Source organism: Anaerostipes butyraticus, assembly GCF_016586355.1.
Classification (GTDB): Bacteria; Bacillota; Clostridia; order Lachnospirales; family Lachnospiraceae; genus Anaerostipes; species Anaerostipes butyraticus.
Genome location: NZ_BLYI01000031.1, coordinates 115,344 through 171,578, shown reverse-complemented (window position 1 = coordinate 171,578; position 56,235 = coordinate 115,344). Strand labels below are relative to the sequence as shown.

Here is a 56,235-nt window from a genome sequence, read left to right as displayed (position 1 = left end):
GGTTACAACGGAATCTCGGAGTCATGACGCCAATGGAAAAGCATGAGAGTTATTTACAGGCAGCATAAAAAAACTGCCAGCTGGTAAAACCAACTGGCAGAAAAACTTATATTTTTTTCACTGTCTACTTGACGGGGAGCACACCAATTGATGCGACAGCCCCTTTCTAAATTTTTGATAAAAATTTTGAATTTTATATGAATTCCTTGACTTCCGTAAAATGTCTAATTATAATAGCTCATAGCATGAGATAAAGGTGATGAGTAATATGAGTGAAATGAGAAAAGTCTTTCTCGTGGGACTTGATGTGGGATCAACGACAACAAAAATTGCCGCCATTGACCAGGAAACCCATGAGATACAATATTATGATTATAAGAGGCATCATGCAGCACAAAAGAAGAGTGTGTATGATGCATTAAGTTTGTTTAAGGAAAAATATCCGGACGCTCTGGTCCGGGTAGCGCTGACTGGCTCCGGAGCCAAACTTCTGGCAGAGGAACTGGGGGTTCCGTATATTCAGGAAGTTGTTGCCAATTCCATTGCCCTGAAAGATCAGTACTCTGATGTCAGGACGGCCATTGAGCTTGGAGGTCAGGATGCGAAGATGATTTTCTTCCGCAAGGATTCCAATACCGGGGATCTGACCGTTGCGGATATGAGAATGAATGGAAGCTGCGCCGGAGGAACCGGTGCTTTTATTGACGAAATTGCATCCCTTCTGCGGGTTCCTGTAGAAGAATTCAACGATCTCGCAAGTAAGGGAACCTGCGTCTATGATATTTCCGGACGATGCGGCGTGTACGCAAAAACGGATATCCAGCCGCTTCTGAACCAGGGAATCGCAAAAGAAGATATTGCGCTGTCTTCTCTTCATGCGATTGCAAAACAGACCATTGGAGGCCTCGCCCAGGGACTGGACATTGAGAAACCGGTTGCTTTTGAAGGCGGACCTATGACGTTCCAGCCGACACTGGTCAAAGTATTTGCGGAGCGTCTGAATCTGTCAGAGGAAGACATGATTCTTCCGGAACATCCAGAGATCATGATTGCTTATGGAACCGCTTTGTCCATTCCGCAGATGTTTGAGCAGGAGGCAAAGACCCTGTCTATCCGCCAGATGTGTCAGCGGATTGAAAAGGAAATGGAAAAGAAGGAAAAAGAGGAGCACAGAGAAAAGCCTTTCTTTCAGTCCAAAGAAGAAAAAGAGGCATTTTTAAAGAGGCATGCCCGTACAGAAATTCCGAAAAGAGAATTTCATCCGGGAGAGACGGTTTCTGTTTATCTCGGAATTGATTCAGGAAGCACAACAACGAAATTTGTACTGATCGATGAGGATGAAAATATTGTAGATTCTTTCTACGCTTCCAACGAAGGAGAGCCTCTTCTGATCGCAAAAAAAGCGCTTCTTGCTATGAATGAAAAATACCGTCAGATGGGAGTTAAGCTGAATATTAAAGCTGCCGGAACAACAGGATACGGTGAAATGCTGTTTTATCATGGCTTTGGCGCAGACTGCCATATGGTAGAGACGGTAGCTCATGCCCGTGCTACAAGCAAATATGTACCGGATGCGACATTTATCCTGGACATTGGAGGGCAGGATATGAAAGCCATCTGGCTGGATCACGGCATCATTACCAATATTGTGGTAAATGAAGCATGTTCTTCCGGATGTGGTTCCTTCCTGGAAAATTTTGCATCTTCCCTTCACATTCAGGTAACAGAAATTGCGGAAGCAGCCTTTGATTCTGAAAATCCGGCAGCGCTGGGAAGCCGCTGTACGGTATTTATGAACAGCAGCATCGTAACAGAACAAAGAAATGGCAAGGGTTCCAAAGATATCATGGCCGGACTCTGCCGTTCTATCATTGAAAATGTATTTACGAAAGTAATTCGTATTTCCAGCACAGAATCTCTGGGGGATAAGATCGTAGTCCAGGGAGGAACATTCCAGAATGACGCGGTGCTGAGAGCATTGGAAAATTATATCGGAAAAGAAGTCGTAAGAGCCCCTTATCCGGGAATCATGGGAGCCATCGGTGCGGCGCTGACGGCAAAAGAACATGCGATGGAGACCGAAGAAGAAAGCAGTTTTATCAGCATGGATGAACTGAAAGATTTCTCCTTCACACAGGAAGCCAATGTGATCTGCCCGTTTTGTACAAATCATTGTAAGCGTGCGATCATTCGTTTTTCCAACGGGAAATCCTGGGTTACCAATAACCGGTGTGAAAGAGGGGAGATCATTGGAGATGCAAAGGAAAAGGATGTTCAGATTCAGCTGAAAAAGAAAAATGAGGGAAAAAATCGAATTCCGAATCTGTATCAGTTAAGAGAAAAACTGTTATTTAAGGATTATCCGACGGCAGACGCGGCGCCGGATCAAAACATGGTAATCGGTATTCCGAGAGTGCTGTCTTTCTGGGATACGATGCCGTTTTGGACAACATTTTTCAAGAGCCTTGGTTTCAAGGTAAAGCTGTCTGATAAGAGCAGCCGCAGGATTTATGAGAATGGTCTGTCTGCGGTAACGTCTGATACTGTATGTTTCCCGGCAAAACTGGTGCACGGACATATCCGGAACCTGAAAGAAAAGGGAGTTGACCGTATTTTCATGCCGTCGATCACAACGATGGTTCCGGAAAATCAGGAAAAGACAAGTGAATCCATGTGCGCAGTCGTAAAAGGATATCCGATCGTAATCCGCAACTCAGATGATCCGGAGAGAAAATGGGGAATTCCGTTTGACGCTCCATTGTTCCACTGGCAGGATCCAAAAGACAGGGATCACCAGCTGGCGGACTTTATGGAGAAAACATTTGGAATTACTCCAGAACAGTCAGCGAAAGCAATGAAGGCCGGAGATCAGGCACAGCATGCATTCCGCTCTCAGTTAAAGGAAGCAGGAGCAAAGGTGCTGAAAGAGGCAGAGGAAAACGGAACCTATGCGGTGGTACTGGCGTCCAGGCCATATCAAAATGACGCACTGGTTAACCATGATCTGCCGGAAATGCTGACGGGACTTGGAATTCCGGTTCTTACAGCGGATTCTCTGCCGGAAGTGGAAGAAGTAGATCTTAAAAAGAGCCGTCTGGATATTGTAAATAACTATCATGCCCGGATGATGTCTTCTGCGATCATGGCTGCTAAAAATGAACATTTGGAATATATTCAGATTGTAAGTTTCGGATGTGGACATGATGCCTACCTTTCAGATGAAATACAGAGAATGATGAAAGAAATTTCGGGAAAAGTACCGTTGATTCTGAAACTGGATGAGAGTGACATCCAGGGTCCGTTAAGAATCCGTGTCAGATCCTTTATTGAAACGGTAAACATGCGGAAAAAACGGGACGGGGCCCGCACCATTCATGAGCTTACGGATCCTTATAAAGTTAAATTTACGAAAAAAGATAAAAAGGAAAAGATAGTTCTGATTCCAAATACGTCCCATGCTTTCTGCAGGCTGATGTCTGCCGCGTTAAGCGGACAGGGAATCCGGACAGTGCCTCTGGAAATTGGAAGAGATGAGGCGATCCGTCTTGGAAAGAAATATGTACATAATGATATCTGTTTCCCGGCGCAGATCGTTATAGGAGAAGCTCTGGCGCCGCTGGTTCATGGAGAATATGACGATGCTGACGTTGCAGTCTGCATGGCGAAGTATGTTGGAGACTGCCGGCTGACCCACTATGGCGCTCTGCTTCGAAAAGCGCTGGATGACGCAGGATTTGCCCACGTTCCGATTCTGACCAATGACGATGAGGATTCGCATAATCTTCATCCTGGATTTAAGATGAATCTGCAGTCTTCAATCAAAGTGGCATTTGGACTTCCGATGATTGATGTACTGGAAGAACTGCTGAGGAAAATACGTCCATATGAGCTGAAGCCAGGCAGCGCGGACAAAGCTTTCAATGAGGCGCTGGATCAGGTTATCTATGGCATGCAGGAACATGGACTGCACGGAGCAAAAAAGGGATTTGAGAAGGCCATTGATATTATGAACAGCATTCCGTATGACCGAAGCAATAGACGGCCAGGCGTGCTGATCGTAGGTGAGTATCTGCTGAATTTCCATCCGGGTGCAAATCATGATATTGAGAAGTATCTGGAACAGAATGGATTTGAAATCATTGAAGCACGCATGACTGATGTTATCCAAAAAACATATTTCTGCAGAGATACTCAGATCCGGGAATTTGATCTGAAAAAGCCGCTGACTCAAAAAACATGGTATCATTTTGCCAATAAGGCATTTGACGCGGCGCATGCATTTACGGATCATATAGCGAAAAGACATCCTCTCTATGAGCGTGCCTGCCGGCTGCCGGAACTGGTAAAAGACAGCGATCCGATCATTCATCACACATTTGATGCAGGGGAAGGTGTCCTGATACCGGGAGAGATCCTTCACCATGCGAAACGCGGATGCAGGGCGTTTGTAATCCTGCAGCCGTTTGGATGCCTGCCGAACCATGTGGTAGGAAGAGGTGTTGTAAAACGTCTGAAAGAAATGTATCCGGATGCGCAGATTCTGCCATTAGATTATGATCCGGACGTCAGCTTTGCAAATGTTGAGAATCGTCTGCAGATGCTGATCATGAACATGAAGAGCAGTAAGGAAACGGCGAAAACCGAACATATGAAAGAGGAGGAGCCAGGGGTAAATGAACTACAGGGAAAGCGCAGAAGAACTCATGGAAAGTATGAAAGTGCTGCGGAAAAATACGGCACTCCAGTGTTTAAGTGATATGTCACAAGGGGAGATGGCAGTTTTATGCTATCTTCTCTTCAGCCATAACGGAGCGTCCGCAGGAGAGCTGACAGCGGAGTTTAAGGTAAGATCTTCCAGAACCGCGGCCATCTTAAATGGTCTGGAAAGGAAAGGATATGCTGTTCGCAGCTCCGATCCGGAAGACAAACGGAGAGTTCGTGTTTATATTACAGAAAAAGGGAAAAAATTTGCCTGGAAAGAGCATGAGGACGCCATACGGCATTTTGAATACATTCTGCAGGATATCGGGCAGGAAGATAGTTATCATCTGGTCCGTATCATCAAGCGGATTACGAAACAGCTGGAAGAGCAGTCTGGAAATTAAAAAGCAGGACGGGTTCTAAAACCATAGAGATTATGGTATAATCCTCTGTAAAATATAGAAAAGGCGGAGGGTATCATGGAATTTGAATTTTGGATTTTAGATTTTCTTCAGACTCTGCATCATCCATTGCTGGATGTGCTGATGAAAGGAGCCTCATTTCTTGGAAACGGCGGAATCTTATGGATCATACTGACGATTGTGCTGCTATGTATTCCGAAAACACGTACGGCGGGTATGATCATGGCTGTTTCCCTGTGTGCGGATGCGCTGCTGTGCAACGTGCTGCTGAAGCCGGCGGTTGCGCGGATCCGGCCTTATGATGTAAATACAGCCGTTTCACTGCTGATCAAGGCTCCGCTTGATTATTCTTTTCCGTCGGGACATACGGCAGCTTCCTTTGCGGCAGTATCTGCATTATACTTCGCAGATCAGAAAAAACTGTGGAAGATTTTTCTGATCTTTGCCGTAGTGATTGCATTTTCCAGAATGTATCTGTATGTGCACTATCCAACCGATATTTTAGGCGGAATCGTTATAGGTATTTTGTCCGGTTATATTGGCTTCTGGGTGATCAATCGAATAAAAAAGAGATCCGGGAATTAGGTGTCGTTATCCATTGATCTTCGGATCCGCTGAAACAAAGCAGAGAATTTTTTTCTGCTTTGTTTTTTTACTGCAAGATAATAAGTAATGTTTGCTTCAGGATCCAGGATTGGAATAAAAATCCGGTTTGGCTCGGGCCCCTGCTGTTTCAATGCAAGATCGGAAGAAAAATATGGAAGGGCAGAATGGCGGATCAGTTCTTCAAAATCATAGGTATTCTGCTGTACGAGAAAATGAGAAGAAGTCATCTTTTCTGATGGAATTCTCTGCCAGAATCCGATCCTGGAAAACAGCAGCATGGTTTCGCCGTCCATGTCTTTCAGATGGAGTGCTTTGCTTCCGGACAGAGGGTGAGCAGGCGGAAGAGAAAACATCAGGTGTTCCTCTCCCCAGCGGGTGCAGTATAATTCATCTGATTCCACGGGCTCCGGAAGAATAATAATCTGGTAATCACTGCGCATCAGCCCCTGCAGCAGCTGATCGGGTTCTTTCATTTCTGTGGAAATGGCTTTGTCCGGATAGAGAGAAGAAAGGACAGGAGATAGTTCCCACAGCGGTGCGGGAGCACAGGAACCGATAAAAATCGTGCGCTGATTCCGATCATAAGAGCGGACCTGTTCCACCATATCCTCTGCCTGTCCTACAACCTTGCGGGCACATTCCACCGCAAGGTTTCCGTTATCATTAAGTTCGATTTTATTTTTGCTGCGGAGAAATAATTCTGCCTGCAGCTCAGACTCCAGTTTCTGTATGGAACGGCTTAAGGCCGGCTGGGAAATATGCAGTTTCTCGGCGGCCCGTGACAGAGTGCCGCATTCCGCAACGGCAATCAGCTGTTCCAGCTGGTGCAGTTCAAACATTCTAATTTCCTTTCTGTAAATTTCTGTATATCTGAGTTCATTTTATCATACTCTAAAATCTCCTTCAAGATTCACTATGTGTTTTAGTTATAGCATCTTGCGGATTTGGCATTGTACTTCCCGAAAAAAACAGGTTATAGTGGTAATAGAAAAGGAGGGAAGGAAAGGTGGAACAAGTCCTGCTAAATAATGGCGTGAAGATGCCGGTGGAAGGATTTGGAGTTTTTCAGATCAGTGACGAAGCACAGTGCTGGCAGTGTGTTCTGGACGCTCTGGAAACAGGATATCGCCTGTTTGACACGACCGCGGCTTATCATAATGAACAGGCAGTAGGACGGGCTGTCCGGGAATCCGGGATCCCGAGAGATGAAATATTTATCACTACGAAGCTCTGGGTGCAGGATGCGGGATATGACCAGACCCTGGCCGCGTTTGAACGGTCCAGGAAAAATCTGGGACTGGATTATATAGATCTGTATTTGATCCATCAGCCGTTCGGGGATTATTACGGAGCCTGGAGAGCTATGGAAAAGTTATACCGGGAAGGTATAGTGAAGGCCATTGGCGTCAGCAATTTTTCGCCGGAGTGGATTGTAGATCTCTGTATGAACCATGAAATCAAGCCAGCTGTCAATCAGATTGAAATTCATCCATTTTATCAGCAGGAAGAAGCGCTGCGGGTCATGCGGTCTTATGATATCGTTCCGGAAGCATGGGGACCTTTCTGGGATTTTGAGCTGACACAGAAAGATATGAAGGAAATTGAGGCCATGGATATCGGACACAGTGAGATTATCGATCATCGCTGTTTCTGCACGGCCAGACAGTTAAACAGTATTAAGATTCATGATTAAGGAGGAATCAGCATGAAAGAAGTTACATTAAACAATGGAGTAAAAATGCCAATGGAAGGTTTTGGAGTGTTTCAGGTACCGGATGCGGATCAGTGCGAACAGGCAGTACTGGACGCGATTGCCAGCGGATACCGCCTGATTGATACGGCAGCCGCTTATATGAACGAAGAAGCGGTCGGGGCAGCCATTAAAAAATGCGGCGTTCCGAGAGAAGAATTATTTATTACGACAAAACTCTGGGTTCAGGACGCGGACTATGAAGAGGCAAAAAAGGCGTTTGAGACATCTCTGAAGAAGCTTGGACTGGATTATCTGGATCTGTATCTGATTCATCAGCCGATGAAAGATTACATTGGAGCCTACCGGGCAATGGAAGAACTCTATAAAGAAGGAAAGATTCGTGCCATCGGAGTCTGCAATTTCTATCCGCAGCGCCTGGCAGATTTATGTGAGACTGTGGATGTGATCCCTGCCGTGAATCAGGTAGAACTTCATCCGTTTTTCCAGCAGAGTGACGCCATTGATCTGATGAAAGAATATGGCGTGCGTCCGGAAGCATGGGGACCATTTGCAGAAGGAAACCATGGAATCTTTACACATCCGGTACTGACAAAGATTGGAGAAAAATATGGAAAGAGCGCGGCTCAGGTCGCACTTCGCTGGAATGTGCAGAGAGGCGTTGTTGTCATTCCGAAATCTGTTCATAAAGATCGTATGGAACAGAATATCAATATCTGGGATTTTGAATTAAGCAATGCAGATATGGACGAGATTTCAAAACTGGACATCGGGCACAGTGAAATTGTAGATCACAGCGACCCTGGATTTGTAAAAATGCTGCACAGCATGAAAATCCATGAGTAGACAGGAAATTCTAAGGTGTATCCTATGAGAAAAAATTTCGGAGCAAAACCACATTTCTATCCGCAGCCGGTTTTGATCATTGCGTCTTATGGTAAAAGATGGAAACATTGATCCGCCAAAACTGGAACCGATCACTTTTGACGCGGCAAACAATGCTATCTTAAGATTGCCGAAAAATATATTGAAAAGGAAATAAAACAAATTAAAAATTCAGAAACATTTCTCTGACATTTTATTAACAAAACATGAGTATTCTATAGACACAACGAAGGAAAAAGAAAAAAAGAATAGGAGAGATGTTTTATGAAATTATTACAATGTATTGATGGTTTACTGGTGGGAACAAGATATCTGACATGGGCGATCGGAATTGCAGGAGTCATAGCGTCCATATTTCTGATTGCGGCAAATCTGCCGGTCGGAATCAGTTCAGCGGTTGTATTCGCGGCTTCCCTGCTTTTGGCAGTGGGCGTCAGCCTTGTGCTTCTTCCGGGCCGGCTTGCCGTAGGATTCTTAAACGGCAGATTGCGTTATATAGTGGGAGCGATGGCTTTACTTGCAGCCGTTGTCATTATGGGAATCGTATGGTTTACAAACAATGGGTTCCCGACAGTGAATCTGATCTTTGCGTAGTAACAGAATGTTACAGGCCGGCAGGATACATAAAAGTTAGAGAAGAGCCGTTAACCGAAGCTCTGTTTTTCGGTTAGCGGCTCTTTTTGCGTTCTGAGATTCGTTAGGATGAGAATGTTCTAATCTGATTTTTTAATATGATGCGGCGTCTCATAGACTGCTCGTACAACGTCATATTGATTGGTCTGTTGTTTGTATTTATTGGGACTGATTCCTTTTTCGGCCCGGAAGACCTTTCCAAAATAGTTATTATTGGCATATCCGACCATCTGCGCGATTTCCTGCATGGTGTAATCTGTATTGGTCATCAAAAGGCGGCAGGCCTGGGATATGCGTACTTCGCGAATGTACTTTCCGGGAGATATGCCGTATTTTTTGTGAAATTCTTTACATAGATAATATTTGGACAGACCTGCGTGGTCTGCTACCAGATCTAAATTTAATTCTTCATTGTAATAATTCTGATCGATATAAGTTTTTGCGGTATCAATTTTGGTAACATGGCTGCGTGAAATTTCCAGCACATAAGAGGTCAGATCCATCCAGAAACGATAAGCGATTTTCGAATTATCGAAAAATGTTTGGATCTGATTGTTCAATGCCTGCTGGTAAATACCGGTTATCTGCTGAAAAAGCGAACAGTCCATAGAAAGGTGAATAACAGGTCCCATACTGCGATAGATTTTTCGAAGCAGAGGAAGGCATTCTTTTGTAAACTCCAGATAGAAGAACTCCCAGAAAGATGAATGATGCGGAAGATAATAGTGATTTTCTCCGGGAATATCAATAAGAAATGCATCACCAGGAAGAATGCTGTAAGTGATGCCGTCGATTTCCAGAGAGCCTTCTCCATCGATACAAAACTGAAGCAGGCAGTGTTCATCTTTTCTTGTGCGGTTATTCCAGGAATAATCATGGGAATCAATATAATGCAGACCAATGCCCTTTAGAGTCAAAAGGGAAAGATCCGAAGAAAATCGAAACCCAACGGAGTGGTGGGGAAGAGAATACATAAAAAGCTCCTTTCTTTTTTTCATGGTAACATAAAGAAAGAAAAAAGACAATAATTTACCATTATATAATGATTCTTACCATTTAAAGCAGAAAAAAATTGCGATATTATGGGATTAAAGAAAGGAGAAAACGGATTGAAAGCAAGAATTATAAAACAAGAAAATACCTTTATGTTGGAGAATGGATATATTTCATACTGCTTCGGCATAGAAAAAGACAAATATCTGTCGCATCGGTATTTTGGAAAATATTTAAAAGAGTATACCGGGATCAGCGAATCATATTTTTTTGATCGTGGGTTTTGCGCAAATCCTGATCCGGAAGATAAAAAATTTTCACTGGATACACTGCCGCAGGAATATCCCGATATGAACCAGGGAGATTTCAGGATGCCGGCTTATGTAATACAGACGGAAGATGGACGGCGGGTTACCAGATTTTATTATAAAGATTATGAAATAATTCAGGGGAAACCGCCGCTGGAAGGCCTTCCGTCAGTCTATACAGAGAATGAAGATGAAGCGGCGACTCTGTGTATTACACTGGAAGATGAATATCTAAAAGCGCAGATTAAATTGTATTACACCATATTCAGAGATTATGATGTGATCTGCCGCCATACGGAAGTGATCCATTACGGCAGTCAGCCATTGTATCTGGAACGTCTCATGAGCATGAGCATAGATTTTCAAGGAACAGAATATGATCTGCTGACATTGAGTGGTTCCCATTTAAATGAGAAAAAAATATACCAGAGGCCGATTGGGTCAGATACGGTTATATTAGACAGCTGCCGGGGAGCCAGCAGTCCGCAGGAGACACCATGTATGATTCTGTCAGAGAGAGAAGCTGGAGAGTACTGGGGACAGGTCTGGGGAATGAATTATGTGTACAGCGGAGATTTCCAGGCAGTGATACAGCCGGGGCAGTACGGCAGCACCCGGGTACAGATTGGGATGAATCCTATGACGTTTGGATGGACTTTAGAAACGGGACAGCGTTTTGTTTCTCCGGAAACGGTCATGGTTTATTCAGATAAAGGGCGAAACGGGATGTCACAGATTTTTCATGAACTTTACAGAAAACGTCTCTGCCGGGGATTCTGGAGAGATAAAGAAAGACCGGTGCTGTTAAACAGCTGGGAAGCATTTGAATTTCAGATTGATGAAGAAAAATGTCTGTCCATGGCGCAGAAAGCAGCAGAGCTGGGAATAGAACTTTTTGTTTTGGATGATGGATGGTTTAAAAACCGTACCTGTGACCGGAAAGCTCTGGGAGACTGGGAAGAGGATCGAAATAAATTTGCAGAAGGATTAAAGAGATTTTCTGAGAAGATCAGAGATAAAGGAATACAGTTTGGTATCTGGTTCGAACCGGAAATGGTGTCCGGCGACAGTGATCTGTATCGCAGGCATCCTGACTGGATCATACGCAGTCCTTATTATGAACCGATCGTAAGCAGGTCCCAGTATGTACTGGATCTGTCGAATCCAAAAGTGTGTCAGTATATTATGGATGCGGTATCCCATATTTTAAGAGAAACGAAGGCCGTTTATGTAAAATGGGATATGAACCGTCACATAACGGATCTGGGATCTTTCTATCTCGATCAAAAACATCAGAGAGAACTATCTCACAGATATATGCTGGGACTTTATTCGATTCTTGACAGGCTGAATCAGGAATTTCCGGAAGTATTATTTGAAGGATGTTCCAGCGGAGGGGGAAGATTTGATGCCGGGATGCTTTACTACATGCCTCAGACATGGACGAGTGATAATACAGATGCCGTATGCAGAATGAAAATACAATATGGAACCAGTCTTTTATTCCCGCCGGTAACAATGGGCTCTCATGTTTCTGCTGTGCCAAATCATCAGACAGGAAGAGAAACTCCGCTGGAGACGAGGTTTGCCGCTGCAATGTCAGGAAATCTGGGATATGAAATGGACATCAGAGAACTGACACAGGAAGAAACGAAAGAAATCAGGAATCAGGTTCGGTTTTATAAAAAAATTCGAAAAACGATTCAAAGCGGGAAAATGTATCGTCTGAGGAATCCTCAGGAACAAAATGAAGCTGCGTGGAATTTTGTTTCGGAAGACGGAGAAACGGTTGTGTATTGTTATTTCAGGATCCTGTCTGATCCACAGCGTCTTACGGTTCCGGTGAAACTGAAAGGGCTTGACGAAAATGCTTTTTACCAGCTGGAGGAAGATGGATCCTGCCATGGAGGCGATGAACTTATGTATGCCGGAGTAACATGTCAGCCGGTTCGAAAAGATTTTGTAAGCAGTATTTTAATATTTAAAAAAATAAAAAATGAAAAGGGAGGAAGATGAAATGACAAAAGAAGAACGTTATCAGGCAGCAGCCCGTCAGCTGGTGGAACTGGTTGGCGGAAAGGAGAATATCATCAGTGCGGCTCACTGTGCAACGCGTCTGAGACTCGTATTAAAAGATGAAAGCAAAGCCGATGTAGACAAGATACTGAATGTTGATCTGGTGAAAGGGCAGTTTGCAAATGGAGGGCAGTTTCAGATCATCATAGGCAGCGGAACGGTTGATGAAGTATATAAACGTTTTGTTGAAGCTGCCGGAATTTCGGAAGCATCCAAAAGTGATGTAAAACAAGCTGCAGTACAAAAAATGAATCCGGTGCAGAGACTGGTAAAAACATTATCTGATGTTTTCGTGCCGCTGATTCCTGCCCTGGTTGCCAGCGGTCTTATGATGGGACTGAATAACGTACTGACAGCCAACGGACTGTTTGTGCCAAATCAGTCATTGACGGAAGCATATCCGGCATTGTCGGATCTGGCAGCCATGATCAATACCTTTGCCAGTGCGGCATATTCATTTCTTCCGGTATTGATTGGATTCTCCGCTACGAAAATGTTTGGAGGAAATCCTTATCTGGGAGCGGCAGTTGGTATGATCATGGTTTCAGGAGACCTGTTGAATGCGTACAGTTATGGTACTGCTGTGACAGAAGGAACCATACCAGTATGGCATGTTTTCGGATTAACGATTGAGAAGGTCGGATACCAGGGAACTGTACTTCCGGTGCTTGCGGCTTCATTTATCCTGGCATTTCTTGAGAAACGTCTTCATAAGTATATTCCAGAAGTACTGGACAACCTGGTAACACCGCTGCTTTCCGTTATGATAACCGCGTTTCTTACCTTTACGGTTGTGGGAGGAATCATGCGGACAGCGGGCGATCTGTTAACGAATGGTCTGCTGTGGCTTCATGATTCACTGGGCGTAATCGGCGGTATGGTATTTGGACTGGTTTATGCGCCGCTGACAATGACTGGTATGCACCACAGCCTGCTTCCGGTTGATATCCAGCTGGTGGCAGCAGGAGGATCTTTTCTTCTGGGAATTGCATCCTGCAACAATGTAGCGCAGGGTGGAGCTACGTTGTGTGCAATGCTTCGGACAAAAGATAAAAAGTTGAAAAGTGTGGCTGCTACGTCTGGTATTTCAGCCCTGCTTGGTATTACAGAACCGGCAATGTTCGGTGTGAACCTGAAATTAAAATATCCATTTTACGGAGCAATGCTTGGCTCTGCTCTCGGATGCGGATATGTAACGTTTACAAATGTATTGAATACTTCCCCGGGTTCTTCCGGTGTCATTGGATTTGTCTGCGTACAGCCAAAATCCATGGTCAATTTTATGATTGCTGTCGCAATTTCCATTATATCCGGATTTGTGATTACATATATCATGTCAAAAATGAAACGCTTTAACAGCGAACTGCTGGAAGATACGGCAGAAAAAAAGCAGCCAGAAGAAGATACCGAAGAAAATGACATCAGGGAAACAGAAAAAGACGTAATCTGCAGTCCTGTATCGGGAGAAGCAATCCCGATGAAAGAGGTGCCGGATGATACGTTTGTGTCAGAAGTTCTTGGGAAAGGAATGGCAGTCATTCCGTCAGAAGGGAAAATTGTTTCTCCATGTTATGGAACAATCACAAGTTTTTTTGATACGAAACACGCCATTGCGATAACATCAGATGACGGAGTTCAGCTGCTGATCCATGTAGGGATCAATACGGTTGAGTTAGGCGGAAAATATTATGAAGCCCATGCGGCTCAGGGAGACTATGTAAAACCGGGACAGCTCCTGATTACTTTTGATATCAATGCAGTCAAGAAAGAAGGATACGATGTAACAACACCTGTGATTGTAGCAAATTCGGATGATTATGCAGAAATAAAAGGTTTGATCTATGGAGAGATCCGGCAGATGGAACCATTGATCAAAATAGAAGAAAAATAAAATCCTGACTTCCGGTCAGGCGGATGATCATGTGAGAACTTTTAACAAAAGATCACGCATCTGCCTGGCCAGAAGTTTTTTATCAGTCTGTTTTTCTCCTGCGCTTTCCAAAAGCAGACCAGTGAGCCCATAAGCACAGAAGTTTAGAATAGCATCCATATCTCTGTAATTTATGGATATCAGTTCTTTTTTCTGCCGGAGCGCGTCTTCCAGGAAAGAACGCAGAGAGGAGACGATGATGCGTTCGATAAAGCCCCGGTGTTTAGAGTCCAGAAGTCTCATGATGAAGCAGTGATTTTTAAAAGCAAAATTAATAAAAATAAGAATTCCTTCTTCGTAGCTGCCGGCTTCCATGCTCTTTTTCAGCAATTCCTGGGTTTTTTGATGCGCAAGCCATTCGATGACGTCCAGGATATCTTTAAAATAATAATAAAAACTTTGGCGGGAAATTCCGCATTCCGTTACCAGAAGTTTGATCGTAATCTTATCGAAACTTTGATGTTCCAGCAGCCGTTCCAGTGTGTCTGCAATCTTGTCTTTGGTTGTGTCAGCCATAAATCATACCTCCATATTTTCAATATCATATCATAGAACCGGGTTTTTTGACAAATCTTCAAAAGTGTAAAGACAAATGAAAAACATTGCAAATGGTGTTTCCCCTTTTCTTTTGTTAGAGTAATCTCAGGAGAAGACGAAAGGAGGCAGCATATGGAAGAATTGTTCACAGCGAAGCTTCGTGAACTGGAGCGTCAGTATCAGGACATGAGAAGTCAGATTGCACTGATGCAGAAAAAAGATCACCAGGAGATAAAAAAGGAATTTCAGGCAAAGAAAAATGTCTACGATAAAACAATGAGTCTTCTTCAGGAAAAAACAAAAGACTGCCGTTCTCCGGCAGTAAAAGCCCTGAATGAGGCACAGACTGCTTATGATATGAAGATTAGAAAGATCATGACAGAGGATATGCCTCGTTATATGAGCGGCAATGACAGACAGGAGGCAAAAGTCGAAGCAAAGGCACTTTATGCGGAATACAGCATTGATTTTGCGGTTCAGGCGGCGCAGTCAGCACTCCTGGCGGTCTTGTCCGCGTTAGACGAACAAATGAATTTTGAAGAATGGAGGAAGGAAAATGAATGAGGTAAAAAAGCCAAAGAAACCCCTGATTTTTTATTACATCATTGTGATTGCAGTACTTCTTTTGTTTAATGTGTTTGTGACACCGTGGATTATGGAGCGGCAGGTCAAAGAAGTTGACTATGGCACGTTCATTTCCATGACAGAGAAGAAGCAGGTGGACCGGGTTGATATTGAAGATCAGGATAATACGATCATGTTCACAGACAAAAATGACCAGGTTTACAAAACTGCAAAGGTAGAGGACCCGGATCTTACAAAACGTCTTTATCAGGCAGATGTGTCTTTCTACGGAGAAGAAATTAAACAGACTTCCCCGATCATAACGGCACTGCTTTCATGGGTTCTCCCGCTTCTGATTTTTATTGGAATTGGACAGTATATGTCAAAGAAAATCATGGAGAAAGCCGGCGGGAAGAATGCCATGGCATTTGGAATGGGAAAAAGCAATGCCAAGATTTATGTGAAATCTTCTGAAGGTATTAAGTTTTCCGATGTGGCCGGTGAAGATGAAGCGAAAGAAAATCTGGCGGAAATCGTGGATTATCTGCATAATCCGGGAAAATATAAAGAAATCGGAGCGTCCATGCCGAAAGGAATTCTTTTGGTAGGCCCTCCGGGTACCGGAAAAACTATGCTTGCCAAGGCAGTGGCAGGAGAAGCGGATGTTCCGTTCTTTTCCATGTCCGGTTCCGAATTTGTTGAAATGTTTGTCGGTATGGGAGCGTCCAAAGTCAGAGACCTGTTCCAGCAGGCAAAAGAAAAGGCACCGTGTATCGTGTTTATCGATGAGATTGATGCAATCGGAAAGAAAAGGGATGTTCAGATTGGCGGAAACGATGAAAGAGAACAGACATTAAACCAGCTGCTGACAGAAATGGACGGATTTACAGGAAATAACGGCGTTATCATTCTGGCGGCCACAAACCGTCCGGAATCTCTGGATCCGGCGCTGCTGCGTCCGGGAAGATTTGACCGGAGGGTTCCGGTGGAACTTCCTGATCTGAAAGGAAGAGAAGATATTCTGAAGGTGCATGCGAAAAAAATTAAAATCGACAGCAGTGTGGACTTTAATAAGATTGCCAGAATGGCTTCCGGAGCATCCGGCGCTGAGCTGGCAAACATCGTAAATGAGGCGGCACTCCGTGCGGTCAGAGACGGACGTAAATACGCAACACAGGCAGATCTGGAAGAAAGCATTGAAGTAGTAATTGCCGGATATCAGAAGAAGAATGCAATTTTAACAGACAAAGAAAAACAGATCGTGGCGTACCATGAGATCGGTCATGCCCTGGTAGCGGCGAAACAGACAGATTCTGCTCCGGTCCAAAAGATTACGATTGTTCCTAGAACATCCGGTGCCCTTGGATATACGATGCAGGTAGAGGAAGGCAATCATTATCTGATGGAAAAAGAAGAGCTGGAAAATAAGATTGCAACGCTGACCGGAGGAAGAGCGGCAGAAGAGATCGTCTTTAGTTCTGTGACGACCGGAGCTTCCAACGATATCGAACAGGCAACGAAACTGGCAAGGGCCATGATCACCCGGTATGGAATGAGTCAGGACTTCGATATGGTTGCCATGGAGACTCAGACCAATCAGTATCTGGGCGGAGATACCTCTCTGACCTGTTCTGCGCAGACCCAGGCAGAAATTGACCGGAAAGTTGTGGAACTGGTACGGCGCCAGCATGAAAAAGCTGCGCAGATCCTCCTGGACAATCGGGAAAAACTGGATGAATTGTCCCAGTATCTGTACCAGAAAGAGACCATAACCGGAGAAGAATTTATGAGAATCCTGAATTCGTAAAGGAGGCTTTATGTCGGTTTATGATATTTTATGCAGTTTCTTTTTCTATGGTTTTGCCGGATGGTGCGCCGAGGTTGCTTTTGCGGCTGTCCGGCAGGGGAAATTTGTGAACCGGGGTTTTTTAAATGGTCCGATCTGTCCTATTTACGGAGTCGGAGTCACACTGATCGTGACGGCTCTGGATTTTTGCAAAGGCAGTCTCATTCTTTTATACCTGGCGTCAACAGTGCTGGTAACATTTCTGGAATGGGTGACCGGTTTTTGCCTGGAGAAGATTTTCCATCACAGATGGTGGGATTATTCGAATATGCCGCTGAATATCGGCGGATATGTCTGTCCGCTTTTCTCTGCGGTATGGGGCATTGCCTGTGTGATCGTAGTGCGTTTTCTGCATCCGCTGATCCGGCTTGGCATTTCCTGGATTCCGGTATGGATCGGGAGTCTGTTCCTGACAGTTTTCGTTCTGGCCCTGGGGATTGATCTGTATGTGACTGTTACAGGCATCTTCCGGCTGAACCGCCGCCTGGAACGGATGGAGGCTGTTGCAGAAGAGCTGAAAAAAATTTCCGATCAGATCGGAGAAAATATTTATCAAAACATGATGGAGGGCAGAGAAAAGCAGGAAAAATTAAAAGAACTGAAAGAAAAATACAGAGCACTGCTTCAGAAGCCTTCCAGAATGAACCGGAGACTCCTGAAGGCTTTCCCGAAACTGAAGTCCAGACGCTATGAAAAAGCGCTGGAAGAACTGAGAAAATATCTGGAAGGCCGTCTGCCTTAGTACTGTACAAATTCTGAGAATCCGAAATTATCCGGAACGAAATGAGATTCTGTATATTCAAACAGAGTTCCGTCGCTGATATATACATAGTTATAAATTACGCCAACGCAGTCGTAATCGCCGAGGGAAAGATAATCTTTATCTTTTTCCTCGGCTTTTTTGATTCGTACAATACGTCTTGCAGCCAGGATCTTTTTATGCAGGGTATCGGTAATGTAGTCGTAAATTGAACTTTGAGCAATGCTTACATTAAGACCGGTTACCACATCTTTGCGGAAATAATTGACATCGCGAAGAAGCGGCTTGTTATCCAGATATCGAAGCCTCTGGATATAATATACTTCTGTTCCGGGATCAAATCCTGTAACTGCACTTAATTTTTCATCAACCGTTATCTCCTGGAAAGACATGACACTGGTCGTTACATCAGCTTTATGGTACTGAGTGATGGCCGGAATACTTCCGTAGCTTCTCAGATTCAGAAAGAAGCGGTCATTCTGGATAGGAAGAGACTGCAGGATGACAGTTCCACGGCCTTTGATGCTTTGAACATATCCTTCGTTGTTTAACTGGGCGATTGCCCGGTGGATCGTATTGCGGCTGCAGTGAAATTCTTCTGCCAGTTCTACTTCTCTTGGCAGCATATGTTCCGGATACCGGTTATTTATAATGTTATCTTTTAATGTTTCATAAATCTGATCAAATTTAATCTTTGGCATAAACAAGTTCTCCTTACTTTTTGGACAATCTTATTTTACAACAGAGGAAATGTGGTTGCAATAAAATTATATGTTTAAACATAAAAATATTAGAAACGGGAAAATTGTTAGACGGAAACCAGAATCGAATCGTTATATTTGCATTTTTCACAAAAATCGTGGAGATTTTTTGTGGTTTCTTAACAAAAACACAAAAAGGCGTTGACAAATATGTTTAAACATATATAATTTGAATTGTAAACGGTACCGAACAAAAAAACAATTCTGGAGGAGATTAAAATGAAAATCAATCAGAACGATATTTTAGATATCATTCAAAATGTAGGTGGAAAAGATAACATTTCTCTGCTGACACATTGTGTTACAAGACTTCGTTTTGTCTTAAAAGATGAGTCTCTGATCAATGAAAAAGCGCTGAAAGAAAATTCCCTGGTCAAAGGATGTTTCTCTGTCAAAGGTCAGTATCAGGTCATTATCGGGCCTGGACTGGTAGATCAGGTATATGATCTTGTATTAGCGGAGACCGGCGCCAAAGAAGCTGACAGCAGCGAATTGAAAGATGTGGAAGATAAGGCTATGAATCCGCTGCAGAAAGCCCTGAAGCTGTTTTCTGATGTGTTCTATCCGATTCTTCCGGCTATCGTAGGAGCAGGTCTGCTTCTTGGAATCAGCAATATTTTAACTAATGCAGGAATTTTCGGAAAAGAATCTCTTGTTGTAATGTATCCTGCCATTGCCGGACTGGCGGACATGATCACAATGGTTGCTAATACTGCGTTTACATATATTCCTGTACTGGTAGCATGGTCTGCCGTTAAACGTTTTGGCGGAAGCCCTATGCTGGGTGTTCTTCTTGGACTTGTCCTGATCAATGGGGATCTGATACCGGGATCTCAGATGTCTTCTGTAATTTCCGGAGCCATTGAACCTCAGTACTGGAATATTTTCGGAATTGATATCCTGAAAATTGGTTATCAGAATTCTGTCCTGCCGGCGCTCGTTGCAGCATGGGTTCTGGTTATCCTGGAAAAATGGCTGAAAAAACATCTGCCGAATTCTGTTCAGCTGATTTTCGTTGCTCCGATCGCTATTTTTGTAACATCATTTTTAACATTCCTTTTCATCGGACCGGCAATGAATCAGGTAGCAACATGGATTACCGATGCAATCGTATTTGCCTTTGATAAAGTACCGATTCTTGCGGGATTCCTCTTTGGAGTTTTGTGGGAGCCGCTGGTTGTCACAGGAATGCACCATGCGTTTATCGCATTAAATATCCAGCTGGTTGCAGCAACCCAGCAAAGTTATATGCTTTCTATTATCACGATTACCTGTGTATCAGAAGCAGGAGCCGTTCTTGCAATGTCAAGACTTATGAAGAGTAAGAACCAGAAAGGAATCGCAATTTCTGCCGGAACCGCAGCCCTTCTGGGAGTTACAGAACCATCTATGTTTGGTGTGACCATCGCCGCAAAATATCCATTTATCTGTTCTATCTTAAGTTCCGGAGTAGCAGGTATTTTGATTATGATATTTAAGATTTATGCAGTATCCCTTGGACCAAGCGGACCGCTGGCATTTACGATCATTCCGGCACAGTTCTGGCCTCAGCATTATTTCTGTATGGCGCTTGCCTTTGTTCTTGCCTTTGTTTCCACGCTGCTGATTGGAAAAGCAAGACAGAAAAAAGGATTGGATGTGGCATAAATGCAGAAAAGTATAAACGGATCGATGCAGGACAGAAGAAGATGGTATCCTGTCTGGAGATGCCATGTACAGGATTATGCTCCAATCGGAGCATCTGCGTCAGATTTGACGCAGCAGATGACATTTCGAAACAACCTCGATGGAGAAAGCATCCGGATCCGGCTTTCCAATTTATATGGGAAGGAGCCGCTGCCGATTTCCAATCTTCAGGTGATGGTATCGGAAGAACCTGTAAATTCTTTTACAAACGAAAAAGCGGACATTGTCCGTACAATGACCATTCATTCTTCTCCTGGGATGATTCTGTCTCCGGGGGAGGAATGCATGACAGATCCGGTTCTCCTGCCGGTAAAAGCCGGAGAACTGGTGACTGTCAAAATGACGTTTCCCGGAGAATGTCATATCAGCGGATGCTGTGGATTCCACAGTGATAACATAGGAAATGTTATGTTTTTTGAAAAAAAAGGCAGAGTAAAAGCAGCCAAGATCAGCCGCGCAGCAGCAAGAAATTTCAGTCCGCATGTTGTCTTTGGAATCAGAAGCATTGAGGTTGCCAGTCGTGAAAAACCTGTGATCCTGGCAGCGTTTGGGGATTCCATCGTACAGCAGGGATACTGGGCAGGAGCGCTGCAAAGGAGGTTTGCGGAATCCATGCCGGGCTGGCTTTTGTACAATGAAGGAATATCAGGGAACCGCGTACTTTATGACAATCATTCTTCTTCCAATCTGAATCCGATTTTTGGAAAAGCCGGGATCCGGCGGTTCGAAACAGATGTATTTTCATCCTGTCATCCGGACATTGTATTGATCGCGGAGGGCGTCAATGATCTGGTCCATCCAGGGAACGGATCCCCGATCAGTGAAACTGTAACGGCAGAGGAACTGATCGGCGGATTAAAAAAACTGTGCTGCATGACAGAAAAGAACGGAAGCATTCCACTTCCTGCAACGATTTCTCCATTCTTAGGGTATAATGAGATAGAAGATGGACAGCGGGAAGAAGTCCGGCAGCAAGTAAACCATTGGATCCGGCAGATGCCGTATTTTCTGGATGTTGATGCCTGTGTGCGCAGCCGGTTTGACGCTTCCTGTCTGGATGCGGCATATGATATCGGAGATCATCTGCATCTGAATGCTCTTGCGGGGGATGTGATATCAGAAGAAGCCGTGCCTGTCCTGAAAAAAATCATAGAAAAGGAGACAGCAGCATGAGACGAATCTATATCTGTTTTCCAGAAGGAAATTATAAGGTGTTAACCCTTAGTTATGATGACGGTAAAATTACAGACCGAAGGCTGGTTGATATTCTCAATCAAAATGGAATCAAAGGAACCTTTCATTTGAATTCCGGATATCTGGGAGAAAAAGAAGGACACAGTCTTCCTTATATTACAAAAGAGGAAGCGGTCAGTCTGTACCGCGGCCATGAAATTGCATCACATACAAGCACACATCCTACGATGACAAGAATGCCGGGAGAAGAAAATATCAGAGAAATCCTGTCAGACCGGAGAATCCTGGAGGAAATCAGCGGATATCCGGTCCGGGGATTTTCTTATCCGAATGGGGTGCACGGTCAAAAGCTGCACGGCCTTCTGCAAAACTGCGGAATTGTGTATGGAAGGACGACAAGGAGCACCCATCGTTTTGATCTCCCTGATGATTTTTACGCATGGAATCCAACCTGTCATCATAATGACCGGCTGATGGAACATTTGGATCAATTTCTTCATACAGAATATGATCAGAGACTGATGCTGTTTTATGTCTGGGGACACAGCTATGAATTCGACCGGGATGAAAACTGGGATCTGATAGAAGAATTTGCCCGGAAAGCCGGAGGCAGGGATGATATCTGGTATGCTTCGAACATTGAAATTTATGATTATATGAAATGCGCAGAAAATCTCATCTATTTTGCGGATATGCAGGGTGTTTATAATCCTGGTTCAAACGATGTATGGCTTTGCGTTGATGGAGAAATTCATCGGATCAAAGGAGGAGAAACACATTTATTTTAAAAAGGACAGGGGGTATTTCATTGAGTCAGACGAAAAAAGAATCGTTTGTTTTATATAAGCCGGTACCAGATCCGGAAGGCATCGGGTACCTGGATCAGAAACTTGTAGAATTTCGTAACAGCAGACCGCCAAAAACTACAGGAAATCCATATTATGTCATGGGAGAGCCTGTTGGCGATATGAGGGACAATGCGGATCAGCCGTCAGTGGATATCAGTGAAGGAATTTCTGATCTGGAAAAAGAGATAGAAGGTGTGACAGTCTGGATATCCGAACCGGATCAGCAGACAGAGGAAGAGAAAAAGCAAAGACCGTGTGTCGTATACATACATGGCGGAGGATTCGTAGGAGGATGCGCACAGGCATTTCAGAATCTCTGCCGGTATTTAAGCAGTCAGACACAGGCACTGGTCATTAACATTGATTATCGTCTGGCACCGGAGACAGCGTTTCCGGGAAACATTCAGGACTGCCTGCGGGTAATCCGTAAAATCAGGACAGATGAAACATATTTTTTTGACCGGGAACAAATGTATGTAGGCGGAGACAGTGCCGGAGGCAATATGGCGATTGCCTGTGCACAGAAGGAATATGAAGAAACCGGGCGTCAGCCTTTCAAAGGACTGATTCTTTATTATCCGGTCGTTGATCTTACAATGGAAGACCATGGATGGAAATGGAATCTGGAAGATTACAGTGGAACAGAGAGAGAGATGGAATGCCACTGCGCACAGAGTCTGCGTGGATTTGAGCCCCAGATTTTAAAGCTGTATGTCCAGGATCAGGCCTCAAAAGAAGATCCATTGGTTTCGCCAATTATAACACCGGATTATACGATTTATCCGGATATGCTGATCATCAGCGCGGAATATGATTATCTTCGCCCCCAGGTGGAAGCTTTTGCGAAAAAAGCAAAGGACGCAGGATGTCAGGTAAAGGCGGTTCGGTATGGAGGAATGAATCATGCTTTTGTCAGCCTGACTGGAATCATTGACCAGGCGAAAGATGCGCTGGAGGAAGCATCTGATTTTATCAAAGCCCATAATACTTCCATAAAATAACATTGAAAGCAAACGTATGTTCTGTTAAAATAAAATCAGAACATACGTTTGCTGTTTATGGAGGGAAAATGATATGGGAAAGACAAGAACTTATATCTGCATTGATCTGAAATCTTTTTATGCTTCGGTGGAATGCCGCGAAAGGAATCTGGATCCCATGAGAACGAATCTTGTGGTGGCAGATCCCGAACGGACCGATAAGACCATCTGTCTGGCGGTATCGCCATCGATGAAGGCCATGGGAGTTCCCGGAAGATGCAGGGTTTTTGAGATACCGCGAGGTATTTCCTATATTATGGCGCCGCCCCGGATGCAGCTGTATATTGATTATTCCGCGGAGATTTATTCTGTTTATCTTCGATATATTGCCAGGGAAGATATCCATGTTTACAGTATCGATGAGGTTTTTATGGATGTTACGGATTATCTTTCCCTGTATCAGGCAACGGCAAAAGAACTGTGCAAAAAGATCATGGAAGATGTCCTGAAAACAACGGGAATCCCGGCCGCTGCGGGAATTGGTTCGAACCTCTACCTGGCAAAGATTGCCATGGACATTACAGGGAAACATACATCGGACAGGATCGGCATGCTGGATGAGGATACTTACTGCAGGAGTTTGTGGGATCACCGGCCGCTGACGGATTTCTGGAGGATTGGCTCCGGGATTTCCAGCCGCCTGGAGAAGATTGGAATTCGCACAATGAGAGATATTGCCCACACGAATGAGGATATGCTGTATCGGATGTTTGGAATCGATGCAGAACTTTTGATCGATCATGCCTGGGGCAGGGAAACAGTTACCATGGAAGATATTAAGACATATCAGCCGAAGGCATCTTCTGTTTCCAGCGGACAGGTCTTAAGCCGTGATTATGATTTCAAAGAAGGGAGAATGATCGCAAGGGAAATGGCAGATACCCTCTGTCTGGAGCTGATCGCCGGGAATCTGCTGACGGAATCTGTCACACTTCATGTGGGATATAGCAACCGCCTGGAACACCGGTCAGCCCACGGAACTGTTTCCTTAAGAACTGCAACTGATTCTTCCCGGCAGATCATGGACGCTGTTTCCGGTCTGTATGAACAGATTGTAAATCCTCATATTCCAGTCAGGAGAATCACCCTGACATTTAACCGGGTGTCTGACAGAGACTGCCGCCAGTATGATCTGTTTTATGATGCGGAAGAAGCGGAGAGAGAATACCGGATCCAGAAAACCGTACTGGAGATCAAAAACCGGTTTGGGAAGAACGCTTTGTTCCGGGGAATGGATCTGCAGGAGGGAGCCACAACTTTGGAAAGAAACCGGCAGATTGGAGGTCATAAGAGTGGAACATAGGAAAATGTGCCGTCAGGACAGGGCAAAACAGTTTATGCCCTTTGCGGCGTTAAAAGGATATCCGGAGGCGCTCCGCAGAAAAGAAAAAATCCTCGTGCCAAAGAAAGAGCTGGCGCCGGACTACCAGGAGGAACTGGACCGGGAATTTCAGAAGATTCGGAAAAACGATATGGTAAGTGTGATTTATTTCTGCCATGGAGAGTACAGAAAAATGACAGGCCTTGTCTCAAAAATTGACAAAAATATGAGAAAATTGACAATCGTTCACATGGAAATCCCGCTGAATGACCTGTATGCTGTCCGGAGAGAGGAAGCATCTGCAGATGGTTAATGAAGTTATATAAGGATTTCTTGTTTAAAATTATCTGCGGATAAGAATACAAAAGGATGAAATCTGTCCATAATAGTAAGAAAAAGAAGGAGCGGATTTTATGGACAGAAAGAAACAGTTTCTTATGAATATGGCGTATTATGGCACGATCGCGCTGATTTTGTTTTTGACCGTAAAATATCTTCTGCCGGTGTTTCTGCCATTTGCGGCAGCGGCTGTGATTGCGTGCATTTTAAGCAGGATTCATCAGAAGTTTTTCCGCTGGGTGCCCCTTTCCAGGAAATATACGATGCTTCTGCTGGTCACGGCGGGATACGGACTGATCATCGGAACGGTAATTCTGGCTGTAAAATTATTCCTTCCGATGACAGGAGACTTTCTGGTAAAACTTCCTGAATTTTATCAGGACAAAATGGCGCCGGCCGTGGAAGCGGTATCAGACCGGATCGAACAGATGGCGTTTCGCAAAGATCCGGCAGCGGCGGCACAGATCGGTGAAGCTGTGGACCGGATACTGGAGAAACTGGGACAGGGCTTTACTGAGGCGTCCAGCGGCATCATGCGCAGTCTGCCGGGATATATGGCGAAAATTCCGGCTCTGGTCATTCAGTGGGTTGTCATGATCATTGCTACTTATTTTATTGCCGCGGATTATGACCAGATCATACGGTTTTTAAAGAGAAATCTTCCGGAAAAGGGATGGAATTTGTGCTGTAAAGTGAAAAAATACGGTCTTCATACCATTGCCGCATATCTGAAATCTTATGCTTTGCTGATGCTTTTGACTTTTGTGCAATTATGGGCAGGCTTATGGCTGCTCCGGATTCCCTATGCGGGATGGATTTCTTTTGGAATCGCGGTATTTGATATTCTTCCGATTGTTGGAACGGGAGGCATTCTTCTCCCATGGGCGGCGGTCAGCGGTTTTCTGGGGAACTATTCTCTGGCGGCGGGAATCCTGATATTATATGTTGTGATTACTGTGATCCGCAACATTCTGGAACCGAAGATTGTCGGGAAACAGATCGGACTGCACCCTCTGGCGGCTTTGATCTCCATGTTTGCAGGAGCCAGACTTGCCGGGGTCACCGGTCTGTTTCTTTTTCCGGCTGCATTGATTTTATGGATGAATATCAGAGATGAAACAGCGTCACGCATCAAAATAAAATAAATCTTTGAATTTTTTATTCAAAATAGCACAAAGAATGGATTCTGATTTACAGCAAAGTCAAGAAGGAGAGTGTTTCAGGTTCTCTTCTTTTTTTCTTCCCTTTTTGCCGGTTTTGTATATAATAGTAATGGTACAAAAAGAGAAGGAATGAAAAAGATGTTAAAAAGACAAAAGAAAAAAGAATCAAAAATTCAATGGAAAACTTTTTACAAAGCTGTATTTGCCCTGGTCATTCCCATGGCTTTGCAGAATCTGATCAATGTAGGAGTTACCGCCACCGATGTAGTCATGCTTGGACGAGTTGGAGAGAAAGTCCTGTCCGGCGCCTCTCTGGCAGGGCAGATCCAGTACATTATGACCCTGTTTCTGTTTGGGCTGACCTCAGGAGCTACTGTGCTGACAGCCCAGTACTGGGGAAAAGGCGACCGAAGGACCATAGAAAAGATTCTTGCTCTGGGGATCAAAGCGTCACTGATGGTAACTGCCGTTTTCATGATTGCAGCGCTGACTGTCCCGGGACTTTTAATGAAGATTTTTACCAATGATCCCCAGGTGATTGCTGAGGGCGTCAAATATCTTCGGATTGTTGCCTGGTCTTATATTCTCATCGGAATTACGCAGGTTTACCTTTATACTATGCGGAGTGTAGAGCGGGTCATGATTGCGACAGTCGTGTATTTGTGTTCCCTTATCTGCAATATTATATTAAATTCTGTTTTTATTTTCGGGCTGCTGGGGTTCCCTGCCATGGGAATTCAGGGAGCGGCGCTGGCGACTCTTATATCGAGATGTCTGGAACTTCTTCTGGTTTTTCTGTATGCCAGATTTTATAACCGGGAGATCCGGGTCAGAGCCCGTTATCTGCTTCATACAGAGAAAGTTCTGATTCGGGATTTTCTGGTGTATTCTATACCAGTTGTATTAAATGAAGTTATGTGGGGATTCGGAACTTCCGCCAATACGGCAGTGCTTGGACATCTTGGAAGCGCGGCCATCGCGGCAAATTCTGTGGCTCAGGTTGCAAGACAGCTGGCAACAGTTGTCGCCTTCGGACTTTCCAATGCAACAGCGATCTATCTGGGGAAAACCATCGGAGAGCAGAAAATGGAACTGGCGAAAGCCTGTTCCAGACGATTTATCGTTCTGAGCGTTGTTATGGGACTTGCCGGAGGTCTTCTGATTCTGGCGGCGACTCCTCTGGCCGTTTCGGCTCTGTCACTGACTGCACAGGCCAAAGAATATTTAAAAATCATGTTCCTTGTTATGTCGTATTTTGTCGTTGCACAGGCTTATAACACGACAATGGTCGTCGGAATTTTCCGGGCGGGAGGAGATACCAGGTTTGGACTGATCCTGGATGTTTCCACTATGTGGGGATGCTCGATTCTGCTGGGAGCCCTTGCGGCTTTCGTTTGGAAATGGAGTGTTCCGGCGGTTTATGTACTTTTGATGAGTGATGAACTTATTAAAGTTCCAGTGACTACAATCCGGTACCGGAAGTATATCTGGCTCAGGAATGTAACAAGATCGGAAATCCAGTAGAGAGATAAAATAGGAGATCATAAGATGGAAGACCAGTTTCACAGAAACATTGACTATTTACGAATATCGGTTACCGAACAGTGCAATCTGCGCTGCCGTTACTGCCGGCCTGAACCCGTTGATGCAGCGGATTTGGACTGCCTGACCTGTGATGAGATGCTGAAACTCTGCCGGATTTTCCTTCAGCTGGGAATCCGGAAGTTTAAAATCACCGGAGGGGAGCCTCTGATTCGCCGGGGCATCATGGATTTTTTGAAAGAATTGAAAGCGCTTCCCAAAACCGGCCAGGTTACCGTAACGACCAATGGAGTCCTGCTTGAATCCTTTGCGGCACAGATGGCACAGACAGGGATTGACGGCATCAATGTCAGCGTTGATTCTCTGGATCAGAAAAAGTATGAACAGATTACAGGCAAAGACTGTCTTTTTGATGTGCTTCAGGGGATCTGCGCCGCAGAGGAAGCAGGCATCCCGATAAAAATCAATAAAGTGATTCTGCCGGAAGATACCATGGAGGATCTGCTGCCGTTTTTTCAGATCATGAAAGAACGCAGGATCCCAGTCCGGCTGATTGAGCAGATGCCCCTGGGTTCCTGCAGATACACAGAACCAAAACTGACGGGAGAAAAGATTTTAAAGGAGATCAGGGACAAGGGATGGAGTGTGAAAAAGGTGGACGCCCAGATAGGAAACGGCCCTGCGGTTTATTATCAGATGGAAGGATATCAGGGGTATCTGGGATTGATCGAGGCTTTACATCATAATTTCTGCGGAGAATGCAACCGGATCAGACTGTTGTCAGACGGATCTCTTAAATCCTGCCTGTATTATCCGCCGGTGCTGTCTTTAAAAGATCTGATTCGGACGGGGGCCGCGGATACTGAAATGGCGCAGAAGATCCGGGAAGCGGTTTTTTGCAAACCGCGTTCTCATCATTTTCTGGAAAAACCATCAGATGAAAAGATGTACCGGATCGGGGGATGAACTCTTTTATCAGAAGATGCTTTTCTTTGTCTTGTGCTCTTGTGAAAAGATTGGTATAATAATGTCAGATAATAGAATAATTATGAAACAAAGCGGTGAGAAGCCGCTTTGTTTCATGGAAGCGTTATTCTCAAGTGAGAATAACGAAAAGGAGGAATATGAAAGGTTATGTAAAAGCAGTCTGTATCAGCAAAGAGCGGGGTACAGTGAAACAAAATGTAAAAAAAGCTGTATTAAAAGAACAGTACGGTCTGGAGGGGGATGCGCATGCTGGAAAATGGCACCGGCAGGTCAGCCTGCTGAGTCAGGATAAAGTAGAGGAATTTAATCAGAAGGGAGGTATGGCCGGACCGGGTGATTTCGGAGAAAATATTCTCCTGGAAGGAATTGATCTGGCGGCGCTCCCTGTGGGAACGATTCTGGAGTGCGGCACAGCCAGGCTTAAGATCACTCAGATTGGGAAAGAATGCCATCACCACTGTGAGATTTATCAGAGAGTGGGAGATTGTATCATGCCTCGGGAAGGAATTTTTGCGGAGGTCTTATCCGGAGGGGAAATTACTGTAGGCGATCAGATCCGGGTCACGTCTCAGCCGGAAGATGATCCGCTGACAGCAGCCGTCATCACATTAAGCGATAAGGGATTTGCTGGAGAGCGCAAAGATACCAGCGGTCCGAGAGCTGCTAAAATCCTCAGAGAGTACGGATATGAAGTAGTAGAAGAGGTTCTGCTGCCGGATGAGCAGAAAAAGATCGAAAAAGAATTGATCCGCCTGAGTGACAGCCGCCAGGTTAGTCTGATTCTGACCACCGGAGGCACCGGATTTTCTATGAGAGACCGCACCCCGGAGGCGACCCTGGCAGTAGCAGACCGGCAGGCTCCCGGCATCGCCGAAGCGATCCGTGCCGGATCCATGGAGATCACCAAACGGGCCATGCTTTCCCGCGGCGTGTCTGTCATACGCGGACGGACGCTGATCATCAATCTGCCTGGAAGCGAGAAGGCGGTTGCGGAATCTTTGTCATTTATCATGGACAGCCTGGAACACGGAATCAGAATTTTAAGAGGCACGGCATCCGAATGCGGAGCGGCCTGTAAGGAGAAATAGTCTATGGATTTTTCACCAATTATCATATCAATGAAAACAGCAGCGGTTACGATCCTGATCACATTTGTACTGGGACTGCTGGCGGCCAGGGGCGTTTTTTACCGAAAGAAAGAGGCGTCTAAAATCCTGTGGGACGGCATTTTTACAATGCCGCTGGTTCTTCCGCCTACAGTGGCAGGATTCTTTCTGCTCTATATTTTTGGCTCTTACGGCCCGGTGGGAAGTTTTTTTCGGGATGTTTTCGGAATAAAAATCGCTTTTTCCTGGGGAGCCACGGTGCTTGCCGCAGTAGTGATATCATTTCCTCTTATGTACCGGTCGGCCAGAGGCGCTCTGGAACAGATCGATCAGGATCTGATTTTTGCGGCCAGGACACTGGGAATGAGTGAATGGAGCATTTTTTTCAAAATCATGATACCAAACGCTCTCCCCGGAATTATTTCCGGCGGTGTGCTTGCTTTTGCCAGGGGTCTGGGTGAATTCGGCGCCACAGCCATGATCGCGGGAAATATTCCGGGAAAGACCCGGACCCTTCCGCTGGCGGTATATTCCGAGACAGCTGCGGGAAATATGGATGAAGCCTATCAGTATGTTATGGTGATCGTTGCCATCTGTTTTGTGATGGTAGTCGGAATGAATGTTTATCTTGTTTGGGAAAAGAAAAAACAGAGCGAAGGATAGAAGAGATTGTATGGAACTTGAGATCAGAATTCGGAAAAATTTAAAGGAATTTACGCTAAAGGCAGACTTTGTGATCCATGATGGATGCACCGGCCTGATGGGGCCTTCCGGAAGCGGGAAAAGTATGACGTTAAAATGCATCGCGGGGATTGAAACACCGGACGAGGGACGGATTCTCCTAGATGGGAAATCTTTGTTTGATTCCGGAAAAAAAATCAATCTGCCGCCCCAGAAGAGGAAGATTGGCTATCTGTTTCAAGGGTACGCCTTGTTTCCCAATATGACGGTGGAAGAAAATGTACAGTGCGGCCTGAAGGCAAAAAAAATGCCGAAGGGGCAGATCAAAGAACGCGTGGAAGAAATGCTGGAAAGATTTCAGATCCGGGAACTGGCAAAAAGATATCCGAGGCAGCTGTCCGGCGGACAAAAACAGAGAACGGCCATTGCCAGACTTATGGCCTATGAACCAGAGGTCATTCTCCTGGATGAACCGCTGTCAGCGCTGGATGAAGAATTGCGAGAAGAACTGCAGCAGGAATTATCCCAAATGCTTGCAGATTTTCAGAAGCCGTCCATTCTGGTAAGCCACGATGCAGAGGAAGTGCGGCGGCTTTGTCAAAAACAATATACAATCAGGGAGGGACGCATTCAGCCATATGCAGATTTCCCGCAGAAGAAAGGAAGGTTATAAATATGAGAAAGCTGAAAAATGTGATAACGGCCGGAATTCTGGCTGCAGCAATGGCCCTGGGAGCTGTCGGATGTCAGAGCGGAGGAGGTTCCTCAGATGGCAGTTCCAGTGAAGAATCCGTAACATTATCCATTGCGGCGGCGGCCAGTCTGGAGAAATGTTATACAGAAAAGCTGATTCCTATGTTTGAGAAGGAACATTCTAATGTTAAGGTGGAGGGAACTTATGACAGTTCCGGAAAACTCCAGACTCAGATTGAACAGGGAATGGAAGCGGATGTATTTATGTCTGCGGCAACAGAACAGATGGATAACCTGGTGGACGAAGATTACATTTCCAAAGATGATGTTGTAGATCTGCTGGAGAACAAACTGGTTCTCATTGTTCCGGCAAAGAATGCCAATGAAGATATCACTTCATTTGAGACAGCGGCAAAAGCAGAAACCATCGCAGTGGGAGATCCGGAAAGCGTTCCGGCGGGACAGTACGCCAAAGAAGCGTTTACCAATCTTAATATGTGGGATGATGTCAACAGCAAGGCAAGTTTTGGAACCAATGTAACAGAAGTCTTAAACTGGGTGGCAAAAGGAAGCGCTGAGTGCGGTGTTGTATATGCCACAGATGCCGCAAGCACAGATGACGTCAAAGCAGTGGCAGAAGCTCCTGAGGATGCTTTGAAAACGCCGGTCATCTATCCTGTAGCATCTTTAAAGAACAGCAAAAACAAAGAAACGGCAGATGAATTCGTGAAATTCCTTCAGACAGACGAAGCTCTGGATGTATTTAAATCTTACGGATTCACGATCAATCAATAGAAGGGTGAAATCAATGAAGCTGATAGAAACAAGAAAAGCGGCAGGGACGGTACTCTGTCATGATATTACACAGATCATCCGTGGGGTCACCAAGGATGCAAGATTTCGAAAAGGACACATTGTGACGGAGGAGGATATTCCGGTTCTTTTATCTCTTGGAAAAGACCATCTTTATGTATGGGAAGCAGGAGATGATATGCTCCATGAAAATGACGCGGCTGAGATTCTATGCAGAGCCTGTAAAAATGACGGAATGGCAAGATCTGAAGTAAAAGAAGGAAAGGTTGAACTGACAGCAGAACATGACGGCCTTTTTAAAGTGGATAAGGAACGTTTGCTAAAGATCAATTCTCTTGGACAGATGATGATTGCATCCCGTCATGGAAATACACCGGTGAAAAAAGGAGATAAACTGGCCGGAACGAGAATCATCCCTTTGGTGATCGAGAAAGAGAAGATGGAGCCGGTAAAACAGATTGCGAAAGAAGGCCCGATTCTGTCACTGCTTCCATATCAGCCGAAAAAGGCAGCGGTGATCACTACGGGAAATGAGGTTTATTTTGGACGGATCAGAGATACGTTTACACCGGTCATTGAAGAAAAATTAAAAGAATACGGCGCTGAAATCGCAGAGCATATCGTGCTCCCGGATGACCATAAACAGGTTACCCGGGCAATTCTCAGAGCCTTGGACAATGGAGCCCAGATGGTCTTATGTACCGGAGGCATGAGTGTGGATCCGGATGACCAGACGCCGCTGGCCATAAAGAATACTGGCGCGGATATTGTTTCCTACGGGGCGCCGGTGCTTCCGGGCGCTATGTTCCTGCTGGCGTATTACGGCAAAAACAGGATTCCGGTTATGGGACTTCCAGGATGTGTCATGTATTCAAAAAGAACGATTTTTGACCTGGTCCTGCCGCGGATCATAGCAGACGACCCGGTCACTGCAGAAGAACTGGAATCTCTGGGAGAGGGCGGATTCTGCCTTGGATGTGAAATCTGTACCTATCCGAACTGCGGATTTGGAAAGGGATGGTAGGATGAAAAGAGAGCATATGCCGGCAAAATTTGATCTCCGGCTGCGGGTTTTTTCCGAAGAGCCGGCGTTTGGAAAAGGCGTTGCCCAGCTGATGCGTCTGGTGGCGCAGAAAGGTTCTCTTTCGGCGGCCTATAAGGAAATGGGGATGGCGGCAAGCAAGGCATGGAAAATCGTAAGAAGGGCGGAAGCGGACCTTGGATTTCCGCTGATGGAGAGTGTATCCGGCGGAAAATCCGGAGGATTTTCCCAGCTTACACCAGAAGGAGAAGATCTTTTGAAACGGTATGAGGAATTTCAGGAAGAAGTTTATAAAGCCGCCAGACAATCTTTTGTGAAACATTTCGGAAATCATGATACAATAGAGAAAAATCTATGAATCCGAAGGAGTAATTGATGAAAGAATTAGTGATCGTGCGGGGCGGCGGAGATATTGCGACCGGCACTATTTATAAACTGGTAAAAAGCGGGTTTCGCGTTCTTGTGCTGGAGACTGCAGCCCCGTCTGCCATCCGGAGAAATGTGGCCTTTTCTGAGGCAGTTTATGACGGAATTTCCAAAGTCGAAGATATGACCTGCCGGCTGGCAGCAACTTATGAGGAAGCAGAAAAAATCATGGAGCAGGGGGATCCTGCGCTGATGATCGATCCGGAGGGAAAGTGTCTGGAATATCTGAAACCACTGGCGCTGGTGGACGCTATTCTGGCGAAGAAAAATCTCGGCACCCGCCGGGATATGGCGCCGGTTACCATTGGTCTCGGTCCCGGTTTTACGGCGGGAAAGGATGTTGACGCAGTAATTGAGACCAAAAGGGGACACCGGCTGGGAAGAGTGATCCGGGAGGGGAAAGCCATTGCCAATACCGGAATTCCGGGCGTTATCGCAGGCGTTGGGAAAGACAGAGTCATCCACTCTCCGGAAGCGGGAATTCTCCGTAATGTCTGTCATATTACGGATACGGTAAAAAAAGGTCAGACCATCGCCCGTATCGAAACGGAACATGGAACTGTAGATATTCCAGCCACGATCGATGGGCTTTTGAGGGGCCTGATTCGGGATCAATATCCGGTGACTAAAGGGTTTAAAATTGCGGATATCGACCCGAGAATCGAAGAATATAATAATTGTTTTACTATTTCTGACAAGGCGCGCTGTATCGGAGGCGGCGTACTGGAAGCGATTTTAACGCTTCAGTCAGAACGTGAAACGATCAAAGAAGGCCTATATGCGGATTATGCAGCAACCAATCCGGCAAAGCCGCGGCAGGTAAAAGAAGCCGTATGGAAAGCCATGTCCTATGGAAATGCAGGACGGGGCGTACACAGGGCCTCCCTTGCGGCATCCAGAAATATTTTTCAGGTCAGACAGACAGCTGCGGAGTTTTTCCAGTGCAGCCGTCCGGAGCAGGTGTCTTTTACCAGCGGAATTACGGCCAGTCTGAACATTGCGCTGAAGGGGATTCTGAATCCGGGAGATCATGTGATCACGACATATATGGAACATAACAGTGTCTTAAGACCCCTTTATGAATTAGAAAAAGAGGGAATCTCCTTAACCATTACATCTCCGGATGCAGAATCCATTGCCAGAGAGATACGGGAGAATACAAGGATGGTTGTTATGGCACATGGCTCCAATGTAACCGGTGAAGTTTTTGATATCCAAAACGTTGGAAAACTGTGCCGTGAGAACGGAATCGTATTTGTGGCAGATACAGCCCAGACTGCCGGAATTTTCCCGATTTCCATGGAAAAGGATAACATCGATGTCTTATGCTTTGCCGGGCACAAAGCACTGCTTGGACCTCAGGGAGTCGGAGGATTATGCGTCAGGGAAGGAATAAAAATACGGCCTCTTCTGACCGGAGGAAGCGGATTTGATTCTTTTTCCAGGACACACCCGGAAAGAATGCCGGAAGCTTTGGAAGCCGGGACCTTAAACGGTCCGGGAATTGCCGGGCTGGAGGCCGGAATCCGTTATCTTATGTCAGAAGGTCTGGACCAGATCCGCATGAAAGAACAGGAAAATATAAAGCTTTTTTATCAGCTGATCAAAAACATACCTGACATCAGAATTTATGGAATGAGGGATGATTCGGATTTTACAAAGCGTACCGCTGTGCTGTCCTGCAATCTTGGAAGTTATTCATCATCTGAAGTCAGCGATGAACTGGCGGAACGATTCGGCATTCAGACCCGTTCCGGCGCTCACTGCGCGCCACTGGTCCATGAATATTACAAAACAAAAGAGCAGGGCATGGTTCGTTTTAGTTTCGGATATGATACAACGGAAGAAGAAATCCGTTTTGCGGCAGACGCCCTGAATCAGCTGGCAGTGGAGTAGGAGGGAGATATGGTAATTGCGGTTGCAGGATCCGGAGGGAAAACGACCCGGATCCATAAACTAAGGGATCAATGGCTGTCACAGGGGAAAACAGTGTTTGTTGGAACAACAACACATATGAAGATAGAAAAAGAGACGATTCTGGATCCTTCCATAGAAGAGATAAAAGAACAGCTGGAAAAGAAAAACTACTGTATGGCAGGAACCAGCATTGCAGGAACCCAGAAGATCGGTCCCCTTCCAGATGAAATTTTAAAACAGGCGGCAGATTTTGCGGACGCTGCATTGATTGAGGCAGATGGATCCAGGGGACTGCCGGTGAAATATCCGGATTCTTACGAACCGGTCATTCCGGATTTTGCAGATGAGATTCAGATTGTCACGGGCCTTTCCGCTCTGGGCAGGACATGCAGGGAGGCGTCCCACCGAAAAGATCTGGTTCTTCAGTGTCTTGGCATAAAAGAAGATGACATCCTTGAGCCGGTTCATCTGCAGAGACTGGTAACGGAAGGTTATGTAAATCCGCTTCGCAGACGGCATCCCAGTGCGAGGGTACGGGTCTGCCCGGGACAGGTTAATACTTTATATGAAAAGGTTATTGCCCGATTTCTTCAGGAAGAAAAAGATGTGTCTCTGATACAAAAAGAATGGTTTTCTTCCCAGCCGAAACTGATTATTTTCGGAGCAGGTCATGTGGCGCGGCAGCTCTTGAAATTGGCCGGATTTCTGGATTTTTACACCATTGTTCTGGATGATCGGGAAGAGTTTGCCAATCGTGAGAAGCTGCCGGAAGCAGATGAAGTTTACTGCTGTGATTTCCAGAAAGCGGAAGAATATCTTCCGGAAGGAGATCAGCATTATTATGTGGTTGTTACAAGAGGACATGCAGGAGATGAAATCTGTGTAAAAAAAGTGCTTGCCAGATCCTATGCTTATCTGGGTATGATCGGAAGCAGAAAAAAGGTAAAAGCAGCCTTTGAATCTCTGGAGGCGCAGGGGTTTTCCAAAGAAGCTGTGGAAGGAATCCATGCCCCGATCGGACTTGCCATCGGAGCCAGAACGCCGGAAGAGATTGCGGTAAGCATTGCTGCGGAACTGATTCAGATCAAAAATCAGGGAACTGTCAGTACGATGACAAAAGAACTTCTGGAGACGCAGGAAAACGGTGTCTTATGTATTATCATAAAAAAAAGCGGATCATCTCCGAGAGGAGTCGGCAGTATGATGCTGGTGTGCAAAGATAAGGTCATTGGCAGTATAGGCGGCGGAGCTTTGGAAAACGAAGTAATCCGGACAGCGCCCCAAATCAGCCAAATCACAGTACGGGATTTTTCACTGTCCAATGAGGAAAGCGCGAATCTGGGCATGATCTGCGGAGGGACAAATCAGATTTTATTTGTTCCGATCTGTCAATAACAAGAAAAAAAGAACGAATGCCGATGCTCCGGGTATTTGCCGGACTCTGTGGGATTCGTTCTTTTTTTCTTCTTTTGTCTTCTATTTTTTGGACTGTTTTGGTACCAGGACGATGTTTTCGCCGGCTTTTTTGCGGTTATACAGTTCGGCTGTGGCTGTCATCAGTACATCAGAAGATGAATTCAGAGCAGTTTCCATAGAATCCTGGATTACTCCGATGATGAATCCAACGCCGACCACCTGCATGGCAATATCATTTGGAATGCCAAAGAGAGAACATGCCAGAGGAATCAAAAGCAGAGATCCACCGGCAACTCCGGAAGCTCCGCATGCAGATGCTGTCGCAAGGACACTCAGGATTACAGCGGTTGGAATGTCCACGGAAATGCCAAGAGTATGGGCTGCAGCCAGAGACATAACAGTAATCGTAACAGCGGCTCCGTCCATATTGATGGTAGCTCCCAGAGGAATGGAGACAGAGTAGCTGTCTTTGTTCAGTCCAAGGCGTTCGCATAAATCCATATTCATTGGAATATTCGCGGCGGAACTTCTTGTGAAGAATGCCGTGATTCCGCTTTCTCTCAAACATTTGAATACCAGAGGATACGGATTTTTTCTAAGACAGACAAATACAAGCAGTGGATTGGAAATCAGGGCACATACGATCATACATCCGATCAGCAGGGCAAGCAGGCGGCCATAATCTGTAAAAATAGACAGGCCATTGGATGAAACAGTATCAAATACCAGTCCCATAATACCAAACGGCGCACATGCGATAATCCAGTGAACGGCTTTGGTCACCGCATCGGAAACATCCTGCAGAAACTGTTTGGTGGAATCAGAAGCAAATTTCAGGGCAATACCAAACATGACGGCCCATGCAAGAATTCCGATATAGTTTGCATTGGCAAGAGCGTCGATTGGATTGGATACGATATTCATCAGAAGATTTTTCAGCACTTCCGCGACTCCGCTTGGAGGGGTTACATCAGATGCCGCTTCCGCAAGGGTTAATGTCTGCGGAAACAGAAAGCTTCCAAGAACAGCTACAAAAGCTCCGAGGAAGGTGCTGATGATATACAGGATAATGACGGTCCGCATGTTCTGGGCGCCGCCTTCTTTTGCGTTTGCCAGAGAGGACATAACCAGAACAAATACAAGGATCGGGGCAACTGCCCGGAGAGCGCCTACAAATAAATCTCCCAGAATGGCGATGGCAGCCGCTTTGGGAGCTGCGATTCCGAGAATCGCGCCTAAGATCAATCCGATTACAATCCGGGTGATCAGGCTTAGACTGCTCCATTTTGAGATCAGGTTTTTCATGATATTTCCTTCTTTCGTTTTTATTTTTTGTGTCTTTTATCAGAATGGAAAAAGACAATACTTTGCTATTATAATGATTTCACGGGAAACCGTCAATGAGTCCTGTCGAAAAAATGTCGTTTTTTCGAAAACGGTTGTTCGTCTCAGGAGTGCATTGTAGGATCACAGAAGAAATGCTATAATAGTCCGGAGCAAAAAAACGGAGAAAGAAGGCTGAAAATGACAATGAAAATCGCGGTATTTAACTGCAGACCGGATGAACGTGGTCTCTTTGAATTTTATAAACAAAAATACAATATAGAACTGGCAGTCACATCAGAGACACCGACATTTGAAAACTGTTCCTTTGTAAAGGGATGTCAGGCTGTCAGCATTATTACAACACCTGTGAACAGGGATCTTCTGCAGGCGTGGAAAGAAGAAGGAATTCAGGCGGTATCCACGAGAACCGTCGGATATGATCATATTAATCTGGAAGCCGCAGAAGAATTGGGAATTCCAGTATCTAATGTAAGTTATACTCCGCATACTGTGGCAGAATATACAGTTATGGCCATATTAATGACCATACGCCGGATGAAAACCATTCTTACTCGATATCAGGTGCAGGATTATTCTCTGACAGATGTCAGGGGGAAAGAATTGAGAAATATGACGGTTGGAGTCGTAGGAACCGGCAAGATCGGGGAACAGGTTATCCGTAATCTGAGTGGATTTGGATGCAGGATCCTGGCACATGATCCGTTCCCGAAAGATTCTCTGCAGGGAACTGTTCATTATACAAATCTGGAAGAATTGTGGAGAGAATGTGATATTTTGACGTTTCATACTCCGGCTTCCCGAGAGACCTGTCATATGGTCAATCATGACACCTTAAGACAGATGAAGAAGGGCGTGATCCTGATCAATATGGCAAGAGGATCTCTGATTGATACAGCCGCTTTGATTGAGGCCCTGGATCAGGGAATCGTATCAGCTGCAGCGCTGGACGTACTGGAACATGAAAGCGGAATTTACTATCAGGATTACAAATATGCTGCGGTAAACCATCATGATATGGCTGTATTAAAGACTATGCCCAACGTATTGATGACGCCTCATACGGCATTTTTTACAGACGAGGCAGTCTCTGATATGATCCGCTGTTCTATTGAAAGCTGTATGGCGGAAGTCCAGGGGGAAACGGATCCGGGAAGGATAGGTTAAAGGAGACGATATGACAGATATTTTACTATTAGAAGATGATGAAAGTGTCAACAGAGGAATTGAATTTACTCTTCAAAAAGCCGGTTATCATATAGTTTCTGTTTTTACGATTTCTCAGGCAAAGCAGATTCTGAAACAGGAAGCAGAGATTCCGATGATGATCTGTGACGTGAATCTTTCAGATGGAAATGGCACGGATCTGATTTCTTATATCAGAAAAACAGATTCAGATATGCACATTATATGTCTGACGGCTTTGGATCAGGAAATGGATCAGGTGCTTGGATATGAGGCCGGAGCAGACGATTATATTACCAAACCGTTTAGTCTTTCCGTTTTACTGCTGAAAGTCAATGCATATTTCAGAAAACAGCAAAATGGGGCAGGCGGAAATTGTGTTCAGTCAGGAAATCTAAAAGCTGATCTTGATATTATGAAGTTATACCGTGAGGAAGAGGAAATTTCACTGACCAAAAATGAATGGAAAATGTTTTCTATGTTTGTGAAACATCCAAAGCAGATTCTGTCCAAGGCTCAGATTCTGGAACATCTTTTTGATATGGAAGGAGACTTTGTTGATGAAAATACCCTGGCTGTTTATATCCGAAGGCTGAGAGGCAAGATTGAGCCGGATCCTTCTCATCCGGAATATATTAAAAATGTCCGGGGGATCGGATATATATGGAATCAGCCATGTATCAGACAAGGAGGCGGAAGATGAGATCAGAGAAACGCCGGATCTTTTCGGCGCTGTTTTTTTCCGGACTTCTTTTTCTGCTGCTGGACAGCTTTTTGATATTTGCAGAATATGGACATTATCAGCAGAAATATCAGATGGCGTCTCTTCTTCTGGGAAACAGCCAGACAGACTTACAGATTCTTAAGAACGAGGGACTTCCGTCCATGAAAGAAGCAGAGGGAGTGCTGTCCCAATATGGATATGAATCCATCCGTTCCACATTTTTCGGAGAGGAATTTATCCATCATTGTCTCTGGATCATCACTGGCTCTGCGCTTTGTTTCCTCGGAACTGCGCTGGTTTTATTTTATGTCCGCTGCAGACAGAGAAAAGATTTTGAATCTCTCCTGGAAGAAATTTCGGCCATGCTGGAGGATTTTAGAAGTGGAAATTTCCGGACAGATCTCCTCTGGGAACATCTGGAAGATGACGCATCCCGCATCAAAGATATTTATATGCAGATGGAATCTCTTGGCAGTTATTTCGAGCAGCTGAAGGAAGCTGCCGCCATAGAGAAGGAAAATACCAAATCGCTGGTAACGGATATTTCTCATCAGCTGAAAACCCCTATGGCAGCTTTGAAGGCATCTCTTGAAATTCTGGATCAGGAAGATCTGAACGAGGGAGAACGAAAAGAATTTCTGAAACGATGCCAGGATCAGATGACCGGACTGGAACAATTATCCTCTGCACTAATCCAGATTTCCCGAATGGAAACCGGCATGATCCGGCTTCAGATGGAAGAAAAGAGAATTTTTGATACGGTACTTCTTGCTGTAAACCGGATTATTCCAAAAGCAGAAGATAAAAAAATTGCAGTTGAGCTGGAAATTCCTGAGCCGCTGCAGACTCTCATTTTGTCTCACGATACAAAATGGATGACAGAAGCGCTGATCAATCTTATGGACAATGCGGTAAAATACAGCCCGGAAGGCAGCCGGATCCGAATCTCTATGGACCGGTGGATCAATTTTCTTCATATTTGTGTGGAAGATGAAGGAATCGGGATTCCAAAAGAAGAGCAGCATAAAGTCTTCCAGCGGTTTTACCGGGGCGGTGCCAGAGAAGTCCGCTGTCAGCAGGGAAGCGGCATCGGTCTGTTTCTGACCAGGGAAATCATTAACCGGCACTGCGGAACCATCAAAGTGATTTCAGGCGGCAGAAGAAAACAAAAAGGTTCTCTTTTCCAGATTCAGCTGCCAGTTACCAGCACATGACCCGTTTCTGACAAAACTGTAAGATTTCTTTTTTTGATTGTCACTGTTTTGAAAGAGTGTACCTGTAGACTATAAATAAATCAAAGGGAAATCAAAGAAAGGAATGATCGATATGAACGAAATCTTAAAATCACAGGATTTGTGTAAATATTATGGAACAGGTGAAAATCAGGTAAAGGCAGTGGATCACGCCAGCATTTCCGTCCGCCAGGGAGAATTTGTGGCGATCGTCGGGAAATCAGGATCCGGGAAAAGCACCCTGCTTCATATGCTGGGAGGGCTGGATACGCCTACATCCGGAACAGTCTGGATGAAAGGCAAGAATATTTTTTCCCTGAAAGAAGATGCGCTGGCGGTGTTTCGCCGCAGGAAAATCGGATTTATCTTTCAGACATTTAACCTGGTTTCTTCCATTAATGTGTGGGAAAATATTGTACTTCCTGTCGGGCTGGACGGAAGATTGCCGGAAGAGACTTTTGTCCAGGATATCATAAAGACTCTGGGAATTGAAAATAAACTTCAGAATCTTCCAAACACTCTTTCCGGGGGTCAGCAGCAGAGAGTGGCCATTGCGAGAGCGCTGGCTTCCAAACCGGATATCATTTTTGCAGATGAACCAACTGGAAACCTGGACTCCAAAACCAGCGATGAAGTGATCGGCCTCTTGAAACTGTCTGTGGAAAAATACGGACAGACACTGGTCATGATCACCCATGACGATGAAATTGCTCAGATTGCCGACCGTGTTCTGGTAATCGAAGACGGAAAGGTGGCGGAGATGTAATGAAAATGATAACGACACTTGCGGCAGCCAATAATAAGAAAAACAAGGTCAGAAGCATTCTGGTGATAGCCGCGGTATTTTTTACGACGCTGCTTCTGACGATCATTGCCACATGCGGATATGGGATGATGGAGTCTCAGAGAGTCAATGCCGGAAGACTCTACGGCACTTATTATGGCACGTACACCGGCGTGAGAGAAGACCAGTTTGCCCGGATGAAGCAAAGAGGTGAATTTAAAAAAGCCGGAGTCATGGCGACAGCAGGAGAGGTGGAAGGAAAAGCTGACATTTCGCTGATTTATTCTGACAGCAGCGTGCTGGAAATGACCAATCAGAGACGAAATCTTTCTCAGGGCCGTTTTCCAGTGAAAGAAAACGAAATAACAGCATCTCCTGATTTCTTCCGTCAGCTGGGCTATGACTCTGTAAAACCGGGAGACCGGATTGTACTAAACAGCCGGGAAAGTATGTCTCAGAAATATAAAGAAAGAGAATTTGCAGTCAGCGGGGTGTTAAAGGATTATGAATCAAATATAAAAGGGACATCATTTTACGGGCTGGTTTCCAAATCATATTACGACTCTGTCATTCCTGATGCCGGCCATGTTTATACTGCATATTTTCAGCTGAGTGATTCTGTCAGCATCAGTTACGATACGGCAGAAGAAACAATGAAAAATCTGGCACAGAAATGCGGCATTGACCCGAAGGGAGTTTCCGTCAACGGGTATTATCTTATGTGGAAACTGGATCCGGGCATCGAAAACATTACCATCTGCGCAGGAATCTCACTGCTGGTTATTTTGTTTTCCGTTGTTGTTATTTATCATATTTTTCAGGTAGGAATCGCCCAGAAGGTACAGGAATACGGAAAAATTAAAGCACTGGGCGCAACCAGGCGGCAGATGAAAAAACTGGTGTTCCGGGAAGGAATGCTGCTGGCTCTGACTGCCGTACCTTTTGGCGTTGCTGCCGGGTATGGGATCGGCAGTGCATTAACCCGTATTCTTATGATGAAATCTTCCTCTGTTCAGCCGGGTATGCCGCCGCTTGAGATGGTATCCTGTTTCAGCCTGCCTCTCCTGGTTTTCTGCGGCGTTTTGTCACTGGCAGCCGTATGGATTGCTCTGAAACGGCCGATGAGGATCGTGGCGAAAATTTCCCCGGTGGAGGCTATGAAATACCAGGAAAACAGCAGTCCAAAGAAAATCCGCCGGAGCCGGAAAGCCTTGTCCGTATGGGGACTTACCAAGTCCAATCTAACTGCTTACTGGAAACGGACGCTGAAAACCATCCTTGCCATGGGATTGTCCTGTGTCCTGTTTGTGGCTCTTTCAAGCTTTGCCGGCAGCATCGATAATGAATATAATGCAAGAAAAGAAGTAGAACATGGTCAGTTTGTATTGTCGCTGGATTACTCCATGAATGACACAGCCTATCCGGAAAACAATCTGGACAGTATTCTGAAAAATAATCCGCTTGGACAGAAGACCATAGAGAAGATCAAAGGGATGGACGGCGTTACCGATGTGACTTCCAGAAAATATCTGTACATGACAGAAGGGAATAACACATATTCTGTTATGGTTCTTAACAGAGAAGATTTTGAAAAACATGCCGGTGAAGGAGGTATCCTTGGGGATATGGATTATGAGAAAGCCTCCCGGGAAAATGGAATCTTCTATGGATGGTCTAATTTTATAGGAGATTCCGGATACCGCATCGGACAGAAAATTTCCTCAAATCTGGAAGATGGCAGTACGAGTCAAAATTATGAAGCTGTCATTATGGGATCTTTCGGAAGCCTGGATACAGACTGGGCTATTACAGAAGATACTTATCGCAAACTGGGGCTTGAGAATGCAAATGCCAGCGGAACCGTCTGGGTGGACTGCAGCCAGGAGGATCTTGGCAAAGTAGCCTCTGCTCTGGAACAGCTGTCAGATGAGAACGATCATATTTCCATGGATTCTTATGAAAATCAGCTCAATCTTTCCAGGTCAGCCAGCCGTGTGATGCAGTTTGCGGTCTATGCGTTTATGGCAGTCATCGGAATCATTAGTTTTATGAATATGGCAAATACCATGATCATCAGCATCATCACAAGGAAACAGGAGCTGGGAATCCTGCAGGCTATCGGAATGACCAGCGGACAGCTAAACCGGATGCTGCAGATGGAAGGATTATTCTTCAGCGTTGGAACACTCCTGGTATCCTTTGTCATTGGAATTCCGGCAGGATACACAGTGTTCTATTACGCAAAGACACATAGTTATTTCGGTATGAATATTTATCATTTCCCATGGATACAGATTCTCGCCATGACAATCGTCATCATTGCTCTGCAGCTGATCTTATCCTGGCTTTTAAGCCGAAATGTAAAGAAAGAATCCATTGTGGAAAGAATCCGGTATCAGGGATAATATAAAAAACAGAACAAAAAGATATGCCTTGGGAAAACTCTGGCATATCTTTTTTAGAATGAAAATAAGAGGTATATCCTGGACGAATTAGTAAAACGTATAAAATACCATAGGAATTAAAATGGATGACCTCGTTTGCTTCCAGTGTAAAACAAGAACATAGAAAATCAGGGCAAATGTGTGTTTTAATGTAATTCTATGCCAAAAAAGCATGGAATCCCATTTTATATAAGTATTTGTTGTTTCGATATATGACTGCTATATTTAAGATAGAAAAAAAGCAGGAGGTTTCATTGAAATGAACAAAAGTCTGATTTTCATTTTAACAATAGGTGTATTTAGTATCATTAATACAGAAATGGGAGTGGTTGGGATTCTTCCGCTGGTATCTGAAAATTACGGGGTAACAGTGTCTGCAGCAGGTCTTCTTGTCAGCATGTTTGCACTGGTTGTAGCAGTGTCAGGACCGACAATGCCGCTTCTATTTTCCGGAATTAACAGAAAAAAAGCCATGATCCTTGTTCTTAGTGTATTCACCCTATGCAATGCAGTTTCAGCATTCGCTGCAAATTTCCCGGTAGTTTTGGCTGCCCGGGCAATTCCGGCATTTTTTCAGCCGGTGTATGTATCAATGGCAATGTCTGTTGCAGGAGCGTCTGTACCGGAAAAAGAGGCTCCAAAGGCTGTATCCAAAGTTATGATGGGAGTTTCTGCCGGCATGGTTCTGGGGGTTCCGATTGTAAGTTATATTTCTAATATGACTTCTCTGAGAGTGGGAATGCTTTTCTTTGCGGGAGTCAACGCCGCAGCTCTGATTGCAACCATTTTTGCCGTACCAGATCTTCCGGTGAAAGAAAAGCTGTCTTATGGTACACAGCTGAGTGTTTTGAAAGAGGGGAAAACATGGCTCTCTATTATCGGCGTGATGTTTTTGAATGGCTCTGTATTTGGCGTATACAGCTATCTTTCAGAATACATGGAAACAGTGACAAGGCTGTCTTCCGGACGGATCAGCATCCTTCTTCTTGTATATGGTTTGGCCAACATGATCGGAAATATGATCGCCGGCAGGATGCTCAGCGGCCGTCCGATCCGATTTGTCTTAACTTTTCCGTTTCTTCTTGGGGGAGTTTACGCAGTCATGTTTTTCCTTGGATATTTCACAGTGCCAATGGCAGTTCTTATATTGATCTGGGGAATTCTTGCCGGAGCAGCCGCCAATATTAATCAGTACTGGCTGGCGACAGCTGCGCCGAAGGCTCCGGATTTCGCAAATGGGCTTTTTCTGGCATCCACAAATCTGGGAACGACCATTGGAACTTCTGTATGTGGCTTTTTCCTTTCCGGTCTGGGAACGCAGTATATCATTTTGGGCGGCATTATCTTTATTGCCTGTGCTTTCCTATTGATTGTTCTGAGGGTGTGCAGAGAGAAAAAAGAGCAAAATACGGACAGGATTCTTAAAACAGCATAAAAGAAATTATGTAAAAATTTCAGTCTGCCAATATGACAAAATTATGCCTGATGTCAATAACGTTCCATAAAATATAAGCATTTGCCTAGAAGAAAAACAACTGATAAATTAATATTAAGAAAGGAGCGGGACAGAAGTGGCAATTAACATCAAACAAATCGTGGCAGACGCCTTGCTGGAATTGTGCAGGACAAAGGAGCTGAAAGCAATTACCATTAAAGATATTCGGGAAAAGACAGGAATCAGCAGGCAGGGATTTTATAATCATTTCAGGGATAAAGACGATCTGATTCACTGGATTTATTATGATCGTGTAATGACAAATTTCCATGACCTTGATGCAGGAAAAGGATATTACGAAAATCTGAAGGACTATTTTCTGCGGGCAGAAGCGTATCATTTCTTTTTAAAACCCGCTGTTATGATGTGCGGACAAAACTGTCTGAAACGCTATATGCTGGAACATCCATTCGAATGGGATCTTCAATACCATGAAAAATGGTATGAAAAAAACGCCGGAGAAAAACCGGTCATGGAGGAACTTCGGTTTTTCACAAAATATCATTCTATGGCGTCGGCCGGACTGACCATTGAATGGATCAAAGAAGATATGCCGGTTCCTCCAGAGATTATGGCAGAACGAATTACAAATTTAAGAAGAATCGGTCTGGGAGAACTTTTGAAGGATACGAAGGATAAAGAAGAACATCCTTATGGAACCAGATTACAATGAAACAAAGAGACAGTGTCGGGAGGAACGATATCAATCCCCGCTGTCTCTTTTTAGCAGACAAAACGGCGGCAAAGTCTGCAAACAGAATCATGAAGAGAATTGTAAATTGATGGGGATTTTCTAAAATGATATAATTCAGGTAATTGAAGAGACATCTTACAGGAATTGGCATGGGCGCGTTTGAGAAAGTTCTGGGTGATTTTCTTGGAACCATTCCAAGAGACAGTTATCTTATTTCAGATAAATTTACTCCGCAGTGTGCGGATTCTGCCGCAGAAAATGCAGTGACAGCGCTGTATGAAAAAAGCGCAGAACTGCTGGGAACAGATTATATGGATTTTTACTGGATCCACAATCCGATGGATGCGCCAAAATGGGTAACAAAACTGATTCCTCTCGCAAAGAGCGGAAAAATCGGTAAGATTGGTCTTTCCAATCATAGTCTGGCAGAGATTAAAGAGGCTGAAGAAATTCTTGCAAAAGAAGGGCTGAAGATTTCAGCAATCCAAAATCACTACAGTCTTTTGAACCGGTCTTCTGAGACATCCGGAATTCTGGATTACTGCAGAGAAAATGATATTCTTTTCTTTTCCTATATGGTGCTTGAGCAGGGAGCTTTGACGGGAAAATATGATACGGATCATCCGTTTCCGGAAGATTCTGACAGGGGAAGAACGTACAATCCGATGCTGCCGCAGCTGGAAAAACTAAATGCCAGACTGGAAGAAATTGCAGATCATCATAATGCAGCTGCTGCGCAGATTCCGACTGCATGGGCAATTGCAAAAGGGACACTGCCTATTATCGGTGTGACAAAGGTTTATCAGGCAGAGGATGCGGCAAAAGCAGCAGAAATTAAATTAACAGAAGAAGAAATCGCATCACTGGAACAACTGGCTGATCAGACACAGCTGAATGTGATACGTTACTGGGAAAAAGAAATGAGATAGTACAAGACAGAAAAGAATCTGCAATGTTTACGGCTATTTATTATTGGAGATGAAACATATGAAAATACTGGTTATCAATGGAAGACCTCGTGCAAAAGGGAATTCAGACTTGTTATGCGATGAATTTATCCGCGGCGCCGAAGAAGCGGGAAATCAGGTGGAAAAAATATCCCTCAGGGAGAAAGAGATTTCTCCCTGCCGGGCATGCTACGCATGTTTCCGGACCGGTTCCTGTGTTCAGCAGGATGATATGGCGGATCTTCTTCAAAAGGCAGAGGAAGCCGATATGCTGGTTCTCGCTTCTCCGACCTATTTCCTGACAATGAGCGGACAAATGAAGGTTATGATCGACCGTCTGCTCCCGAAATGGCAGGATCTGGGCGGTAAAAAAGCCTTTGTGATCGTAACCGGCCATGACGGCAGACAGGGTCTGCGAAGAACAGGAGAAGAACTTTGCGCCATTCTTGAGAATCTCGGATGCTCCGTGCAAAATATCATATGGGGCGAGCGGGTATGGCAGAAAGGTGAAGTCATCGGTACAAAAGCGATGACAGAAGCCTATGAAGCAGGAAGGCAGCTGTCCTGACCATGTCAAAAGCGGATGGTTTTTCGTTTTCTCCTTGACTTAAAGTGAAGTTTAAGTGTTATGGTATAATTAAATATTTATGGACAGAGGAAAAAGGAAGGAGAGAACAATATGATATATAAAGATTTTCAGGGAATGAAATTATCTGCTCTTGGACTTGGCGCCATGCGCCTGCCGCTGATAGAAGGCGGCTCAGACGCAGATATTGATGAGAAAGCAGCCGAAGAGATGATTGATTATGCCATGAAGCAGGGAATTAATTATTATGATACGGCTTTTGGCTATCATAACGGCCAGTCAGAGATTGTCACCGGACGCATCCTGGGAAATTATCCGAGGGACAGCTATTATCTGGCAACGAAATTTCCAGGATATGACTTGTCCAATATGGGAAAAGTGGAAGAGATTTTTGAAGAACAGATCCGCAAATGCGGCGTAGAGTATTTCGATTTCTATCTGTTCCACAATGTATATGAGAAGAACATTGATCCATACCTGGATGAGAAGAATGGTATTTTAAAATATCTGCTCCAGCAGAAAGAAAACGGAAGAATCCGTCATCTCGGCTTTTCCTGTCATGGACGTTACGATACATTAAAACGTTTTCTGGATGCTTACGGAGAACATATGGAATTCTGTCAGATCCAGTTAAACTATCTGGACTGGAAACTTCAGGATGCAAAAGCTAAGGTGGAACTTCTCAATGAACGGAAGATTCCAATCTGGGTCATGGAACCGCTGCGCGGCGGAAAACTTGCGGTATTATCAGAAGAAAACAGCCGGAAACTGAAAGCGCTCCGCCCGGAAGAAGAGGATCCGGCATGGGGGTTCCGTTTTCTGCAGAGCATACCGGGTGTGACCATGGTATTGTCCGGTATGTCCAATATGAAACAGTTAAAAGATAATATAGAGACCTATAAAGAAAGCAAACCGTTAACAGAAAAAGAAATGAATGCGTTAATGGACGTAACAGACAGTATGCTGGATATTCTTCCATGTACAGCCTGCCGCTATTGTACGAGCAGATGCCCGAAGCATCTGGATATTCCAACACTTTTATCTCTTTACAATGAAAGCCGTTATCACACCGGTTTTATTACCCGTAATGCGGTGGACGCCCTGGACGAAGACAAACGTCCTGATGCATGCATCGGATGCAGAAGCTGCGAGGCTGTCTGTCCGCAGCAGTTAAAAATATCAGAAGCGATGGCAGATTTTGCAGAAAAACTAAAACAGCCTGCAGATCTGTAACATCATGCAAAAAGGAGAATCTATGACCAGAAAAACTGTAACTAAGATGATGGTCGATCTTTTGATGACCATTCTGCTTTTGCTGCTGATGGGATATCACTATTGGGGAGATGATCTTCATGAATGGTTTGGAGCTGCCATATTCCTTTTATTCATCATCCATCATGTTCTGAACATTCAGTGGTATAAAAATCTGCCGAAAGGGAAATATTCCCTGGATCGAGTGTTCCGGCTGATAATCAATTTTCTGCTGTTTGCCGCCATGATCGGGCTGATGATAAGCGGAATCATGATGTCCAGGCACGTATTTGCATTCCTGAACATCGATGGAAACATGTCTTTTGCAAGACAGCTGCATATGGCATCCAATTACTGGGGATTCGTCATCATGTCCCTTCATATCGGACTCCACTGGAGAATGCTCATGAATATGTTCCGGAAGAAAGGCAGCAAACCATCCGCAGGAACAGCGATCGTGAAATATATCATTGGAGCCGGCGTTGCCGTTTACGGTCTGTACGTCTTTTTCCAGAGAAGACTATTAGACTATATGCTGCTGCGCACCATGTTTGTTTTCCTGGATTTTGGAGAATCCAAAGTATCTTTTTATCTCGATTATCTGGCCATGATGGGATGTTTTATCTTTATTTCCAGCCAGATCAGCCTGTTCCTTTCAAAATGCAGGAAAAAATCATAACAATGCCAACCCACTTTGAGGATGAGCGAGTCTGCAGAATATTCTGCCTGCGCTCATCTTCTTTTCATTTCTCAGAAAACCCCGTTCCTGTGAAATAAAAACGCTCCGCATTTAATATTTCACAGACACAAGGAACAATCCCTGAGGCGGAGCCGTCATTCCCGCATCCTGCCGGTCTTTTGTCTGCAAGACGGTCAGGACATCTTCCGGCTGCTTTCTGCCGCAGCCAATTTCTACAAGAGTACCGGTCAGGATTCGAACCATATTGTGAAGAAATCCATTTCCCGTAAAGGAAATCAGGATTTCCTTTTCTTTCTTCTCAATATCAATGGCATAAAGTTCTCTTACCGTTGATTTTTTTGTCCGCTTAATAGAGGAAAATCCTTTAAAGTCATGCCGGCCAGTCAAAAAATCAGCTGCCTGTTCCATTTTTTTCATATCCAGTGGTTCCGGAAAATGCCAGAGATATTTTCGGTCAAACACATGGGGAACGCCAGGAACCGCAATCCGGTAGCAGTATGTTTTTTCAGCTGCGTTTAACCGGCTGTGAAATCTCTCTCCCGCATCGGAGACTTTTAATATTCCAATGTCAGCAGGAAGATACCGGGTCAGATAATCTCTGATTTCTCCACAGGACATGCCGCAGTCCGTATGAAAATTTGCCACCTGCCCCAGGGCGTGCACTCCCGCATCGGTCCGCCCGGAGCCGATCAGCTGGACGTCTTCTCCTGTCATCCTGGACAGTACCTGTTCCAGACGGCCCTGAATGGTATCTGCATCAGCGTTCTTTCCCTGCTTCTGCCAGCCGCGGTAGCGGCCGCCGTCATATTCTATTAATAATCGAATGTTTCGTTTCATTTTGTAATCCTTTCATGACAATTTTCCTCATCTTATCACAGCCCCTGAAAATATGCAAAATTTTCAGGGATTTTGCCGCACGGAGGTCCGTTGCATTCCCCTTATATTTGCAGTAAAATGATTTTATGAGTAATATGACAGAAATTTTAGAGAATCAAAGACAATTTTATAATACTGGAAAGACCCGGTCTTTCGCATTTCGGATAAAAGCGCTGACACGCCTGGAACAGGCTGTTTCCAGCTATGAACCCCAGATAAAGCAGGCCCTGAAAAGGGATCTTAACAAGTCCTCCGCGGAATCTTACATGACAGAAATCGGGATGATCTTAGAGGAAATTGCTTATCTGAGACGCCATTTAAAAAAGTGGATGGAACCAAAGAAAATCAGAGCGCCTCTGGCGCAGTTTCCTTCCAAGTGTTTTCAGATAACAGAGCCTTACGGCGTTGTGCTGATCACGGCACCTTGGAATTTCCCATTTTTACTGTCCCTGCAGCCACTGGCCGGTGCCATAGCCGCCGGGAACTGCTGTGTGATCAAACCATCGGAATATGCGCCGGAATCCGCCAGAATCTTAAAAAAGATTCTGCGCGCTGTATTCCCGCCTAAATATGTCTGTGTTATCCCTGGCGGAAAGGAGACAAGCCAGAGACTTCTGGATCAGACATTCGATTACATTTTCTTTACCGGAAGTGTTCCTGTCGGGAAAATTGTCATGCAGAAAGCGGCGGCTCATCTGACTCCGGTTACACTGGAACTGGGCGGCAAAAGTCCCTGCATTGTGGAAAAAAGCGCCAATATCAAAATGGCGGCAAAACGAATCATTTTCGGGAAACTTTTAAATGCCGGACAGGTATGTGTGGCTCCGGATTATATTCTGGCAGACAAGACTGTAGAAAAAGAGCTGGTCATGTATCTGAAATACTGGATCCGGGTGATGTACGGAGAAAATCCGGTCATTCATCCAGACTATCCATCCATTGTAAGCAGGCGGCATTATAAGAGGCTGATGGGAATGATGGAACAGGGAGAGATTGCAGCCGGCGGATACGGCGATAAAAAGACAAGAAAAATCGCACCGACGATCCTGCGAAACCCAGATCTCCAGGCTCCTTTGATGCAGGAAGAAATTTTCGGTCCGCTGCTGCCGGTTCTTTCTTATGAGACTCTTGAAGATGCCAAAGCATACATCGCAAAGCGCCCAAAACCCCTTGCCCTTTATCTGTTTACCAGAAACCGTCAGGCAGAAAGAGAGATTATGGATGGGCTGTCTTACGGCGGAGGGTGTGTCAACGACACGATCATGCATCTGGCTTCTTCCTCTATGGGATTTGGCGGAGTCGGGGAAAGCGGCATGGGCTCTTATCATGGAAAAGACAGTTTTGAAACCTTTTCCCACAGGAAAAATATCCTGAAGAAATCGGACCGCATCGATCTTCCTGTTCGATATATGCCTTATAATACAATAAAGGAAAAAATAATCCGTCTCTTCCTTGGCAGGTCATAAGCGGCGCCGGACAGTGCTGATCACCTGGGTGCGGGATATTTTTTCATAAAACAATGGTTTGTGAAGGGCCATCATAACAGCTGCAAACACAAAATAGAAGCAGTATCCGGCAGCAAACAGACCGGAGAGAAATAAAGTTCCATATTCTGTTATGACATGATACCTGGCACAGAACTCCAGGAACTCATAGACGAGCCTTGGAATACCATACAGACCCAGAAAGATAGAAACACCGCGGATCACATACTGGTACCAGACGGCATTTTGTCTGCTGACGGCAGCGATTTTCGTTCCGGTCAGGCGTTTTCCAAAGGTTTGTCCGCCGTAAAAAGCCGGAAGAAGAACAAAGTATCCGAAACAGACAATCCATGAAAGATACGGTATGGTGACAGAACAGATCCGGCATAAAACAGCTGCGGCCCCTCCAAGCAATACAGCCGCTGTGATGTCAATGACGATGGCGGTAAGCCTTCTTGCAAGGGAGACTTCACGTCCTCTGCGGAAACTGACGGCATCCATCTGCTGTCTGTTGGGGAGGACTTTCAGAAAAGGACCCGTGAGATAATAACCAAGAATTCCTCCCAGTGTATTTGCCATCAGATCGTCCACATCAAACAGGCGGTAGCTTCTCGGATAATAGAAATACAATCCGGAAAGCTGAGTAAGTTCAAAGAAGAGAGAAAGAAGGAAAGACGCGGCCAGCGTCTTTTTTCGTGACCACTGAAAATAATACCGCAGATACATTCCGAAAGGAATGGTCATGGCGACATTAAACAGCATCTGAAATAATGCAGGGTTATTGATATAGGAAAGAATACCGCCGGAACCGGCTTCTTTGATGATATCCGCCGCAAAATGAAACGGAATCAGCTGCAGTCTCGGGCCAGTTAAAAGAGCTGCTTCCTGCCTGGATGGAAGCGGAAGGATCACAAGAAAATAAGCACAGAGAAGGTACAGAACAAAGGAATAGACGATGAGAATTCTAAGACTGAGAACAGAGCCAAATTTCCGGTAATTATGAATGATATAAGGGATGGTTACAAAGAAAGCAAGCACAGGGAAGAAGAGCAGTGCTTCTTTTATGATGTCAGCATACAGTTCCATATAATCACTTCCTTTCACTCAGATTATAGCACCGGACAGGACGATTTTACGGATTCTGTCGGAAATGTCAGATAAATGTAAGGTAAGCTGCTTAAGAGAGACAAAAAGAGGTGATATACAGATGAAAATTTGAGACTGCCCCTCGTTTAAAAAAGATCCGGATTCAAAAAACAAAAAGTCTATTGACTTATGTACGAAATCGGATATAATAAATGATGTACGAAATCGGACAATCAAGGAGGAGGAAAAAATTGCACTATTTAGAAACGGGACAATATACCTATTTAGCAGGAGAAATCAACGCTTTATACCACGAAGCGGCTGTAAAAATGGGTATTTCGGATAGCGTTCAAAATATTTTATATGTACTCTGTGAGAAAGGTGGTAAATGTCTGCAAAGTGAAATAAGTAAACTTACAGGTATCAGCCGCCAGACAATCAATTCTGCCATTCGCAAATTGGAAAAAGAGGAAATCGTATATTTGAAACAAGGGAAAGGCAGAAATACAATTCTCTGCCTGACTGAAAAGGGAAAGAAATTTTCATCAGAAAAAATAATACCTCTGCACGAGATTGAAAACAAAATCTGGAATGAATGGACAGCGGAGGAACAGCAGCAATATCTGACGCTTACGAAAAAATATCGTGACGGATTAAGAAAATATTTGGAAGCCATGTTATAAAAACAGAAATAAAATCTTTTGAAGGGAGGTGGCTTGATGTCGGCAGCAGCATAATAAGGGGATGATCACATTCGATATTGTCCCCTGTTTGAAAAACTATTTTGAAAATGAGAGGACAATTTGATATGGAAAAAATACAAAAATGGAAATCGCAGTTTATGATTGTTGCATTGGGACAGGCAGTTTCAATGTTAGGAAGTCACGGTGTTCAGTTTGCTCTTATTTGGTGGCTTGCTGAAAAAACATCTTCGCCGTTAATGTTAGGAGTATCAGGGCTTGTTGCCTATCTTCCAATGACCCTGTTCAGTCCGCTGGCAGGAATTGCGGCTGACCGTTATAACCGAAAATTCATCTCTATTTTTTCGGACATGGCAATGGGAGCGGTTGCGTTAATTTATGCATTATTACTATTCTTTTTTGACCTGCCTGTGTGGACGGTATTTGTTATGCTATGTGTCCGGGGGATTGGAAGCACATTTCAGCAACCAGCAATACAGTCAATTATTCCGCAGCTTGTACCAAAAGACCAATTAGTAAAAACAAATGGATGGATGCAGTTTCTAAATTCAGGCTCTTTTTTACTGGGACCGGTAATTGGTGCGTCTTTATTTGCGATTTTCCCGATGTCAATCGTTTTAATGAGTGATGTGGCGGGGGCAATTTTAGCAAGTATCGCGTTAGCAGTCGTTAAAATCCCAGAACTTGAAAAAGCAGAGCGGGAAGAACAGCATTTTATAGCAGAAATAAAAGAGGGATTGCAGGTATTCAAAGAAGATAAAAAGTTGTTTTATATCGTGATTGCGGAAGCTCTCTGTATGCTATTCTATGCGCCATTATCTTCCTTTTATCCACTCATGACAAGCGACTATTTTAAGTTGTCGGCAATGTATGGCAGTGCTGTGGAATTATCTTTTGCAATCGGTATGATGGCATCTTCCCTTTTATTTTCCAGCGTTCTAAAGATAATTCGGAAAATCAGAGTTTCCTTTATCGGTTTGTTCGGAATGGGAGTTATGTCGCTGATCTGCGGTATCATACCGCAGACTTATGCTGGCTGGTTTTTCTTTGCAGGAGGTTGTATCTGTTTAGGTGCTTCTGGAAATGTCCATACAATCCCGCTGACTGCCTATATGCAGGAAACCATATCCCCGGAAAAAATGGGGCGGGCATTTTCGGTACTTACTTTGATTTCTTCTGTGACAATGCCCATTGGCTTACTTTTTAGCAGCCCAATAGCAGAAAAAGTAGGTGTAAATGTCTGGTTTTTCATCTCTGGTTTGTGCATGATTATTCTTACTGCCGGTGTTTTAATCCTATATTCAGAAAGGTGCAGGAGGAAGAAAAGAGGATTCGAGAATTTCAGATATTAGATACAGAGCAGTTTATGGAGCTATGGCTTTTTGGAAATATGAACGCTCATTCTTTTGTTCCAGAGGAATACTGGCATTCATATTTCAATGAACTTTTGTGACATGCTGTCTGGATTTAATTGTAACTATTGACATTACAACAAGGCTGCGCTATATTATAAACAAGAAGTAATTATAAGAGTTACAACAAAATCTTTTGTTAAGATCATAAAGGAGTGCAAAGGGAATGTTTGAAAAATTGAAATCAAGAAAACCAAAAGTGACTTTCCAGAATTTCCTCTGCAGAGTTCCTGCCAGTGACTATATATTTCAGAAAACTCCATACGATGAGCAGATTCAGTCTGCTGCCAAAGCCATTCAGCATGCAGATCAGATTTTCATCGGAGCCGGCGCAGGTCTTTCA

At 44.6% G+C, this 56,235-nt stretch carries 50 protein-coding genes (1 of these 50 cut by a window edge); 43 read left to right on the top strand and 7 right to left on the bottom strand.

The annotated features are described in order from the left end of the window. Positions 1–268: 268 nt before the first annotated feature. The 3 genes from JMF81_RS16980 to JMF81_RS08125 all read left to right on the top strand — a co-directional run bounded on the left by JMF81_RS16980 (position 269) and on the right by JMF81_RS08125 (position 5,708). Positions 269–4,756, top strand: coding sequence for an acyl-CoA dehydratase activase (locus JMF81_RS16980; RefSeq protein ID WP_243282585.1), 4,488 nt, complete (start codon positions 269–271; stop codon positions 4,754–4,756). Beyond that, positions 4,674–5,105: a MarR family winged helix-turn-helix transcriptional regulator gene (locus tag JMF81_RS08130; protein ID WP_201310955.1), complete on the top strand. Its 432-nt coding sequence runs from the start codon at positions 4,674–4,676 to the stop codon at positions 5,103–5,105. The genes JMF81_RS16980 and JMF81_RS08130 overlap by 83 nt, the downstream gene beginning before the upstream one ends. A gap of 75 nt (positions 5,106–5,180) precedes the next feature. Next, on the top strand, positions 5,181–5,708 hold the full coding sequence (locus JMF81_RS08125) for a phosphatase PAP2 family protein (RefSeq protein ID WP_201310954.1): 528 nt from the start codon (positions 5,181–5,183) through the stop codon (positions 5,706–5,708). Here JMF81_RS08125 and JMF81_RS08120 read toward each other — a convergent pair. Next, positions 5,705–6,568, bottom strand: coding sequence for a LysR family transcriptional regulator (locus tag JMF81_RS08120; RefSeq protein WP_201310953.1), 864 nt, complete (start codon positions 6,566–6,568; stop codon positions 5,705–5,707). The genes JMF81_RS08125 and JMF81_RS08120 overlap by 4 nt on opposite strands. A gap of 167 nt (positions 6,569–6,735) precedes the next feature. Between JMF81_RS08120 and JMF81_RS08115 the strand changes: the two genes are divergently transcribed. From JMF81_RS08115 to JMF81_RS08105, 3 genes are all read left to right on the top strand, one after another. Next, a complete protein-coding gene (locus JMF81_RS08115) occupies positions 6,736–7,422 on the top strand; it encodes an aldo/keto reductase (RefSeq protein WP_201310952.1) in 687 nt (228 codons plus the stop codon). 12 nt (positions 7,423–7,434) lie between these two features. Further along, positions 7,435–8,286, top strand: a complete 852-nt coding sequence (locus JMF81_RS08110; protein WP_201310951.1) for an aldo/keto reductase — start codon at positions 7,435–7,437, stop codon at positions 8,284–8,286. Positions 8,287–8,589: 303 nt separating this feature from the next. Next, a complete protein-coding gene (locus tag JMF81_RS08105; protein ID WP_201310950.1) occupies positions 8,590–8,919 on the top strand; it encodes a hypothetical protein in 330 nt (109 codons plus the stop codon). Positions 8,920–9,038: 119 nt separating this feature from the next. On the opposite strand, the gene JMF81_RS08100 is transcribed toward JMF81_RS08105, so the two are convergent. After that, a complete protein-coding gene (locus tag JMF81_RS08100; RefSeq protein WP_201310949.1) occupies positions 9,039–9,932 on the bottom strand; it encodes an AraC family transcriptional regulator in 894 nt (297 codons plus the stop codon). Positions 9,933–10,067: 135 nt separating this feature from the next. Between JMF81_RS08100 and JMF81_RS08095 the strand changes: the two genes are divergently transcribed. Together JMF81_RS08095 and JMF81_RS08090 are read left to right on the top strand one after the other, a co-directional pair. Then, a complete protein-coding gene (locus JMF81_RS08095) occupies positions 10,068–12,275 on the top strand; it encodes an alpha-galactosidase (RefSeq protein WP_243282584.1) in 2,208 nt (735 codons plus the stop codon). Position 12,276: 1 nt separating this feature from the next. Beyond that, complete coding sequence (locus tag JMF81_RS08090) at positions 12,277–14,226, top strand: sucrose-specific PTS transporter subunit IIBC (RefSeq protein WP_201310947.1); 1,950 nt, start codon at positions 12,277–12,279, stop codon at positions 14,224–14,226. A gap of 27 nt (positions 14,227–14,253) precedes the next feature. On the opposite strand, the gene JMF81_RS08085 is transcribed toward JMF81_RS08090, so the two are convergent. Next, positions 14,254–14,781, bottom strand: a complete 528-nt coding sequence (locus JMF81_RS08085; RefSeq protein WP_201310946.1) for a TetR/AcrR family transcriptional regulator — start codon at positions 14,779–14,781, stop codon at positions 14,254–14,256. Positions 14,782–14,934: 153 nt separating this feature from the next. On the opposite strand from JMF81_RS08085, the gene JMF81_RS08080 reads away from it, so the two are divergent. The 3 genes from JMF81_RS08080 to JMF81_RS08070 are packed head-to-tail and all read left to right on the top strand — an operon-like array spanning position 14,935 to position 17,954. Continuing rightward, positions 14,935–15,366, top strand: coding sequence for a hypothetical protein (locus JMF81_RS08080; protein ID WP_201310945.1), 432 nt, complete (start codon positions 14,935–14,937; stop codon positions 15,364–15,366). Beyond that, positions 15,359–17,173: an ATP-dependent zinc metalloprotease FtsH gene (gene ftsH, locus JMF81_RS08075; protein WP_201310944.1), complete on the top strand. Its 1,815-nt coding sequence runs from the start codon at positions 15,359–15,361 to the stop codon at positions 17,171–17,173. The genes JMF81_RS08080 and ftsH overlap by 8 nt, the downstream gene beginning before the upstream one ends. A gap of 10 nt (positions 17,174–17,183) precedes the next feature. Beyond that, positions 17,184–17,954 carry a putative ABC transporter permease gene (locus tag JMF81_RS08070; protein WP_201310943.1) on the top strand — a complete coding sequence of 257 codons (771 nt, stop codon included), beginning with the start codon at positions 17,184–17,186 and terminating at the stop codon, positions 17,952–17,954. On the opposite strand, the gene JMF81_RS08065 is transcribed toward JMF81_RS08070, so the two are convergent. Continuing rightward, entirely contained in the window at positions 17,951–18,673 is a 723-nt protein-coding gene (locus JMF81_RS08065; RefSeq protein ID WP_201310942.1) for a GntR family transcriptional regulator, read from the bottom strand. The two genes, JMF81_RS08070 and JMF81_RS08065, sit on opposite strands and share 4 nt — an antisense overlap. Before the next feature lie 279 nt (positions 18,674–18,952). On the opposite strand from JMF81_RS08065, the gene JMF81_RS08060 reads away from it, so the two are divergent. The 17 genes from JMF81_RS08060 (at position 18,953) to yqeC (ending at position 36,926) form a co-directional block, all read left to right on the top strand. Continuing rightward, entirely contained in the window at positions 18,953–20,380 is a 1,428-nt protein-coding gene (locus JMF81_RS08060; RefSeq protein WP_201310941.1) for a PTS transporter subunit EIIC, read from the top strand. After that, positions 20,381–21,592, top strand: coding sequence for a GDSL-type esterase/lipase family protein (locus tag JMF81_RS08055; RefSeq protein WP_201310940.1), 1,212 nt, complete (start codon positions 20,381–20,383; stop codon positions 21,590–21,592). Continuing rightward, entirely contained in the window at positions 21,589–22,401 is an 813-nt protein-coding gene (locus JMF81_RS08050) for a polysaccharide deacetylase family protein (RefSeq protein WP_201310939.1), read from the top strand. The genes JMF81_RS08055 and JMF81_RS08050 overlap by 4 nt, the downstream gene beginning before the upstream one ends. Before the next feature lie 20 nt (positions 22,402–22,421). After that, positions 22,422–23,462, top strand: coding sequence for an alpha/beta hydrolase (locus JMF81_RS08045; RefSeq protein WP_201310938.1), 1,041 nt, complete (start codon positions 22,422–22,424; stop codon positions 23,460–23,462). A gap of 73 nt (positions 23,463–23,535) precedes the next feature. Continuing rightward, positions 23,536–24,804: a Y-family DNA polymerase gene (locus JMF81_RS08040; RefSeq protein ID WP_201310937.1), complete on the top strand. Its 1,269-nt coding sequence runs from the start codon at positions 23,536–23,538 to the stop codon at positions 24,802–24,804. Then, complete coding sequence (locus JMF81_RS08035) at positions 24,794–25,135, top strand: YolD-like family protein (RefSeq protein ID WP_243282583.1); 342 nt, start codon at positions 24,794–24,796, stop codon at positions 25,133–25,135. Before JMF81_RS08040 ends, JMF81_RS08035 begins: the two co-directional genes overlap by 11 nt. 100 nt (positions 25,136–25,235) lie before the next feature. Beyond that, on the top strand, positions 25,236–26,306 hold the full coding sequence (gene ytvI, locus JMF81_RS08030; RefSeq protein WP_201310936.1) for a sporulation integral membrane protein YtvI: 1,071 nt from the start codon (positions 25,236–25,238) through the stop codon (positions 26,304–26,306). Positions 26,307–26,462: 156 nt separating this feature from the next. Continuing rightward, positions 26,463–27,848, top strand: coding sequence for an MATE family efflux transporter (locus JMF81_RS08025; protein WP_201310935.1), 1,386 nt, complete (start codon positions 26,463–26,465; stop codon positions 27,846–27,848). A gap of 24 nt (positions 27,849–27,872) precedes the next feature. Further along, positions 27,873–28,832 (top strand): GTP 3',8-cyclase MoaA, encoded by a 960-nt coding sequence (gene moaA, locus JMF81_RS08020; protein WP_201310934.1) that lies wholly within the window; start codon positions 27,873–27,875, stop codon positions 28,830–28,832. Between the two features lie 158 nt (positions 28,833–28,990). After that, entirely contained in the window at positions 28,991–29,941 is a 951-nt protein-coding gene (locus JMF81_RS08015; RefSeq protein WP_201310933.1) for an MOSC domain-containing protein, read from the top strand. Between the two features lie 3 nt (positions 29,942–29,944). After that, entirely contained in the window at positions 29,945–30,622 is a 678-nt protein-coding gene (gene modB / locus JMF81_RS08010) for a molybdate ABC transporter permease subunit (RefSeq protein ID WP_201310932.1), read from the top strand. A 10-nt stretch (positions 30,623–30,632) separates the two neighbouring features. After that, the gene (locus JMF81_RS08005) at positions 30,633–31,313 is read left to right on the top strand and encodes a sulfate/molybdate ABC transporter ATP-binding protein (protein ID WP_201310931.1); all 681 of its coding nucleotides are present in this window, start codon (positions 30,633–30,635) and stop codon (positions 31,311–31,313) included. 2 nt (positions 31,314–31,315) lie between these two features. Further along, positions 31,316–32,128 carry a molybdate ABC transporter substrate-binding protein gene (modA, locus tag JMF81_RS08000; RefSeq protein ID WP_201310930.1) on the top strand — a complete coding sequence of 271 codons (813 nt, stop codon included), beginning with the start codon at positions 31,316–31,318 and terminating at the stop codon, positions 32,126–32,128. Between the two features lie 13 nt (positions 32,129–32,141). Further along, a complete protein-coding gene (locus JMF81_RS07995; protein ID WP_201310929.1) occupies positions 32,142–33,170 on the top strand; it encodes a molybdopterin-binding protein in 1,029 nt (342 codons plus the stop codon). 1 nt (position 33,171) lies between these two features. Further along, the gene (locus tag JMF81_RS07990; RefSeq protein WP_201310928.1) at positions 33,172–33,546 is read left to right on the top strand and encodes a winged helix-turn-helix domain-containing protein; all 375 of its coding nucleotides are present in this window, start codon (positions 33,172–33,174) and stop codon (positions 33,544–33,546) included. A 17-nt stretch (positions 33,547–33,563) separates the two neighbouring features. Next, complete coding sequence (gene yqeB, locus JMF81_RS16910) at positions 33,564–35,510, top strand: selenium-dependent molybdenum cofactor biosynthesis protein YqeB (RefSeq protein WP_201310927.1); 1,947 nt, start codon at positions 33,564–33,566, stop codon at positions 35,508–35,510. A 9-nt stretch (positions 35,511–35,519) separates the two neighbouring features. Next, positions 35,520–36,926, top strand: coding sequence for a selenium cofactor biosynthesis protein YqeC (yqeC, locus tag JMF81_RS07980; RefSeq protein WP_201310926.1), 1,407 nt, complete (start codon positions 35,520–35,522; stop codon positions 36,924–36,926). Between the two features lie 81 nt (positions 36,927–37,007). On the opposite strand, the gene sstT is transcribed toward yqeC, so the two are convergent. Further along, positions 37,008–38,252 carry a serine/threonine transporter SstT gene (sstT, locus tag JMF81_RS07975; RefSeq protein ID WP_201310925.1) on the bottom strand — a complete coding sequence of 415 codons (1,245 nt, stop codon included), beginning with the start codon at positions 38,250–38,252 and terminating at the stop codon, positions 37,008–37,010. Between the two features lie 219 nt (positions 38,253–38,471). Here sstT and JMF81_RS07970 point away from each other — a divergent pair, with 219 nt between their 5' ends. The 11 genes from JMF81_RS07970 to JMF81_RS07920 all read left to right on the top strand — a co-directional run bounded on the left by JMF81_RS07970 (position 38,472) and on the right by JMF81_RS07920 (position 50,312). After that, a complete protein-coding gene (locus tag JMF81_RS07970; RefSeq protein ID WP_243282582.1) occupies positions 38,472–39,458 on the top strand; it encodes a D-isomer specific 2-hydroxyacid dehydrogenase family protein in 987 nt (328 codons plus the stop codon). A gap of 10 nt (positions 39,459–39,468) precedes the next feature. Next, positions 39,469–40,179: a response regulator transcription factor gene (locus JMF81_RS07965; RefSeq protein WP_201310924.1), complete on the top strand. Its 711-nt coding sequence runs from the start codon at positions 39,469–39,471 to the stop codon at positions 40,177–40,179. Continuing rightward, a complete protein-coding gene (locus tag JMF81_RS07960) occupies positions 40,176–41,414 on the top strand; it encodes a sensor histidine kinase (RefSeq protein ID WP_201310923.1) in 1,239 nt (412 codons plus the stop codon). The genes JMF81_RS07965 and JMF81_RS07960 overlap by 4 nt, the downstream gene beginning before the upstream one ends. A 112-nt stretch (positions 41,415–41,526) precedes the next feature. Continuing rightward, entirely contained in the window at positions 41,527–42,198 is a 672-nt protein-coding gene (locus JMF81_RS07955) for an ABC transporter ATP-binding protein (RefSeq protein WP_201310922.1), read from the top strand. Next, entirely contained in the window at positions 42,198–44,621 is a 2,424-nt protein-coding gene (locus JMF81_RS07950; RefSeq protein WP_201310921.1) for an ABC transporter permease, read from the top strand. The genes JMF81_RS07955 and JMF81_RS07950 overlap by 1 nt, the downstream gene beginning before the upstream one ends. A gap of 298 nt (positions 44,622–44,919) precedes the next feature. After that, a complete protein-coding gene (locus JMF81_RS07945) occupies positions 44,920–46,095 on the top strand; it encodes an MFS transporter (RefSeq protein ID WP_201310920.1) in 1,176 nt (391 codons plus the stop codon). Between the two features lie 136 nt (positions 46,096–46,231). Continuing rightward, a complete protein-coding gene (locus JMF81_RS07940; protein ID WP_201310919.1) occupies positions 46,232–46,828 on the top strand; it encodes a TetR/AcrR family transcriptional regulator C-terminal domain-containing protein in 597 nt (198 codons plus the stop codon). A 170-nt stretch (positions 46,829–46,998) separates the two neighbouring features. Beyond that, positions 46,999–47,778 (top strand): aldo/keto reductase, encoded by a 780-nt coding sequence (locus tag JMF81_RS07935; protein ID WP_201310918.1) that lies wholly within the window; start codon positions 46,999–47,001, stop codon positions 47,776–47,778. A 58-nt stretch (positions 47,779–47,836) separates the two neighbouring features. Further along, on the top strand, positions 47,837–48,364 hold the full coding sequence (locus JMF81_RS07930; RefSeq protein WP_201310917.1) for a flavodoxin family protein: 528 nt from the start codon (positions 47,837–47,839) through the stop codon (positions 48,362–48,364). Between the two features lie 111 nt (positions 48,365–48,475). After that, positions 48,476–49,615, top strand: coding sequence for an aldo/keto reductase (locus tag JMF81_RS07925; protein ID WP_201310916.1), 1,140 nt, complete (start codon positions 48,476–48,478; stop codon positions 49,613–49,615). Between the two features lie 22 nt (positions 49,616–49,637). Beyond that, the gene (locus JMF81_RS07920; protein ID WP_201310915.1) at positions 49,638–50,312 is read left to right on the top strand and encodes a DUF4405 domain-containing protein; all 675 of its coding nucleotides are present in this window, start codon (positions 49,638–49,640) and stop codon (positions 50,310–50,312) included. 111 nt (positions 50,313–50,423) lie between these two features. Here the strand turns inward: JMF81_RS07920 and truA are convergent, their stop codons facing one another. Then, positions 50,424–51,170: a tRNA pseudouridine(38-40) synthase TruA gene (gene truA, locus JMF81_RS07915; RefSeq protein WP_201310914.1), complete on the bottom strand. Its 747-nt coding sequence runs from the start codon at positions 51,168–51,170 to the stop codon at positions 50,424–50,426. Between the two features lie 125 nt (positions 51,171–51,295). Between truA and JMF81_RS07910 the strand changes: the two genes are divergently transcribed. Then, on the top strand, positions 51,296–52,675 hold the full coding sequence (locus JMF81_RS07910) for an aldehyde dehydrogenase (protein ID WP_201310913.1): 1,380 nt from the start codon (positions 51,296–51,298) through the stop codon (positions 52,673–52,675). Here the strand turns inward: JMF81_RS07910 and JMF81_RS07905 are convergent. Next, entirely contained in the window at positions 52,670–53,779 is a 1,110-nt protein-coding gene (locus JMF81_RS07905; RefSeq protein WP_201310912.1) for a VanZ family protein, read from the bottom strand. The genes JMF81_RS07910 and JMF81_RS07905 overlap by 6 nt on opposite strands. 212 nt (positions 53,780–53,991) lie before the next feature. Here JMF81_RS07905 and JMF81_RS07900 point away from each other — a divergent pair, with 212 nt between their 5' ends. The 3 genes from JMF81_RS07900 to JMF81_RS07890 all read left to right on the top strand — a co-directional run. After that, entirely contained in the window at positions 53,992–54,462 is a 471-nt protein-coding gene (locus JMF81_RS07900) for a MarR family winged helix-turn-helix transcriptional regulator (RefSeq protein ID WP_243282581.1), read from the top strand. A gap of 125 nt (positions 54,463–54,587) precedes the next feature. Beyond that, positions 54,588–55,832 carry an MFS transporter gene (locus JMF81_RS07895; RefSeq protein ID WP_201310911.1) on the top strand — a complete coding sequence of 415 codons (1,245 nt, stop codon included), beginning with the start codon at positions 54,588–54,590 and terminating at the stop codon, positions 55,830–55,832. A 226-nt stretch (positions 55,833–56,058) separates the two neighbouring features. Continuing rightward, a protein-coding gene (locus tag JMF81_RS07890; RefSeq protein ID WP_201310910.1) for an SIR2 family NAD-dependent protein deacylase crosses the window boundary here: on the top strand, positions 56,059–56,235 show its beginning. 765 nt of this gene lie beyond the right edge of the window; the window shows 177 of its 942 coding nt (coding positions 1–177); it begins with the start codon at positions 56,059–56,061; its stop codon lies beyond the right edge, outside the window.

Excerpts from the sequence above, each read along its gene's own strand:
- yqeC (WP_201310926.1), top strand. The coding sequence starts at position 35,520 with ATGGTAATTGCGGTTGCAGGATCCGGAGGGAAAACGACCCGGATCCAT.
- JMF81_RS08090 (WP_201310947.1), top strand. The coding sequence starts at position 12,277 with ATGACAAAAGAAGAACGTTATCAGGCAGCAGCCCGTCAGCTGGTGGAA.
- ytvI (WP_201310936.1), top strand. The coding sequence starts at position 25,236 with ATGGACAGAAAGAAACAGTTTCTTATGAATATGGCGTATTATGGCACG.
- modA (WP_201310930.1), top strand. The coding sequence starts at position 31,316 with ATGAGAAAGCTGAAAAATGTGATAACGGCCGGAATTCTGGCTGCAGCA.
- yqeB (WP_201310927.1), top strand. The coding sequence starts at position 33,564 with ATGAAAGAATTAGTGATCGTGCGGGGCGGCGGAGATATTGCGACCGGC.
- JMF81_RS08040 (WP_201310937.1), top strand. The coding sequence starts at position 23,536 with ATGGGAAAGACAAGAACTTATATCTGCATTGATCTGAAATCTTTTTAT.
- JMF81_RS08110 (WP_201310951.1), top strand. The coding sequence starts at position 7,435 with ATGAAAGAAGTTACATTAAACAATGGAGTAAAAATGCCAATGGAAGGT.
- ftsH (WP_201310944.1), top strand. The coding sequence starts at position 15,359 with ATGAATGAGGTAAAAAAGCCAAAGAAACCCCTGATTTTTTATTACATC.
- JMF81_RS07990 (WP_201310928.1), top strand. The coding sequence starts at position 33,172 with ATGAAAAGAGAGCATATGCCGGCAAAATTTGATCTCCGGCTGCGGGTT.
- JMF81_RS07930 (WP_201310917.1), top strand. The coding sequence starts at position 47,837 with ATGAAAATACTGGTTATCAATGGAAGACCTCGTGCAAAAGGGAATTCA.
- modB (WP_201310932.1), top strand. The coding sequence starts at position 29,945 with ATGGATTTTTCACCAATTATCATATCAATGAAAACAGCAGCGGTTACG.
- JMF81_RS07900 (WP_243282581.1), top strand. The coding sequence starts at position 53,992 with ATGATGTACGAAATCGGACAATCAAGGAGGAGGAAAAAATTGCACTAT.
- JMF81_RS08080 (WP_201310945.1), top strand. The coding sequence starts at position 14,935 with ATGGAAGAATTGTTCACAGCGAAGCTTCGTGAACTGGAGCGTCAGTAT.
- JMF81_RS07905 (WP_201310912.1), bottom strand. The coding sequence starts at position 53,779 with ATGGAACTGTATGCTGACATCATAAAAGAAGCACTGCTCTTCTTCCCT.
- JMF81_RS07965 (WP_201310924.1), top strand. The coding sequence starts at position 39,469 with ATGACAGATATTTTACTATTAGAAGATGATGAAAGTGTCAACAGAGGA.
- JMF81_RS08125 (WP_201310954.1), top strand. The coding sequence starts at position 5,181 with ATGGAATTTGAATTTTGGATTTTAGATTTTCTTCAGACTCTGCATCAT.
- JMF81_RS08100 (WP_201310949.1), bottom strand. The coding sequence starts at position 9,932 with ATGTATTCTCTTCCCCACCACTCCGTTGGGTTTCGATTTTCTTCGGAT.
- JMF81_RS07960 (WP_201310923.1), top strand. The coding sequence starts at position 40,176 with ATGAGATCAGAGAAACGCCGGATCTTTTCGGCGCTGTTTTTTTCCGGA.
- JMF81_RS08015 (WP_201310933.1), top strand. The coding sequence starts at position 28,991 with ATGAAAGGTTATGTAAAAGCAGTCTGTATCAGCAAAGAGCGGGGTACA.
- JMF81_RS08085 (WP_201310946.1), bottom strand. The coding sequence starts at position 14,781 with ATGGCTGACACAACCAAAGACAAGATTGCAGACACACTGGAACGGCTG.
- JMF81_RS08060 (WP_201310941.1), top strand. The coding sequence starts at position 18,953 with ATGAAAATCAATCAGAACGATATTTTAGATATCATTCAAAATGTAGGT.
- JMF81_RS07970 (WP_243282582.1), top strand. The coding sequence starts at position 38,472 with ATGACAATGAAAATCGCGGTATTTAACTGCAGACCGGATGAACGTGGT.
- sstT (WP_201310925.1), bottom strand. The coding sequence starts at position 38,252 with ATGAAAAACCTGATCTCAAAATGGAGCAGTCTAAGCCTGATCACCCGG.
- JMF81_RS08065 (WP_201310942.1), bottom strand. The coding sequence starts at position 18,673 with ATGCCAAAGATTAAATTTGATCAGATTTATGAAACATTAAAAGATAAC.
- JMF81_RS08120 (WP_201310953.1), bottom strand. The coding sequence starts at position 6,568 with ATGTTTGAACTGCACCAGCTGGAACAGCTGATTGCCGTTGCGGAATGC.
- JMF81_RS07955 (WP_201310922.1), top strand. The coding sequence starts at position 41,527 with ATGAACGAAATCTTAAAATCACAGGATTTGTGTAAATATTATGGAACA.
- JMF81_RS08070 (WP_201310943.1), top strand. The coding sequence starts at position 17,184 with ATGTCGGTTTATGATATTTTATGCAGTTTCTTTTTCTATGGTTTTGCC.
- moaA (WP_201310934.1), top strand. The coding sequence starts at position 27,873 with ATGGAAGACCAGTTTCACAGAAACATTGACTATTTACGAATATCGGTT.
- JMF81_RS07920 (WP_201310915.1), top strand. The coding sequence starts at position 49,638 with ATGACCAGAAAAACTGTAACTAAGATGATGGTCGATCTTTTGATGACC.
- JMF81_RS08105 (WP_201310950.1), top strand. The coding sequence starts at position 8,590 with ATGAAATTATTACAATGTATTGATGGTTTACTGGTGGGAACAAGATAT.
- JMF81_RS07945 (WP_201310920.1), top strand. The coding sequence starts at position 44,920 with ATGAACAAAAGTCTGATTTTCATTTTAACAATAGGTGTATTTAGTATC.
- JMF81_RS08005 (WP_201310931.1), top strand. The coding sequence starts at position 30,633 with ATGGAACTTGAGATCAGAATTCGGAAAAATTTAAAGGAATTTACGCTA.
- JMF81_RS16980 (WP_243282585.1), top strand. The coding sequence starts at position 269 with ATGAGTGAAATGAGAAAAGTCTTTCTCGTGGGACTTGATGTGGGATCA.
- JMF81_RS07995 (WP_201310929.1), top strand. The coding sequence starts at position 32,142 with ATGAAGCTGATAGAAACAAGAAAAGCGGCAGGGACGGTACTCTGTCAT.
- JMF81_RS08130 (WP_201310955.1), top strand. The coding sequence starts at position 4,674 with ATGAACTACAGGGAAAGCGCAGAAGAACTCATGGAAAGTATGAAAGTG.
- JMF81_RS08055 (WP_201310940.1), top strand. The coding sequence starts at position 20,381 with ATGCAGAAAAGTATAAACGGATCGATGCAGGACAGAAGAAGATGGTAT.
- JMF81_RS07910 (WP_201310913.1), top strand. The coding sequence starts at position 51,296 with ATGAGTAATATGACAGAAATTTTAGAGAATCAAAGACAATTTTATAAT.
- JMF81_RS07895 (WP_201310911.1), top strand. The coding sequence starts at position 54,588 with ATGGAAAAAATACAAAAATGGAAATCGCAGTTTATGATTGTTGCATTG.
- JMF81_RS08050 (WP_201310939.1), top strand. The coding sequence starts at position 21,589 with ATGAGACGAATCTATATCTGTTTTCCAGAAGGAAATTATAAGGTGTTA.
- JMF81_RS07935 (WP_201310918.1), top strand. The coding sequence starts at position 46,999 with ATGGGCGCGTTTGAGAAAGTTCTGGGTGATTTTCTTGGAACCATTCCA.
- JMF81_RS07950 (WP_201310921.1), top strand. The coding sequence starts at position 42,198 with ATGAAAATGATAACGACACTTGCGGCAGCCAATAATAAGAAAAACAAG.
- truA (WP_201310914.1), bottom strand. The coding sequence starts at position 51,170 with ATGAAACGAAACATTCGATTATTAATAGAATATGACGGCGGCCGCTAC.
- JMF81_RS07925 (WP_201310916.1), top strand. The coding sequence starts at position 48,476 with ATGATATATAAAGATTTTCAGGGAATGAAATTATCTGCTCTTGGACTT.
- JMF81_RS08025 (WP_201310935.1), top strand. The coding sequence starts at position 26,463 with ATGTTAAAAAGACAAAAGAAAAAAGAATCAAAAATTCAATGGAAAACT.